Annotated in this window: 55 protein-coding genes and 2 pseudogenes (2 of these 57 only partly in view); 25 read left to right on the top strand and 32 right to left on the bottom strand. The window is 72.9% G+C overall.

Annotated elements, in window-relative coordinates; translation table 11 throughout:
• The 5 genes from J2X68_RS28185 to J2X68_RS28205 form a co-directional block, all read left to right on the top strand.
• Nucleotides 1-1,057: the end of an AAA family ATPase gene (locus J2X68_RS28185; RefSeq protein WP_310435386.1), read on the top strand. Its footprint begins 1,931 nt before the window's first position; 1,057 of the gene's 2,988 nt are visible here — the last part of the coding sequence; its start codon lies off the left edge, out of view; the stop codon is at nt 1,055-1,057.
• Between the two features lie 130 nt (nt 1,058-1,187).
• Nucleotides 1,188-2,636 (top strand): CAP domain-containing protein, encoded by a 1,449-nt coding sequence (locus tag J2X68_RS28190; RefSeq protein WP_310435387.1) that lies wholly within the window; start codon nt 1,188-1,190, stop codon nt 2,634-2,636.
• Between the two features lie 154 nt (nt 2,637-2,790).
• The gene (locus J2X68_RS28195; protein ID WP_310435388.1) at nt 2,791-4,026 is read left to right on the top strand and encodes a tetratricopeptide repeat protein; all 1,236 of its coding nucleotides are present in this window, start codon (nt 2,791-2,793) and stop codon (nt 4,024-4,026) included.
• Entirely contained in the window at nt 4,023-5,078 is a 1,056-nt protein-coding gene (locus J2X68_RS28200) for a polyprenyl synthetase family protein (RefSeq protein ID WP_310435389.1), read from the top strand. The genes J2X68_RS28195 and J2X68_RS28200 overlap by 4 nt, the downstream gene beginning before the upstream one ends.
• A gap of 364 nt (nt 5,079-5,442) precedes the next feature.
• Entirely contained in the window at nt 5,443-7,086 is a 1,644-nt protein-coding gene (locus J2X68_RS28205; RefSeq protein ID WP_310435390.1) for a serine/threonine-protein kinase, read from the top strand.
• 63 nt (nt 7,087-7,149) lie between these two features.
• On the opposite strand, the gene J2X68_RS28210 is transcribed toward J2X68_RS28205, so the two are convergent.
• The 4 genes and pseudogenes from J2X68_RS28210 to J2X68_RS28225 all read right to left on the bottom strand — a co-directional run bounded on the left by J2X68_RS28210 (nt 7,150) and on the right by J2X68_RS28225 (nt 10,102).
• A complete protein-coding gene (locus J2X68_RS28210) occupies nt 7,150-7,302 on the bottom strand; it encodes a LuxR C-terminal-related transcriptional regulator (RefSeq protein WP_310435498.1) in 153 nt (50 codons plus the stop codon).
• A gap of 394 nt (nt 7,303-7,696) precedes the next feature.
• On the bottom strand, nt 7,697-8,635 hold the full coding sequence (locus J2X68_RS28215) for a glycoside hydrolase family 3 C-terminal domain-containing protein (protein ID WP_310435391.1): 939 nt from the start codon (nt 8,633-8,635) through the stop codon (nt 7,697-7,699).
• A gap of 136 nt (nt 8,636-8,771) precedes the next feature.
• A pseudogene (locus J2X68_RS28220) lies at nt 8,772-9,335 on the bottom strand (alpha-L-rhamnosidase C-terminal domain-containing protein); the annotation flags it as partial.
• A complete protein-coding gene (locus tag J2X68_RS28225; protein ID WP_310435392.1) occupies nt 9,263-10,102 on the bottom strand; it encodes a carbohydrate ABC transporter permease in 840 nt (279 codons plus the stop codon). The pseudogene J2X68_RS28220 and the gene J2X68_RS28225, both read right to left, overlap by 73 nt.
• A gap of 120 nt (nt 10,103-10,222) precedes the next feature.
• Here J2X68_RS28225 and J2X68_RS28230 point away from each other — a divergent pair, with 120 nt between their 5' ends.
• The 3 genes from J2X68_RS28230 to J2X68_RS28240 all read left to right on the top strand — a co-directional run bounded on the left by J2X68_RS28230 (nt 10,223) and on the right by J2X68_RS28240 (nt 13,001).
• On the top strand, nt 10,223-10,645 hold the full coding sequence (locus J2X68_RS28230; RefSeq protein WP_310435499.1) for a substrate-binding domain-containing protein: 423 nt from the start codon (nt 10,223-10,225) through the stop codon (nt 10,643-10,645).
• Between the two features lie 184 nt (nt 10,646-10,829).
• Complete coding sequence (locus J2X68_RS28235) at nt 10,830-11,801, top strand: LLM class F420-dependent oxidoreductase (protein WP_310435393.1); 972 nt, start codon at nt 10,830-10,832, stop codon at nt 11,799-11,801.
• 120 nt (nt 11,802-11,921) lie between these two features.
• Complete coding sequence (locus J2X68_RS28240) at nt 11,922-13,001, top strand: hypothetical protein (protein WP_310435394.1); 1,080 nt, start codon at nt 11,922-11,924, stop codon at nt 12,999-13,001.
• On the opposite strand, the gene J2X68_RS28245 is transcribed toward J2X68_RS28240, so the two are convergent.
• From J2X68_RS28245 to J2X68_RS28255, 3 genes are all read right to left on the bottom strand, one after another.
• Nucleotides 12,986-13,411 carry a DUF6328 family protein gene (locus J2X68_RS28245; protein ID WP_399041066.1) on the bottom strand — a complete coding sequence of 142 codons (426 nt, stop codon included), beginning with the start codon at nt 13,409-13,411 and terminating at the stop codon, nt 12,986-12,988. The genes J2X68_RS28240 and J2X68_RS28245 overlap by 16 nt on opposite strands.
• 167 nt (nt 13,412-13,578) lie before the next feature.
• Entirely contained in the window at nt 13,579-14,562 is a 984-nt protein-coding gene (locus J2X68_RS28250) for an aldo/keto reductase (RefSeq protein ID WP_310435396.1), read from the bottom strand.
• A gap of 171 nt (nt 14,563-14,733) precedes the next feature.
• Nucleotides 14,734-15,972, bottom strand: coding sequence for a PP2C family protein-serine/threonine phosphatase (locus J2X68_RS28255; protein WP_310435397.1), 1,239 nt, complete (start codon nt 15,970-15,972; stop codon nt 14,734-14,736).
• Between the two features lie 1,045 nt (nt 15,973-17,017).
• Here J2X68_RS28255 and J2X68_RS28260 point away from each other — a divergent pair.
• A complete protein-coding gene (locus J2X68_RS28260) occupies nt 17,018-17,386 on the top strand; it encodes an STAS domain-containing protein (protein WP_310435398.1) in 369 nt (122 codons plus the stop codon).
• 21 nt (nt 17,387-17,407) lie between these two features.
• Here J2X68_RS28260 and J2X68_RS28265 read toward each other — a convergent pair whose 3' ends face one another.
• From J2X68_RS28265 to J2X68_RS28275, 3 genes are all read right to left on the bottom strand, one after another.
• On the bottom strand, nt 17,408-18,013 hold the full coding sequence (locus J2X68_RS28265; RefSeq protein WP_310435399.1) for a TetR family transcriptional regulator: 606 nt from the start codon (nt 18,011-18,013) through the stop codon (nt 17,408-17,410).
• The gene (locus tag J2X68_RS28270; protein ID WP_310435400.1) at nt 18,010-19,494 is read right to left on the bottom strand and encodes an MFS transporter; all 1,485 of its coding nucleotides are present in this window, start codon (nt 19,492-19,494) and stop codon (nt 18,010-18,012) included. Before J2X68_RS28270 ends, J2X68_RS28265 begins: the two co-directional genes overlap by 4 nt.
• 109 nt (nt 19,495-19,603) lie before the next feature.
• On the bottom strand, nt 19,604-20,821 hold the full coding sequence (locus J2X68_RS28275) for an FAD-dependent monooxygenase (protein WP_310435401.1): 1,218 nt from the start codon (nt 20,819-20,821) through the stop codon (nt 19,604-19,606).
• Nucleotides 20,822-21,171: 350 nt separating this feature from the next.
• Here J2X68_RS28275 and J2X68_RS28280 point away from each other — a divergent pair, with 350 nt between their 5' ends.
• From J2X68_RS28280 to J2X68_RS28290, 3 genes are all read left to right on the top strand, one after another.
• Nucleotides 21,172-21,543, top strand: coding sequence for an apotyrosinase chaperone MelC1 (locus J2X68_RS28280; protein ID WP_310435402.1), 372 nt, complete (start codon nt 21,172-21,174; stop codon nt 21,541-21,543).
• A gap of 44 nt (nt 21,544-21,587) precedes the next feature.
• Complete coding sequence (locus J2X68_RS28285) at nt 21,588-22,412, top strand: tyrosinase MelC2 (protein WP_310435403.1); 825 nt, start codon at nt 21,588-21,590, stop codon at nt 22,410-22,412.
• A gap of 92 nt (nt 22,413-22,504) precedes the next feature.
• On the top strand, nt 22,505-22,957 hold the full coding sequence (locus tag J2X68_RS28290; RefSeq protein ID WP_310435404.1) for an SRPBCC family protein: 453 nt from the start codon (nt 22,505-22,507) through the stop codon (nt 22,955-22,957).
• Nucleotides 22,958-22,969: 12 nt separating this feature from the next.
• On the opposite strand, the gene J2X68_RS28295 is transcribed toward J2X68_RS28290, so the two are convergent.
• A complete protein-coding gene (locus tag J2X68_RS28295; RefSeq protein WP_310435405.1) occupies nt 22,970-23,686 on the bottom strand; it encodes a ribonuclease H in 717 nt (238 codons plus the stop codon).
• Nucleotides 23,687-23,717: 31 nt separating this feature from the next.
• On the bottom strand, nt 23,718-24,518 hold the full coding sequence (locus tag J2X68_RS28300) for a VOC family protein (protein WP_310435406.1): 801 nt from the start codon (nt 24,516-24,518) through the stop codon (nt 23,718-23,720).
• Between the two features lie 313 nt (nt 24,519-24,831).
• Between J2X68_RS28300 and J2X68_RS28305 the strand changes: the two genes are divergently transcribed.
• The 4 genes from J2X68_RS28305 (at nt 24,832) to J2X68_RS28320 (ending at nt 29,360) form a co-directional block, all read left to right on the top strand.
• Nucleotides 24,832-26,274: a family 2B encapsulin nanocompartment shell protein gene (locus J2X68_RS28305; RefSeq protein ID WP_310435407.1), complete on the top strand. Its 1,443-nt coding sequence runs from the start codon at nt 24,832-24,834 to the stop codon at nt 26,272-26,274.
• Between the two features lie 16 nt (nt 26,275-26,290).
• The gene (locus tag J2X68_RS28310; RefSeq protein WP_310435408.1) at nt 26,291-27,343 is read left to right on the top strand and encodes a family 2 encapsulin nanocompartment cargo protein terpene cyclase; all 1,053 of its coding nucleotides are present in this window, start codon (nt 26,291-26,293) and stop codon (nt 27,341-27,343) included.
• 50 nt (nt 27,344-27,393) lie between these two features.
• The gene (locus J2X68_RS28315; RefSeq protein WP_310435409.1) at nt 27,394-28,272 is read left to right on the top strand and encodes a geranyl diphosphate 2-C-methyltransferase; all 879 of its coding nucleotides are present in this window, start codon (nt 27,394-27,396) and stop codon (nt 28,270-28,272) included.
• A gap of 86 nt (nt 28,273-28,358) precedes the next feature.
• Nucleotides 28,359-29,360 carry an aminoglycoside phosphotransferase family protein gene (locus tag J2X68_RS28320; RefSeq protein WP_310435410.1) on the top strand — a complete coding sequence of 334 codons (1,002 nt, stop codon included), beginning with the start codon at nt 28,359-28,361 and terminating at the stop codon, nt 29,358-29,360.
• Here J2X68_RS28320 and J2X68_RS28325 read toward each other — a convergent pair.
• Nucleotides 29,345-29,827, bottom strand: a complete 483-nt coding sequence (locus J2X68_RS28325) for a VOC family protein (protein WP_310435411.1) — start codon at nt 29,825-29,827, stop codon at nt 29,345-29,347. The two genes, J2X68_RS28320 and J2X68_RS28325, sit on opposite strands and share 16 nt — an antisense overlap.
• A gap of 230 nt (nt 29,828-30,057) precedes the next feature.
• On the opposite strand from J2X68_RS28325, the gene J2X68_RS28330 reads away from it, so the two are divergent.
• Both J2X68_RS28330 and J2X68_RS28335 read left to right on the top strand, forming a co-directional pair.
• Complete coding sequence (locus J2X68_RS28330; RefSeq protein ID WP_310435412.1) at nt 30,058-30,696, top strand: ATP-dependent Clp protease proteolytic subunit; 639 nt, start codon at nt 30,058-30,060, stop codon at nt 30,694-30,696.
• Nucleotide 30,697: 1 nt separating this feature from the next.
• The gene (locus tag J2X68_RS28335) at nt 30,698-31,300 is read left to right on the top strand and encodes an ATP-dependent Clp protease proteolytic subunit (RefSeq protein ID WP_310435413.1); all 603 of its coding nucleotides are present in this window, start codon (nt 30,698-30,700) and stop codon (nt 31,298-31,300) included.
• A gap of 21 nt (nt 31,301-31,321) precedes the next feature.
• Here the strand turns inward: J2X68_RS28335 and J2X68_RS28340 are convergent, their stop codons facing one another.
• On the bottom strand, nt 31,322-31,753 hold the full coding sequence (locus J2X68_RS28340; protein ID WP_310435414.1) for a helix-turn-helix transcriptional regulator: 432 nt from the start codon (nt 31,751-31,753) through the stop codon (nt 31,322-31,324).
• 215 nt (nt 31,754-31,968) lie between these two features.
• On the opposite strand from J2X68_RS28340, the gene J2X68_RS28345 reads away from it, so the two are divergent.
• Nucleotides 31,969-32,859, top strand: coding sequence for an RNA polymerase sigma factor SigF (locus J2X68_RS28345; RefSeq protein WP_310435500.1), 891 nt, complete (start codon nt 31,969-31,971; stop codon nt 32,857-32,859).
• A gap of 34 nt (nt 32,860-32,893) precedes the next feature.
• On the opposite strand, the gene J2X68_RS28350 is transcribed toward J2X68_RS28345, so the two are convergent.
• Both J2X68_RS28350 and J2X68_RS28355 read right to left on the bottom strand, forming a co-directional pair.
• Nucleotides 32,894-33,346, bottom strand: coding sequence for an ATP-binding protein (locus tag J2X68_RS28350; protein ID WP_310435415.1), 453 nt, complete (start codon nt 33,344-33,346; stop codon nt 32,894-32,896).
• A 308-nt stretch (nt 33,347-33,654) separates the two neighbouring features.
• Nucleotides 33,655-34,938, bottom strand: a pseudogene (locus J2X68_RS28355) (DUF6777 domain-containing protein); the annotation flags it as partial.
• Nucleotides 34,939-35,189: 251 nt separating this feature from the next.
• Between J2X68_RS28355 and J2X68_RS28360 the strand changes: the two are divergent.
• Entirely contained in the window at nt 35,190-36,467 is a 1,278-nt protein-coding gene (locus tag J2X68_RS28360) for a streptophobe family protein (RefSeq protein ID WP_310435417.1), read from the top strand.
• 13 nt (nt 36,468-36,480) lie between these two features.
• On the opposite strand, the gene J2X68_RS28365 is transcribed toward J2X68_RS28360, so the two are convergent.
• From J2X68_RS28365 to J2X68_RS28380, 4 genes are read right to left on the bottom strand one after another with little or no spacing between them, the layout of a single operon-like run.
• Nucleotides 36,481-37,482, bottom strand: a complete 1,002-nt coding sequence (locus J2X68_RS28365) for a serine/threonine-protein kinase (RefSeq protein WP_310435418.1) — start codon at nt 37,480-37,482, stop codon at nt 36,481-36,483.
• The gene (locus tag J2X68_RS28370; RefSeq protein WP_310435419.1) at nt 37,482-38,039 is read right to left on the bottom strand and encodes a hypothetical protein; all 558 of its coding nucleotides are present in this window, start codon (nt 38,037-38,039) and stop codon (nt 37,482-37,484) included. The genes J2X68_RS28365 and J2X68_RS28370 overlap by 1 nt, the downstream gene beginning before the upstream one ends.
• A 9-nt stretch (nt 38,040-38,048) precedes the next feature.
• On the bottom strand, nt 38,049-40,388 hold the full coding sequence (locus J2X68_RS28375) for an FHA domain-containing protein (protein WP_310435420.1): 2,340 nt from the start codon (nt 40,386-40,388) through the stop codon (nt 38,049-38,051).
• 51 nt (nt 40,389-40,439) lie between these two features.
• Complete coding sequence (locus tag J2X68_RS28380; protein ID WP_310435421.1) at nt 40,440-40,850, bottom strand: hypothetical protein; 411 nt, start codon at nt 40,848-40,850, stop codon at nt 40,440-40,442.
• A gap of 307 nt (nt 40,851-41,157) precedes the next feature.
• Between J2X68_RS28380 and J2X68_RS28385 the strand changes: the two genes are divergently transcribed.
• Together J2X68_RS28385 and J2X68_RS28390 are read left to right on the top strand one after the other, a co-directional pair.
• Nucleotides 41,158-41,559: a nuclear transport factor 2 family protein gene (locus tag J2X68_RS28385; protein ID WP_310435422.1), complete on the top strand. Its 402-nt coding sequence runs from the start codon at nt 41,158-41,160 to the stop codon at nt 41,557-41,559.
• Between the two features lie 90 nt (nt 41,560-41,649).
• On the top strand, nt 41,650-41,919 hold the full coding sequence (locus J2X68_RS28390; RefSeq protein WP_399041069.1) for a DUF1905 domain-containing protein: 270 nt from the start codon (nt 41,650-41,652) through the stop codon (nt 41,917-41,919).
• Here the strand turns inward: J2X68_RS28390 and mgrA are convergent.
• Complete coding sequence (gene mgrA / locus J2X68_RS28395) at nt 41,909-42,901, bottom strand: L-glyceraldehyde 3-phosphate reductase (protein ID WP_310435424.1); 993 nt, start codon at nt 42,899-42,901, stop codon at nt 41,909-41,911. The genes J2X68_RS28390 and mgrA overlap by 11 nt on opposite strands.
• Nucleotides 42,902-43,015: 114 nt before the next feature.
• Here mgrA and J2X68_RS28400 point away from each other — a divergent pair, with 114 nt between their 5' ends.
• Nucleotides 43,016-43,900: a LysR substrate-binding domain-containing protein gene (locus J2X68_RS28400; RefSeq protein ID WP_310435425.1), complete on the top strand. Its 885-nt coding sequence runs from the start codon at nt 43,016-43,018 to the stop codon at nt 43,898-43,900.
• A gap of 25 nt (nt 43,901-43,925) precedes the next feature.
• Entirely contained in the window at nt 43,926-44,441 is a 516-nt protein-coding gene (locus J2X68_RS28405; protein WP_310435426.1) for a mycothiol transferase, read from the top strand.
• On the opposite strand, the gene J2X68_RS28410 is transcribed toward J2X68_RS28405, so the two are convergent.
• The 9 genes from J2X68_RS28410 to J2X68_RS28450 all read right to left on the bottom strand — a co-directional run bounded on the left by J2X68_RS28410 (nt 44,423) and on the right by J2X68_RS28450 (nt 52,138).
• Nucleotides 44,423-45,493 carry an adenosine deaminase gene (locus J2X68_RS28410; protein WP_310435427.1) on the bottom strand — a complete coding sequence of 357 codons (1,071 nt, stop codon included), beginning with the start codon at nt 45,491-45,493 and terminating at the stop codon, nt 44,423-44,425. The two genes, J2X68_RS28405 and J2X68_RS28410, sit on opposite strands and share 19 nt — an antisense overlap.
• 24 nt (nt 45,494-45,517) lie before the next feature.
• Nucleotides 45,518-45,913: a VOC family protein gene (locus tag J2X68_RS28415; protein WP_310435428.1), complete on the bottom strand. Its 396-nt coding sequence runs from the start codon at nt 45,911-45,913 to the stop codon at nt 45,518-45,520.
• 380 nt (nt 45,914-46,293) lie between these two features.
• Nucleotides 46,294-47,226, bottom strand: coding sequence for an aldo/keto reductase (locus J2X68_RS28420; RefSeq protein WP_310435429.1), 933 nt, complete (start codon nt 47,224-47,226; stop codon nt 46,294-46,296).
• A 52-nt stretch (nt 47,227-47,278) separates the two neighbouring features.
• Complete coding sequence (locus J2X68_RS28425) at nt 47,279-48,145, bottom strand: hypothetical protein (protein ID WP_310435430.1); 867 nt, start codon at nt 48,143-48,145, stop codon at nt 47,279-47,281.
• On the bottom strand, nt 48,142-48,708 hold the full coding sequence (locus J2X68_RS28430; protein WP_310435431.1) for a sigma-70 family RNA polymerase sigma factor: 567 nt from the start codon (nt 48,706-48,708) through the stop codon (nt 48,142-48,144). The genes J2X68_RS28425 and J2X68_RS28430 overlap by 4 nt, the downstream gene beginning before the upstream one ends.
• Complete coding sequence (locus J2X68_RS28435) at nt 48,705-48,869, bottom strand: hypothetical protein (protein ID WP_310435432.1); 165 nt, start codon at nt 48,867-48,869, stop codon at nt 48,705-48,707. Before J2X68_RS28435 ends, J2X68_RS28430 begins: the two co-directional genes overlap by 4 nt.
• 257 nt (nt 48,870-49,126) lie before the next feature.
• Entirely contained in the window at nt 49,127-50,452 is a 1,326-nt protein-coding gene (locus J2X68_RS28440) for an aldehyde dehydrogenase family protein (protein WP_310435433.1), read from the bottom strand.
• 136 nt (nt 50,453-50,588) lie between these two features.
• Nucleotides 50,589-51,788, bottom strand: a complete 1,200-nt coding sequence (locus J2X68_RS28445) for an RNA polymerase sigma factor (protein WP_310435434.1) — start codon at nt 51,786-51,788, stop codon at nt 50,589-50,591.
• Entirely contained in the window at nt 51,788-52,138 is a 351-nt protein-coding gene (locus tag J2X68_RS28450) for a YciI family protein (RefSeq protein ID WP_310435435.1), read from the bottom strand. Before J2X68_RS28450 ends, J2X68_RS28445 begins: the two co-directional genes overlap by 1 nt.
• Nucleotides 52,139-52,235: 97 nt before the next feature.
• Here J2X68_RS28450 and J2X68_RS28455 point away from each other — a divergent pair, with 97 nt between their 5' ends.
• Nucleotides 52,236-53,264: an acyl-CoA dehydrogenase family protein gene (locus tag J2X68_RS28455; RefSeq protein ID WP_310435436.1), complete on the top strand. Its 1,029-nt coding sequence runs from the start codon at nt 52,236-52,238 to the stop codon at nt 53,262-53,264.
• 52 nt (nt 53,265-53,316) lie between these two features.
• Here the strand turns inward: J2X68_RS28455 and J2X68_RS28460 are convergent, their stop codons facing one another.
• Both J2X68_RS28460 and J2X68_RS28465 read right to left on the bottom strand, forming a co-directional pair.
• On the bottom strand, nt 53,317-54,447 hold the full coding sequence (locus J2X68_RS28460; RefSeq protein WP_310435437.1) for a hypothetical protein: 1,131 nt from the start codon (nt 54,445-54,447) through the stop codon (nt 53,317-53,319).
• A 369-nt stretch (nt 54,448-54,816) separates the two neighbouring features.
• Nucleotides 54,817-55,690 carry the 3' portion of an LLM class flavin-dependent oxidoreductase gene (locus J2X68_RS28465; protein ID WP_310435438.1) on the bottom strand. The gene runs 272 nt beyond the window's last position, so 874 of the gene's 1,146 nt are visible here — the last part of the coding sequence; its start codon lies beyond the right edge, outside the window — the gene reads right to left on this strand; it ends in the stop codon at nt 54,817-54,819.

Raw genomic sequence — 55,690 nt, forward strand, 5'->3', positions numbered from 1 at the left:
GGGGCTGCTGTCCTCGCCGTATCCGCTGGAGATGCGCTACCTCCAGCTCCTGGTGCTCTACACCCTGGGCCGCTGGGACGCGTGTCTGCGGACGGCGGCGACCGACCTGGCGGTGCTTCCGGCCTCGGGCGGCTTCGCTGCGGGTCCCGCCCTGTACGTGGGCCTCGCGCGCGGTGACGAGGGCGTCGCCGACCGGGCCCGGGCCCTGCTCGAAGGACGCTTCGACTGGATGGCGGCGCTCGTGGCGGGCATCGTGCTGACCGACGCGGCGGCGCTGAGCGGTGACGCCGAGGCGGCGGTGGCCCGGCTGCGGTCCTCGGTCGAGGCGCTCACGGACGACGCGGGCACGCTCCCGGACGTCACGGTCCGGCTCACCGCGCTCGCCCTCACGGCGGTCGCCGATGCGGCGGCCGAGGCCCGGCGCGGCGGTGACGAGGCGGCGGCGGCCCGCTGGGCGGCGGTCGCGACGGAACTCCTGGAGCCGGCGCGGTCGGTGGCCCTGCGGGGCGCGACCGGGGTGCCGCAGGGCCCGGAGGGACGCGCCTGGCTGGCCCGCGCGGAGGCCGAGTGGGCGGGGGCCGCCACCGGGCCGGACCCGGCGGCCTGGGAGCGGACGGTGGCGGCGTTCGGGTACGGCGACGCCTACGAGCTCGCCCGCTGCCGGCTGCGGTACGCGCAGGCCCTGCTGGCCGCAGGCCGGCGCGAGGACGCGGCCGCCGAGGCCCGCGCCGCCCGGGAGACGGCCGTACGGCTGGGCGCCGCTCCCCTGCGGGAGCGCGCGGACGACCTGGTCCGGCGCGGGCGTCTCGGCGACACCGGGGCCACCGCCCCGGGCGGCCCGGTCGCCCTGACGGCCCGGGAACAGGACGTCCTGCGGCTGCTGGCGCTCGGGCGGAGCAACCGGCAGATCGGGGAAGAGCTGTTCATCAGCGGCAAGACGGCGAGCGTCCATGTCTCCCACATCCTCGCCAAGCTGAGCGCGGCGAGCCGTACGGAGGCCGTGGCGATCGCCTACCGCGAGCGGCTGCTCGCACCGGAGCTCGACGCATCGGGCTGATCCATCGGCCTCGCGCCGGGCCACGGCGGCCGGGCGCGCCGCGGACACGGACGCGGAACCCCGGGGGCGCGCCGCCCGTTGTCCGGACAGGGCCGCGGCGGGGCCCGAGCGACGACATCGGGGCGGCAGGATGAACGAGTTGGTACCCGGGGGCAACGTGCCCCTGCCGGGCGGCGCCCTGGCCGTCCGGGTGCCCGGCCCCTTCGACGTCTGCGCCCTCGTCACGGACGACAGCGGCAAGGTCCTGGGCGACGGGGACTTCGTGTTCTACAACCAGCCGACGGCACCGGGAGCTCAGCTCCGGGGCGACACCCTGCTGCTGGAACCGGGCAGACTGCGGACCGGCGCCACCCGCGTCACGGTGGTCGTCGGCGCGGCCGAGCCGGGCACGCCCCTGACCCGGCTGCCGCCGCCCACGCTGCAGGTCTCCGACGCGCCGGGGCGGGTCCTGGTCCGGTTCACACCACCACCCGCGCGAGGCGAGACGGTGCTGCTGCTGGCGGAGTTCTACCGGCGCGGCGGCGGCTGGAAGCTGCGGGCGATCGGCCAGGGGTACGCAGACGGACTGGCGGGGCTGGCCCGGGACTTCGGGGTGGAGGTCGAGGCGGAGGACACCACGCCCCCGGGCGCGGCCGCCGCCGCGGGGCAACCGCCCGGGCTCGCGGGGCGCAGCGGCACGAGGAACGCGAGCGGACAGCCGCCGAGCGCAGCGCGCGTCACGAGGCCGGACCCCGCCGTCGTCCCGCACGGCCCGTCGACCCCGCAGGGCTCCACGCCGCACGGCTCCGCGCGGGCCGCCTCCGATCCCGACGGCTTCCTCGCCCTCGTCAACCCCGCCCGCGCCACGGCGGGTTCACCTCCCGTGGCCTTCGACACCCGCCTCGCCTCCGCCGCCCGGGCGCACGCGGCCGCCCTGGCAGCGGCCGGGCGGCTCGGCACGGAGGGCGCCGACGGCGTCTCGGTGCACCAGCGGGTCACGGCCGCCGGCTACCGCTATCTCCGCGTCGGCGAGCATCTGGTCTCCGGGCCCGGCACCACCGCCGAGTTCGTCGCCTACTGTCTGCGCACCGACCGGGCCCGGCGGACACTGCACGAGCGGGCGTTCACGCACGCCGCGTCGGCCAGGGCCACCGATCCTCGCACCGGCGACACCTACTGGACCGCCCTGTGGGCGAGCCCCCTCACCCCGGACGGCCTGGCCCGGACCGCGGCCGAGGTCGTCGATCTCGCCAACGGTGAACGGGCGAGGGCGGGGCTGCCCGCCCTCGCCGTCGACCCCCTGCTCACGACGGCGGCGCAGGCGCACAGCGCGGACATGGTGGCGCGCGCCTTCTACTCCCACGTCTCTCCCGAGGGGAGCCACCCCTGGGACCGGGCCGCCGCCGCGGGCTCGACCCGGCGGACCATCGGCGAGAACATCGCCTGCGGCCAGCGCTCCCCCGCCGAGGTGATGGACGGCTGGATGAACAGCCCCGGGCATCGGGCCAACATCCTGAAGCCCGCCTTCACCCACATCGGCGTCGGCTTCGCGGGCGGCGGCCCCGCGGGCACGTACTGGACCCAGCTCTTCGGCGCCTGACGCCCCGTCATTCCCGCTGCTCCTCCGGTGATCTGCGCCTCACAGGCAACCCCCCTCACCGTGCCCGCGTCTTGACCGGCAGAACACGCACTATACCCACCGTGTATACACAGAGTGCATACGTGAACACCCGGTGGTCTGCCGAAGGGAACCGATGTACGGCAAGGCATTCGCCCCGGAATACCAGGGCGCTCTCACCACCCTGTCCGTGAACTCCTCGCTGGACGACGTACTGGCCGCCGGGACCGAGCGGTTGCGGGCGGCGGAGCGGGCCGGAGAACACGGCGAGGCGGCCCGCTCGGGGCTCGCGGTCGCCGAGGCGCACCGGCGCCTGGGGCAGGTGCGGGAGGCCGACCGGGCCTGGAAGGCGAGCTACCGGGCGGCCCGGGAGGCCGGTGACGTCGCCGCGATGGCGTGGGCGCTGTGGAGCGGCGGCACCCTGGCCCGGCAGCGGGGCGCGTTCCCGCTGGCCCGGCGGCTGCTGGGGCTGGCGGCCGACCTGGGCGAGCAGGGCGGCGACATCGTGGTCCGCGGCTACTCGCTGGCCGGGCTGGCGGAGACCGGGCGCATCCAGGGCGACTACGAGGCCGTGGGCAGGCTGCACGAGCAGTTGCTGGCGGAGGCGCGCAGGCGCGGCGAGGCACGGCACACCGTGTGGGCCCTGGAGGGCATCGCGCAGATGCACCGCAACTCCGGCGACCACGACACGGCGTACGCCCTCTTCGAGGAGGCGGCCCTGATCGCGGAGCGCGCCGAGGACCGCCGCGGTCACGCCTGGGCGCTGCGCGGGCTGGCCGACATCGTCTCCGCCCGGGACGGGGACGCCGAACGCGCGCTCGCCCTGCTGACGGAGGCCGAGGGGTCCTGCCGCGCCATGAACCTGACCGGCGCGCTGGCCTACAACCACAAGATGCGCGGCAACGTCTTCTACCGCGCGGGGCGGTACCGCGAGGCCCGGGAGATGTACACGCAGGCCCTCGACGAGTTCCGCGCCATGGGCGAGCCTCGCGGCGAGGCACTGTCCCGGCTCGGCCTGACGAAGTCCCTGGCCCGGCTGGGCCGCGACCGCGGGCGGACGGCGGCCGAACTGGCCGAACTGGCCCGGGAGCTGGAGCGCATCGGCCTGCGCCACGCACGGGAGATGGTCGCCCGCGCCCAGCACGAGCTGGGTGTCGCGTCGTCGGCCCCGACACCGACGACGCCCCTACCGAAACCGACACCGACACCGGCGCACACACGGACGCGGACACAGTCGCAGACGCAGACGACAGCACAGGCAGACGCGCAGACGCGGACGCCGAGCCCGACACCGACCGCGGCGCCCGAACCCGCACCGGCACCCGCACCCATGACCACGGTCTCCGACGAGCATGCGGCGGCCGGCCGGTGACCGCGGTCGGCACGACGGTGCGGGAAGCCGCCGCGACCCGGTCCCACGCGCCCCAGGCCCTCGCCCGCTGCCGGGAGTTGGTGCGCCCCGCGCTCGTGGAGGCCGTGGGACGTGCGCACCCCTGGGTGGGCGAGATGGCCGGCTACTCCTTCGGCTGGTGCGGGGTGGGCGGGGCGCCCACGCCCGGCTCCGGGGGCAAGGGCCTGCGGCAGGCCCTCGCGATCCTCGGGGCCGAGGCGGCCGGCGCTCCCGCGCGGGCCGGGGTGCCCGCGGCGGTGGCGGTGGAGCTGGTGCACGCCTTCTCGCTGCTCCACGACGACATCATGGACGGTGACGCGACCCGGCGCGGGCGTGCCAGCGTGTGGAAGGCCTACGGCACGGGACCGGCGGTCCTGGCGGGCGACGCGCTGTTCGCCCTGGCGGTGGAGACCCTCGCGCTCCAGCCGCCCCCGGCCGGCGCCGCCGCCGTACGGCTGCTGTCCGGCGCCCTCGGGGAGCTCGTCCGCGGGCAGGCGGACGACCTGCTGTTCGCCGCGCGGCCGTGGTCGGGGCCGGAGCGGGTGCGTCCCGACGCCTACCGGGCGATGGCCGAGGGCAAGACCGGTGCGCTGCTCGGCTGCGCGGCCGCGCTGGGGGCGGTGCTGGGCGGCGCCCCGCCGGCCGTGGCGGCCGCGCTGGACCGGGCGGGCAGGCATCTGGGGGTCGCGTTCCAGGTGGTCGACGATCTGCTCGGCGTCTGGGGCGACCCGGCGATCACCGGGAAGCCCGTCCATGGCGATCTGCGCGAGCGGAAGAAGACGTTCCCCGTGCTGGCGGCGCTGGAATCACCCGCTCCCGCCGCGCGTCGGCTGGCCGTCCTCCTGGAGCGGGGCGGCGACCCGGGCGAGGCGGCGGAGCTGGCCGAGGCGGCGGGTGGCCGGGCGGCGGCGCTCACCGAGGCGGGCCGGCAGGTCGCCTCCGCCGAGTCGGCGCTGACGGCCGTACCGCTCGCCGCCGACGCGGTCCGCGACCTGCGCTCCCTGGTCCGCTTCGTGGTCCGCCGGGACCTCTGACGCCGTCCGGCCGTGCCCGCGGTACACGGTTCTGCCGGTGTCCGGCCGAACCGGCGTACGAGGCGGCCCCGCCGTATTCGGGAAATCGCCGGGAGTGCCTCCGAGCAGGAATGCGGCACGGTCGAGAAGGTCGTTCCCGGGAAGCCCGTCCAGCCCCGCCCGGCTTGTTTACCGCTGGTTACACCGCAGGAGGGACACAGGACGGTCCCCGGCAATTCCCTTTTCTCGTACATGCAGTCGACCCGAAGCGGCGCCTTTTTTGAATAAAAGACAGGAATCACAACGGAGTTGCGGTCCATTTGAACGGACCCCCTCGCGCCGGTCGTACCACTGGGAAAGGTGAGTACCGCCGGTTCAGCGAGGGATGGCCATGGTCAAGACGCACGTCTCCACGCACGAGTTGGTCGCCGGGAGGTACCGGCTGCTCGACGTCGTCCACCGGGAGACGAACCGCGTCGGCTGGTACGGCGAGTACGTCGAGGACACCGGGGCGGCCCGGCCCTGCCTGATCACCAGGATCGGGCTGCCGGGCGGTCAGGGCGAGGAGAAGGCCCGCCAGGCGGCCGACCGGGTCCTGCGGATGTCGGAGACGATGGCCCGACTGTGTCCCGGCCGGATCGCCGCGGTCGTCGACGCCGTGGAGGAGGCGGGTTCCCTGTGGACCGTCACCGAGTGGATCGACGGGCTGCCCCTGGGGCAACTCCTCGACCAGAAGGGCACGTTCAGTCCCACCAAGGCCGCGACGATCGGCCTCCAGCTGCTCGACGTGCTGGAGGCCGCGCACGGCGAGGGCATCACCCACGGCGAGTTGAGCCCCGGTCAGATCTTCGTGCGGGCCCGGGGTCCCCTCGTGCTCACCGGGTTCGGGCTGGCGGGCGCGACCCTCGCCCCCCGGGTGGCGGCCCCGGCGTACGCCTCCCCCGAGCAGGCCCGGGACGACCGGATCGGCCCGGCGGCGGACCTGTGGGCGCTGGGCGCGATCCTGTACGCGATGGTCGAGGGGCGGCCGCCGTACCGGGACCGGGACCGGCCCGAGAGCACGCTGAAGGGGGTGGACCGGCTGCCGCTGCGCACCCCGCTGCGAGCCGGTCCGCTCACCCGGACCGTGCAGGGGCTGCTGCGCAAGGACTCCCGGGAGCGGCTGACCAGAACGGTCGTCCGGCAGTCCCTCACCCGCGTGCTGGACGAGGACGCGCACGCCGTCCTGCAGGCCCCGCGGCTGAAGCGGGCCTGCGCCGCCGCCCGGTACGCCGGTCCGCGGTGGAGCGGCCGGGCGATGGCCGCCGGCACGGCGCTGGCCGTCGTCACCGTGGCGGCCGCCGCCCTCGCGGTGACCCACCAGCCGCCCGACAGCGACGACACGGCGGGGGGCGGCGCACCAGCCCGGCCGTCCGCGTCGGCGGCGACGGGAGCCACGGGCGGCGAGGACACCGGCGAAAGAGGGTCGGCGACGCCGGCCCCGACCTCTCCGGGCACCCCGTCGCCGAGCACGTCCCCGGAGGCCTCCGCCTCGACGCCGTCCGCCGGCGCCGACGCCCTCCCCCAGGGCTATCGCGTGTACCGCGCGCCGGAGGGCTTCTCGGTCGCGCTGCCCGAGGGCTGGAAGCCGCTGGAGACCGCGCGCGGCGCCGACCGGGCGTACCGCGTCACCTTCGGGGCGAGCGGCGATCCGCGCACGCTCGCGGTGACCTACAGCGAGAACGCCGGACCGGACCCGGTGGCCGTCTGGCGCGAGGACGTCGAGCCGGGCCTGAAGGACGACGACGGATTCCGTCGGATCGGCGCCATCGAGGCGACGACGTACCAGGGCTACAAGGCCGCCGACATGGAGTGGCTCGTGGACGTCGACGGCGCGCGGGTGCGCACGTTCGGCCGCGGTTTCCTGCTCGGCGGGCACCGCAGTTTCTCCCTGCGCTGGACGACGCCCGCGACGGACTGGGGCAGGAGCGCCGACCGCGAGGCGCTGAACACGTTCCTGCGGACGTTCCGGCCGGGTTCGACGACCTGACCGAGGGGGCGGCGCAGTGGGCGTGCCGAACCCGTCGGCCGCCGGGCCGGGACGGCCGTCCGGTCAGCGCAGGTGGTCGACCAGGCCCGAGCGGCAGGCGAGGACCACGAGGCCGGCGCGATCGTGGATGTGCAGCTCGGCCATGGCCCGGTCGACATGGGTCTTGACCGTGGCGGTGGCGAGGCCGAGCCGCCACCCGATCTGCTCGTCGGACAGGCCTTCGGCGGCTCAACACCATCAGCGGCGTGCACGGTGTCAACCCGGCCCTGCACGGGACGGCGCGCAGGTACCGCATCACGGAGTGCGCGCCGCACCCACCGGCACCGCATCGTCAGGACCCCGGGGCGTGCAGGACGTCGGCGCTCGGGCTCCTGACCGACAGGACGTCGGCGCTCGGGCTCCTGACCGACAGGACGTCGGCGCTCGGGCTCCTGACCGACGGTTGGCATCGAGTGCCCGGCTGACGAACGGCCCCGGCCGGAGAGCCGGGGCCCCCGTCCCTTCCCGCTCGCACCCGCCCCGAGGCCTACGGACCAGTGCGGCAGAGCTGCGCCACCCGGCGTTCCTCTGCCGCACTGCCGGTCCGGCCTGCCCCTCGGGGCGTGACGCGCTAGCGGACGGTGATGGTCCCGGCGTACTCGGCGTCGGTGGCCGAGCGGCCCACGTAGACGGGAACCCGGCCGGCCGGGGTCACCCACCGGCTCCCGGACTCGTCCCAGTAGGACACCATGCGCCGGGTGACCGTGACGGCAACCTTGCGGCGCTGCCCCGGCTCGAGGGTCACCTCGGCGAAGCCGGCGAGCGTCCTGGCCGGAGTGTCGACCTCGGTGGGCAGGTGCCCGAGGTAGACCTGCACCACGTCGGATCCGGCGCGTCGGCCCGTGTTGCGCACCTCGACGCCGACTTCGGCCGCCTCGTCCCCGCGGCCGCGGCTGGTGACCCGGACCTTCTCGTGCTGGAAGGAGGTGTAGGACAGGCCGTGGCCGAAGGGGAAGAGCGGCTCGGCGTGGTGCTTGTCGTACCACTTGTAGCCGACGTAGATGCCCTCGTCGTAGACGAGGGTGCCGTCGGCGGCGTCGTTCTTCCCGCCCGTGTACCGGGTGGGGCCCTGCTCCTCGGTCGCCGGGAAGGTCATCGGCAGGCGGCCGCCGGGTTCGGCGTCGCCGTAGAGGATGTTGGCGATGCTGGTACCGGTGGCGGCGCCCTGGTACCAGGCCTGGAGCACCGACTTCACCCGGCCGAGCCACGGCACCAGCATCGGGCCGGAGGTGTTGAGGACGACCACGGTGTGGGGATTGACCGCGGCGACGGCCTCGATCAGCTGGTTCTGGTCGCCGGGCAGCGCCAGGTCCTCGCGGTCGAGGCCCTCACCGCTGTAGTTGTTGACGAAGACGATCGCCACATCGGCCTTCCGGGCCGTGGCGACGGCGGCGGCGATCAGGGACTCGGGCTGCCACCCGAGGACCAGACCGGCACCGCTCCAGCCGACGTCCTTGGTGCTGTACTCCACGGTGATGTCGACGGCCTTGCCGCCGGTCAGCTCGGTCACCCCGCCGATCGGCCACTGCCCCGGGCCGCCGTCTCTTCCCTCCTCCGCCGACGGGTGCCTTCGGGCCTGCGTGCCGGAGGAAAGCTCGAGGGGTGTGAAGACCGGCCGGGCTCGCCTGCCCGGCTCCGGAACGCGGCTAGGCGGCGGTGCGGTCGACTTCACCCGTGTCGAGGTGATGCGCGCCGGGGCCGACGGTGAGGGGGGCGCGGCCCGGCAGTTCGAGGACGCCCTGGCAGCCGCTGGGGACGGTGACCTGCACGGTGAGGCCGGTCGCCGTCTGTTCCCAGGCCACGGCGGCGGTGCCGTAGGGGGTCTCGTGGGTGGCCTTGGCCCAGGTGATGCCGCCGCCGGGGCGCGGGCGGAAGCGGATGGTGCGGTATCCGGGCTCGGTCGGTTCCAGGCCGGCGACGACCCGGTGCATCCAGTCGGCGACGGCGCCCAGGGCGTAGTGGTTGAAGGAGGTCATGCCGCCGGGATTGAGGGTTCCGTCGGGACGCAGGCTGTCCCAGCGTTCCCAGATGGTGGTCGCGCCCATGGTGACCGGGTAGAGCCAGGACGGGCATTCCGTCTGGGTCAGCAGCCGGTAGGCGACGTCGACGTGGCCGGTGGCGGTGAGCGCGTCGCAGATCAGCGGGGTGCCGACGAAGCCCGTGGCGATCCGGGCGTCGTCCGCGAGGACCAGCTCGGCGAGCCGGTCGCCGGGCCGACCTGGATGGTGCGCAGGTCCTGGTTGTTGGTGAAGGTCAGCGCGATGAGCAGGTCGTTCCAGATGAAGAAGAACTGCACCAGGCCGACGGTGAGCAGGGCGTTGCGGACCATGGGGACGCTGATGGTCCAGAAGGCGCGCAGGATGCCCGCGCCGTCGATGGTGGCCGCCTCGAACAGCTCGCGGGGCAGGGTCTTGTAGTAGGTGGCCATCATGAACACCGTCAGCGGCAGGCCGGTGCCGGTGTAGGTGAGGATGAGCGGCCACAGGGTGCCGGACAGGCCGGTCTGGAAGTACACCGTGAACAGTGGCAGGAGAATCATCTGCGGCGGGACCATCATGCCCGCGAGGAAGATCAACAGGGTGAGGCTGCGTCCCTTCCACACCATGACCTGGAGGGCGAAGCCGGCGGCGGTGCCCAGCAGCAGGATCAGCGCGAGCGCGGGCAGCACGGCGAGGACGCTGTTCTGGATGTACAGACCGATGTTGCCGGTGGTCCAGGCCTCGGTGTAGTTGCCCCATTCCCACGTGGTGGGCAGGCTCCAGGTCGAGTTGTTCAGGTAGTCGCTGTTGGACTTCAGCGAGGTCAGGAACATCCACACCAGCGGATAGACCTCGATGACGAGCAGCAGGGCGACGACGATCTTCACCCAGACGCGGCCGGGACGGCGGCGCCGTGGCGGCCGGCCGGTGTCCGCGGAGGACGCCGGTCCGCCGCCGCTGGGTGAACCGGAGGTCTTCATGGTGGTGTCGACGGCCATGGGTTCAGCCCTCCGTGAGGTCGCGCCGCGAGACGCGGAAGACGACCAGGGTCACCATCAGGCACACCACGGTCAGAAGCAGCGCGATCCAGCAAGTGGACGCGCACCTCGGAGATCGTCCTGACCGACGGCTACACGGAGGCCATGGAACGCCACGGACTCGGCGGCAGGACCCAGGTCTGCCGTGCCGCCTACTCCGACGAGGGCGGCTACAAGGCGGGCATGAGCCTGCTGACCGGCGAGGACCGGCCCACCGCCGTCATGGCGGGTGCGGACGTCGCCGCACTCGGCGTCTGGCGGGCGGCCCACGAACTGGGTCTGCGCGTTCCCGAGGACGTCTCCATCGTCGGCTACAACAACACCGCCCTGGCCGACCTCGCCACCGTCCAGCTCACCAGCGTCGACCAGGCCGGACACGACATGGGCAACACGGCCGCCCGGCTGCTGATCGAGCGCGTCGAGGGCCGCCGGGAGCACGCCGTGCAGACCACGATGACCCCGCGACTGGTCGTCCGCCGCAGCACGTCGGCACCCAGCACCTAGACGAGGAGGGGCGCACGTAGGACCCGGGAAACCCAGAGGTGCATGACGGACGTGGCGCGGGACGCGGGCGTCCGGCGGGCCGTTGCGCGAAGGTGCGGGCGCGAAGGCCGGGGATGGACGACCGGCGGTGCGTTTCCCGTGGGCGGGCCCGTTTCCTCCCCGGAGGGCCGGGGACTCGGGCCCCATGGTGCAAATCGGATACACGATGATGACCGAACAGGCCGGCCCCCGAGACCTGGTCGACCACGTGGTGCGTGCGGAGGAGGCGGGCTTCGACTTCTCGGTGACCTCGGACCACTACTTTCCGTGGCTGCGCTCGCAGGGCCACTCGCCGTACGCCTGGAGCGTGCTCGGCGCCGCCGCCCAGGCCACGTCACGCATCCCGCTGATGACGTACGTGACGTGTCCGACCTTCCGCTACCACCCGGCGGTGGTGGCGCAGAAGGCCGCCACGATGCAGCTGCTGTCCGAGGGGCGCTTCCGGCTGGGCCTGGGCTCCGGGGAGAACCTCAACGAGCACGTGGTGGGCGGGGGCTGGCCCTCCGTGGACGTGCGGCACGAGATGTTCGAGGAGGCCGTGGAGATCATCCGCGCGCTGTTCGAGGGGGACCATGTGACCCGGCACGGCACCCATTACGACGTGGACTCGGCCAAGCTGTGGGACCTGCCCGACGAGCCGCCGCCGATCGGCGTCGCCGTCTCCGGCGAGCGGTCGTGCGCGCTCGCGGGCCGGCTGGCCGACCTCGTGATCGCCACCGAGCCGAAGGCGGACCTGCTGGCCTCGTTCGACCGCCACGGCGGCACGGGCAAGCCGCGGGTGGGCCAGCTTCCGGTCTGCCACGACGCCGACCGCGACGCGGCCGTGAAGCGGGCGCACGACCAGTTCCGCTGGTTCGCCAGCGGCTGGAAGGTGAACTCCGAACTGCCCCACCCGGACTCCTTCGACGCGGCGACACAGTTCGTGACGCCCGACGACGTGGCCGCCTCGATCCCCTGCGGCGACGACCCGGACGACTTCGTCGAGGCCGTACGTCCCTACGCCGAGGCCGGTTTCACGGAGATCGCCCTGGTGCAGATCGGCGGGGAGTCCCAGCCCGCCTACCTGGACTGGTCGGAGAAGACGCTGCTGCCCGCGCTGCGGAACGCCTTCGGCTGACGGGCCGCCCGGCCGCACACGGGTCCGGCAAAGCATCGCCAAGCGGTGCATATAGGCTGCCGGTCTGCACTTTTCGCAGTGCCGATCCTACGTCCAGCAGCCCGCAGAGGAGAGTCATCCGTGACCCTGGCGATCGACCTGCCCGAGACGTCCGCCGGGACGTCCCCCACGCCCCTGTCCGACCTCGTGGCGCGGGACGCCCGTGAGTTCGGCGTCTACGCGCGGACCGGCGGGTGGGCCTTCGGCCTGATGGTGGCGCGCAGTGTCCGACCCGGCGGGCAGAGTGCGGACGAGACGCCGAAGGTGTCGGCGAAGGAGTTCGCCGAGCTGGCCGGCTGCTCCCCCGAGCGCGTCATGCGGTACTACAAGGCCTGGGACCGGGCGGCCGACGACGGCCTCGTCCCGCACTTCGAGGAGCTCGCGCCGGGCCAGGAGGTCGAGTTGCCGGACGCGGAGGTGTGGCTGACCTACTACGTCTCCCGGTCCAGCGCCGCCTCCGAGCGCGGCACCGCCATCGCGGAGGCCGCCGAGGCCGAGGGCATCCGCCCGACGAAGGCCCTGGAGGTCGCGGAGAACCCCACCGCCCTGCGCGCCGCGATCCTCGCCGACCCCTCGACGGCCCGGGCGGCCCGCGCCGCCCTGCTGGACCGGATCAAGGAGGACCCGGACCTCCAGATCGAGCTGGCCCGGGACGTCGTCCGCACCGACGACCTCAAGAAGGCCGTCGCCACCGAGAGCCGTTCGGCCGACCGCATCGGGTACGTGCGGCAGATCGCCGAGTCCGGTCAGATCAAGACGCCCGCCGGGCAGACCCTCGACGCCCCGGCCGAGCTGCGCCAGGAGGCCGAACGGCACCTCTCGCTGCTCGACGAGCTGAACGACGACGAGGACGCCGGCGAGTGGGCGAGCGACGCCTACGACACGATGAAGAGCCTGGTCGTGGAGACCGTCGAGGCCGACCCCGAACTGCGCGTCCAGGAGCGGCGCACGAAGTTCTACAGCAGCCTCCAGCGGGCGACGAAGGTGTTCGAGGAGCTCACCTTCGACGACGTCGACGCGCAGGACTTCTACGAGGACGACATGGTCCAGCAACTGGAGGAGCTGCAGCAGGCGATCGGCAGCTGCATCACCGCGCTGCGCGGCGCCCGGGGCGCCGCGCCGGAGGCCGGTGGCGCGGGCGCGGCTCAGTCCGTCGTGTAGCGGCGGCGGGTCCACAGCGGCAGCACGAACCAGCACAGCGCGTACCACGTGAACACACCCGCGACGAGATAGGGCACGAACTCGTCGTGGGTGGCCACGCGCAGGATCAGCAGCAGCGACGAGGTCATCGTGGCGAGCAGCAGAAGCAGGCCCACGAAGGTCAGCCGGGAGGCCCACTGGACCGCCTGCGGCTTCACCCGCCGCCCGGAGACGAGGCGGTGCAGGGAGACGGGGCCGATGAGGGCGCCCGTCGCGCAGGCGCCCAGGACCACGGTCACGATGTAGATGACCTGGTCGACGTGCGGGAGATCCGCGTACCGCGGGGTGAAGACGACCGTCAGCAGGAAACCGAAGAGGATCTGCACGCCCGTCTGGGCGACGCGTATCTCCTGGATGAGCTCCCCCCACATGCGGTCGGCTCTCTCCTCCTCGGTCTCGTCCCGCCCCTTGCGCTCCTCGGCCTTGGCCGCCGTGTCGGTCACGTGTGCTGTCCTCCCGGTTCGAGTGGTCGGTCCCCCTCTCTCCCGGCGAGTACCCCGTGATCGGCGGTTCTCTCGGTGCGCCGTCCCGTTTCCGGCTACCAGCGGCCCTCGACCTGCTCCTTGATCCGCCGGTCGTAGAGGTCGCGGACCGCCGCGAGGGTCTCCTCGGTCAGCTCGGGGAGCCTGGCGGCGGCGGCGTTGGCGCGGGCCTGCTCGGGCGAGCGGGCGCCCGGGATCACGGTGGTCACGCCGGGCTGCTGGATGATCCAGCGCAGCGCCAGCTGGGCCGGCGTGTACCCCTCGGGCGCGAGGGACGCGAACTCGACGGCGGCCTCGACGCCGGTGGTGAAGTCGACGCCGGAGAACGTCTCGCCCTGGTCGAAGGCCTCGCCGTGCCGGTTGTAGGCGCGGTGGTCGTTCTCCGGGAAGACCGTGTCCTTGGTGTACTTGCCGGAGAGCAGGCCGGAGGCGAGCGGGACGCGGGCGATGATGCCGACGCCGGCCGCACGGGCCGCCGGGAGCACCTCGTCCAGGGGCTTCATCCGGAACGGGTTGAGGATGATCTGGACGCTCGCCACTCCCGGGCGGGCGATGGCGGTGAGGGCCTCGGCGCAGGTCTCCACGCTGACGCCGTAGTGCGCGATGCGCTCCTCCTCGACGAGGGTGTCGAGCGCGTCGAAGACCTCGTCGCTGGAGTAGACGGGGGTGGGCGGGCAGTGCAGTTGCACCAGGTCGATGCGGTCGACGCCGAGGTTGCGGCGTGAGCGGTCGTTCCAGGCGCGGAAGTTGTCCAGGACGTAGTTCTCGGGGATCTGCTCGACGCGGCGGCCCATCTTGGTGGCGACCAGCACGTGCAGATCGGGCCGGCCGCTCAGGAACGCGGCGATGGTCTGCTCGCTGCGTCCGTCGCCGTAGACGTCGGCGGTGTCGAAGAAGGTCACCCCCGCCTCGGCCGCCGCCTCCAGAACGGTCAGCGCCTCCTTGTCGTCGACGTCTCCCCAGTCGGCGCCCAGTTGCCAGGTGCCGAGACCGACGACGGATGCGTGCTGACCAGACCTACCGAATTCGCGCTCGTCCATGACGTCAGTCTGTCATCCGCCGTGACCCGGTGCGGAACGGGCCGCTCCGGCCGCCGTCCGTGTCGACGGGTCCCTGACACGAGCGTGGACCGCTCGTTCGGTGAGCGGCCGTCAGCCGGGCCGACCCGTCCCGGTCCCGCGATCGCGCCGGACGGCGTGGCGCGCCCGCGGTCACCCTCCGTCGGCGGTCCGTCCCGTCGTCGACGGGCATGAGGCGTCGGTGAGGTCGGCGCCGGTGTCGGCGTCGCGCCGGGAGTGGCCGGTGCCGTGCCAGTCCAGGCACATGACGGTCGCGTCGTCCTGCAGGTGGCCCTGGTTGGCGTCGACGATCGCCGCGATGAGGGTGCGGGCGGCCTCGCGGGGATGCAGCTCCCGGGTGCGCACGATGAGGTCGGACAGATCGAGGCGGTTGGCGTTGCGCTCCAGCATGCCGTCGGTCAGCATCACCAGCCTGTCGCCCGGCCGCAGGTCCAGCGACTGGACCCGGTAGGTGTGCGGGGCGTGGAAACCGAACGGCATGTCGATCTTCGGGGTGATCTCCCGCACCTGTCCGTCCCGCATCCGCAGCGGCCAGGGGTGCCCGGCGTTGATGAACTCGGTCCTGCCGTCGATCAGGCTGATGCGCAGGAGCTGGCCGGTGACATAGCCCTGCCGGCCGTGCTCGCGCATGGCCTGGTCCGCCTGGCGGGCCTGTTCCGCGAGGTCGCCGCCGGCCCGCCGGGCGCGGCGCAGGGCGCCCACCAGAAGGGTCGCCAGCAGCGCGGCGTCGACATCGTGTCCCATGGCGTCGGTGACGGACAGCTGGACCGTGTCCCGGTCGATCACATAGTCGAAGGTGTCGCCCCCGACGTGGTCGGCCGGCTCCAGCGCCCCGGCGACCGCGAACTGCGCCGCCTCGCAGGCCAGCGAGGCCGGGAGCAACCGGTGCTGGATCTCCGCGGCCAGGCTCAGCGGGACGGTACGGCGGCCCCACTGGTACACGTCGGTGTAGGACCGGTTCGCGATGACGATGTACGCCAGGGCGTGCGCGGTCTCCCCGATCTCCCGCATGACCTCCGCGTCCGGCGCCTCGGGCAGGAAGAGTTCGAGGAGTCCGATGGCGTCCCCTCGGTTGGTCACCGGGGCGACGATCCGCACCAGCGCGCCCTCTCCGTTGTCCTCCACCCTCGGCCGCTGGGTGCGGATCACGTCGTCGTACAGGGTGCCCCGCAGCGGGATGCGCCGCGCCGGTTCGTCGGTGTCGACGCTGCCCGCCGCCCCCAGCCGGACGACCGATCCGCCGGTGAAGTCCGTGATCAGGAACGACACCGCCGCAGCCCCGAGGTGTTCCCCGAGCATGCGCGCGACCACGTCGAGCGATTCCACGGGCGACGCGGTCTCCGCCGCGGCCAGGGTCCCCGCCAGGGTCATCGCCCGGTCCCGGCGACCCGTGCTCCCGGGAGGACGCGAGGCCTGCCCGGCGTCCGGCTCTCCTGCGGTCACAGCGGCTCCCTCACGGCTCGACGACGCGCTGTCCTCAGCGATCATGCGCTCTCGTCCCGGGATCGGCGGACGGGTGCGGCCCGGCGCGTCGCCGCGGGCCGCGGGCCGGCGGCCGGTCGTCCGTCCGGGGTCGGCGCGGCGGTTTCCGCCCGGGAAGGGCGGCGGGGTGATGGGGCGGGGTGGTCGTCGTCGAGCCGGACGAAGGAGTCGTGCGCTGTCACGTGCACCTCTGTGTGGAACGCGTAGAGGGCCCTGGCGCCGTACGGCGCCAGGGCCCGAGGGAACTGCCACACCATCTGCCGGCCCTGCTGCCGCGCCGGCCCTCTGTGTCCGCATCCCCGGCCGGAACGCCGCCGGGGATGCCGGGATCGCGGTTGCCCGCTGGTACTGCGTCCTGCGTGACGCTCTCGGCGGCCCCTGACCCGCGGGCCACCCGGTCCGGCCGTCAGTCCCGTCGCCGTCCTGCGACCACCTGGCTTCGGAACTCCACCGCCGCACCGTCCTGCGACTTCTAACTGCAACTACCTTGCTGCTCCAGGCAGTTCATGTCTGCCCGACCCTGCGGTCTCTCTGGGTTACGAGAGAAACCATAACCACGTCATGAACCAATGTCTACTCTCGCCGACATAGATTTTCGTTCTCCATGTAGTGAGGTATGGTCTCGGGCGACAGTGAGGGCAGCACCGCACAGCGCCCTCGGGAGAACGAGAGGAACCGAGGGGCTGATGGAGACCGGTCGGCGCACCCGTGACGCGGATGCCGGTGCCTTGTCGAACCCGAGCCGGCCCCGAGGGGCCACGGCTGCGCGCGCCCGGGGGTGCGTGGCGTCCCGGGCCGGCCGGCGGGGAGAGGCGGCGGTACGCGAGGCATCCTGTTCCGCCCGGCCGCCCGCGCACCCGCGGTGCGAGCGGCGGAGCACCCTCACCTGCCCGAGCCCCGTCCCCGGGCGGACCCCGGCGCGGTGGGGCACACGATGAGCGGCATCGCGCAAGCGGCCCAGGCCGACCGGTTCTCCGTCGCCCACCGCATGGTCGGCGATGTGCGCGTGGTCGTCGTACGGGGCGAGATCGACCACGACGTCACGAACGATCTCCGTCACGCCCTGCTCCCGGAGGACGACGCGGCACCGCCGGCACGGATCGTGGTGGATCTCGGCGGCGTGAGCTTCATGGACTCCAGCGGCATCAACGTGTTCGTCGCCGCCCACCAGGCCATGAGCGGCACGGACGGGTGGCTGCGCATCGCCGCCGCCCGGAAGCCCGTGCTGCACGTGCTGCGCCTGGTCGGCGTCGACTCCCTCATCACCTGCCACCCCACCCTGGAGCAGGCCCTCGCAGCCTGACCGCGACGGCCCCGGCGACGGTCAGGGGCCGTCCAGGTGGGCCTGCACCGTGGGGCCGTACCGCTCGACGATGTGCTCGGTCGGCGCCGCCCCCAGCTCGCTCCCGCGGGCGATGCCGAACATCACGCCCAGGCCGAGCACCGTGGCGACGGCGAGTTCGGCGCGGATGCCCCGGTCGGGACCGGCGAGCCGGGCGGCCAGGCGTTCGGTGACCTGGGTGCGGAAGTTCGCGCGCAGAACGTCGCCGTGGTCACCGTGCAGGGGCGCGAACGCGATGCGCAGCACGGGGTCGGCGCCGCGCTCGCGCTGACTCGCCACCACGTGCCGCACCATGTGCGCGCCGAGCCGCGCCAGCGGGGCGTCGAGCAGGGCGTCGGCGTCCTCCTCGAACGACATCACCCGGGCGAACAGGGCGTCCTTGTTGCCGAAGTACTTCAGGACGAGCGGCGCGCTCACCCCGGCGCGTTCCGCGACGGCCTTGAGGGTGATGTCGGCGTGCGCCTGACGGGCGAGGAGGTGCCGGGCGGCGCGCAGGATCGCCGCCTTGGTCGTCTCGGCGTCGCGCCGGGCCGGGGACGGCGGGCCGGCCGCGGCCGAGGTGTCGGATGGAGTGCTCACGGCACTCATGCTCCCTCCAACGCGCCCTCGCCGACGGAGCGGGTACGGCCGCGGACGGATCGCGTGCCGTCCGGTCCGGCGTCGCCGGGGATCGTCAGCGCCACCGCGCACGCCGCCAGGGCCACCGCGCCCGCGATGCCGAACGCCAGCAGATATCCGTGCAGGGTCGGCACCGGCACTCCGTCGGCGAGGCCGGTGTGGTGCACGAGGACGGCGGCGACGGCGGCGCTCGAGGTGGCCTGGCCGATCGTGCGCATCAGCACGTTGAACCCGTTCGCCGCGGCGGTCTGTCCGGGCGGGACGGCGCGCAGGATCAGCGAGGGCAGCGCGGAGTACGCGAGGGTGGTGCCGGTCGCCACGACCGTCGCCCCCACCATGATCATCCACAGGTCGCGGCTGTCGACGACGCGCAGGGCGTACCCGGCGGCGATGACGGCGGCGCCGAGGGCGAGGGTGATCCGCGGTCCCCGCGCCTCGGAGATGCGGGCGGAGAGCGGCGAGAACAGCAGCATGGTGATGCCGCCGGGCAGCAGGCACAGGCCCGTCTGCACGATGGACAGCCCGAGCCCGTAGCCGCTCGCCTCGGGCGCCTGCACCAACTGGGCGGTCACCAGGGAGTTGGCGTAGAAGGCGAAGCCGGTCAGGAGCGCCGCGACATGGGACAGGCCCACCCTCGGCCGGGACACCAACCGCAGGTCCACCAAGGGCTGTTCGGCCCGCAGCTGATGCCACCACCACAGGCCGAGGACGAGCACGGCGGTGAGGAACAAGCCCACGATCCGGGGGCTCCCCCAGCCCCACTGGCCGCCCTGGGACACGGCGAGGAGCAGGCTGATCAGCCCGGCGGCCAACCCGAGCGCCCCCGTCACGTCGAAGCGGCCGGGCGCGCGCACGGGTGATTCCGGCACCGCCCGGCGGATCAGGGCGACTCCGGTCGCGCCGAGCGCGGCGGTCACCCAGAACATCACGTGCCAGTTGGCGTACTGGACGACCACGGCCGCCGCCGGAAGTCCGAGCGCGGCGCCGATGCCCACGGTGGAACTCATCAGCGCCACGGCGGATCCCCGGCGTTCCGGCGGCAGTTCGTCGCGCAGGATGCTGATGGACAGCGGGACGACGGAGGACGCGGCGCCCTGGAGGGTCCGGGCCGCGATCAGCACGCCGATGTCGGAGGTCAGGGCGCAGATCACGGAGCCGACCGCCATCAGGGAGAACGAGACGAGCAGCACCCGCCGCTTGCCGTACATGTCCCCCGCGCGGCCGAGGACGGGGGTGAGGACCGCGCCGGACAGCAGCGCGGCGGTCACCATCCAGGAGACCGCGCCCGCCGAGGCGCCGGTCAGCCGGGGCAGATCGGGCAGCAGCGGGACGACGACGGTCTGCATGACCGCCATGAGGATGCCGCAGTAGGCCAGGACCGGGACGGTGAGCCGGGCCCGCAGGCCGGCGGTTCTCCCGGTCCGGGCGGGTATCGGAGCGGGCGACGCCACGGGCACTCCAGCGGTCTCAGGCCAAGAATTCAGGGTGAATGGCGATTCACCGTAGCAGTGAATAGCCATTCACCCCATGCTCTCCGGCGCCTCCGCGGCCGTCTTCCGGCTACTTCCGCGAGGTCAGCGCCCTGGCGTGCGCGCCGCGTGCCAGCTTCGGTCCCAGCCACCGCTTGAACCGGCGCAGTGCCCCCAGCTGCCCGGCGGCCCGGTCGAGCCGGTAGTACAGCTGGGGCGGGACGTAGGGCAGCAGGGGCGAGTGGCGCTGGCCGAGCAGGGCGAACATCTGCTCCGGCGGCAGGTGGATGTAGCGGGTGAGGTTCTCGTACCACTGAGCGCTGTGACGGGCGGCGCTCTGCTGCGACAGCAGCGCGGCCTTGCGTTCCTGCTCGTAGCGGGCGAGCGCCCCCGGCAGGTCGGCGCTCTCGCGCAGGGCGTCGGCGAGGGCGATGGCGTCCTCCAGGGCGAGGGTGGTGCCGGCGCCGATCGAGTAGTGGGTGGTATGGGCGGCGTCGCCGAGGAGGACGAGGTTGCCGCGGTACCAGGTGCGGTTGGTGAGGGTGCGGAAGGTCAGCCACCGGGTGCCGCCGTCGGCGGCGGCGCGGCCGATCAGGGGCCTGCCGTCGAGGATGTGCGCGAACAGCTTCTCGAGTCGGGCCAGCCCTTCACCCTCGCCCGCCCGGTCGAGGCCGAGTCCGGCCAGGGTCTCGGGGGCGCACTCGATGACGCAGGTGCTCTGCTCGGAGCTGAAGGGATAGCCGTAGCACCAGATCCAGCCGTGCTCGGTCTCCACGAACGCGAAGGTGAAGGAGTCGAACACCTTCGTGGTGCCGAGCCAGATGTAGGAGTTGCGCCCCGCGGTGAGTTCGGCGCCGAAGTCGTCGGCGTGGTGGGTGCGCAGAGCGCTGTGGACACCGTCCCCGGCCACGACGAGATCGGCCTCCGGCAGGTTGTCGGCGGTGATCCCGCTCTCGTACTCCAGCCGCACGCCGAGTGCGCGGGCGCGGGCGGCGAGGATCTCCAGCAGCTTGTGCCGGCCGATGCCGTGCCCCTCGTCGCCCGGCTGACGGGTCGCCAGGTCGCGTACGTGGGCCACGCCCTGGTTCCAGCGAACTGACTCCGCCTCGATCACGCGTGCCGACTCGGGGTCGCAGACACGGAGCCTGTCGAGGAGCCCCTGCCAGTACGTGACGCCCCAGCCGTAGGTCGAGCCCTTCGGGTTGCGCTCGTGGACGGTGACGTCGTGGGACGGATCCTGGCGCTTGAGCAGGATCGAGAGATACAGGCCGGCGGGCCCGCCGCCGACACAGGCGACCTTCACGCACACTCCCGGGAGTTACCAGACGTGGTGGGTTGACGACGCAGGGTAGCAGTGCCTGGCGTCCGCGCCGGGACGCCCCACCTGCCCGATCGCGCCACTTTCCGCACGTGGGCCACACCACCGCGGCCGGGCCGGTACGCGAAAGATCACCGGAACCGGTGCGTTCACGGAAAGGAATTGCCCCTTCCGCCCGGCCCGGTCCGCCACCGGCAACAAGATCATCTTCGTTCAATTCTGCACGACATGTAATTGATTGTCCTGATCACAGCCAACCCCTCCCGGGTGATTTCTCCCTTTCTCCCCCAGGTCGATAGGCATACGGGGTCGTCAACCGAACGCACCCCAGGAGGTCCCGTATGCCGGAACTCAGCCGTCGTCGCGCACTCACCGCGGCGGCCGTCATCGCCGGTGCCCCGCTGGTCGCCACCCCCGTCGCCCGGGCGGACGACCACCACCACGACTCCCACGGCAGCACCCCCGGTTCCTTCGACGAGGTCTACAAGGGCCGCCGCATACAGGGCCGGCCCACCGGCGGGAGCGGCCATCACCACGGCGGCGGCTACGGCGTGTACGTCGACGGGGTCGAACTGCACGTGATGCGCAACGCCGACGGGACCTGGATCAGCGTGGTCAGCCACTACGACCCGGTGCCCACCCCGAAGGCCGCCGCCAGGGCCGCGGTCGACGAACTGCAGGGCGCGCGACTCGTGCCGTTCCCCGCCGGCTGACCGGCCGACCGCCCCACCTTCCGCGCACCTTTGGAGCACCGCACATGACCGTCCGCAAGAACCAGGCGTCCCTGACCTCCGACGAGAAGCGGCGCTTCGTCGCCGCCGTCCTCCAGCTCAAGCGCAGCGGCCGCTACGACGCCTTCGTCACCACGCACAACGGGTTCATCCTCGGGGACACCGACAACGGCGAACGCACCGGCCACCGTTCGCCCTCCTTCCTCCCGTGGCACCGCAGATTCCTGCTGGAGTTCGAGCGGGCGCTCCAGTCGGTGGACGCCTCGGTGGCCCTGCCGTACTGGGACTGGTCCACCGACCGCTCACCGCGTTCCTCTCTGTGGGCGCCGGACTTCCTCGGCGGCAGCGGGCGCAGCCGGGACGGCCAGGTGATGGACGGTCCGTTCGCCGCCTCGGCGGGCAACTGGGCCGTCAACGTCCGGGTGGACGGCCGCGGCTACCTCCGGCGCTCCCTGGGAACGGGCGTGCGGGAGCTGCCGACCCGGGCCGAGGTCGAGTCGGTGCTGTCGATGCCGACCTACGACATGGCCCCCTGGAACAGCGGTTCCGACGGCTTCCGCAACCATCTGGAGGGCTGGCGCGGAGTCAATCTGCACAACCGGGTGCATGTGTGGGTCGGCGGGCAGATGGCGACCGGGGTCTCCCCGAACGACCCGGTGTTCTGGCTGCACCACGCCTACATCGACAAGCTGTGGGCCCAGTGGCAGCGCCGGCACCCCGGGTCCACCTACCTCCCGGGCGGCGGCACGCCGGACGTCGTCGACCTGCACGAGACGATGAAGCCCTGGAACGACACCACCCCGGCGGACCTCCTCGACCACACCGCCCACTACACCTTCGACACCGACTGATCGTCACCCGCCGGTTTGCCCCGCGGCCCCCGGGTACCCGCGACGGACACGCAGCGACGAGACGAACCACCAGCACGAAGGAGGAGACGATCGTGTCGCAGGTCGAGGAATCCATCGAGGTCGGCGTGCCCGTGCACACCGCCTACGACCAGTGGACGCAGTTCGAGACGTTCCCCGCGTTCATGAGCGGCGTGGAGCGCATCGAGCAGCGCACGGACACGCTCACCCACTGGGTGACCAGCGTGAACGGCGTGCGCCGCGAGTTCGACGCGGAGATCACCGAGCAGATCCCGGACGAACGGGTCGCCTGGACCACGGTCTCCGGCGAGGCCCGCCAGGCCGGCGTGGTGACCTTCCACCGGCTCGACGACAGCCGTACCAAGGTGATGCTCCAGATGGAGTTCCAGCCGGAGGGCGTCGCCGAGACCGTCGGCGACAAGCTGGGACTCGTGAAGCGGCAGACCAAGGGCGACCTGGCGCGCTTCAAGGAGTTCATCGAGGAGCGCGGTCTGGAGACCGGAGGCTGGCGCGGCGTGGTCCTGTGACCCGCGCGCCGCTCAGCCCGCGTCGGCGTCCGCCGTACGGCACTCCGGGTGCCCCCAGCCCTGCGCGTTCTTGGCGATCTGCTCGCCCGCCGCGTACGGGCGGCCGCACACACAGCGGCCGGGGAACTTGGCCTTGAGCGTGCGCGACGCCGAACCACCGCTCCGCCGGGGGGACTTGCCCCCGGCGGAGCGGCCTGTTCCGGCGGACTTCTTCTTCGGGGTGTCCGGCGAGGCCGGCGGCTCCGGGGAACCCTGCTCGCTGCCGGCCGGCTGCTGGACGACGGCGGCCTGGCTGGCGGCGCGGTCCGCGAAGTCGTTGAGCGGGTCGCCGTCGACCTGGTGGGCGGGCACGTAGCGGAAGTCGACCGAGCGGCCGGCGAGCAGTTCGTCGATGCGGACGACGAGTTCCTGATTCGCCACGGGCTTCCCCGCGGACGTCTTCCAGCCGTTGCGCTTCCAGCCCGGCAGCCAGGTGGTCACGGCCTTCATCGCGTACTGCGAGTCCATCCGGACCTCGAGCGGCACCGCCGGGTCGGTCGAGGCCAGCAGGCGTTCCAGCGCGGTGAGTTCGGCGATGTTGTTGGTCGCCTTGCCGAGCGGTCCCGCCTCCCAGCGGGCCGGTGTCTCCGCGTCGTCCGCGACCACCCAGGCCCAGCCGGCCGGTCCCGGGTTTCCCTTCGAGGCCCCGTCGCACGCGGCCACCACTCGTTCACGCATGCGCCCGATCATGCCACGGCCGCGCCGGCGCTCCGCCGGGTGGCTACGACACGTCCGCGGCCTGCGGCATGTCCCCCGCGGTCGTGGTGACGTCGATCACGGAGAAGCTCGCGCCCTGCGGGTCGCTGATCGCCGCGAACCGTCCGAACGGGGTGTCCATGGGGCCGAAGCGCAGGACGCCACCGAGCTTGGTGGCCCGCGCCACGGCGTCGTCGCAGTTGTCGACGGTGAAGTACACGTTGACGTACGACGGCACCTCCGGCGGGAACTCCTCCGTCATCTTCATCCGGCCGAGCACCGTCTCGCCGTCGACCTCGAACATCCGGAAGTCGACCGCGTCGTCCTGGAGCTGCTTCGCCGTGTAGGGGAAGACGGCCGGGAGGAACGCGTCCGTCTTCTCCGGTTCGCGGGTGAAGACCTCGGCCCAGCAGTACGCGCCGGGCTGCTCGGGCGGCGCCTCGAAGCCCTCGTGGACGCCCGCCTGCCAGACGCCGAACACGGCGCCGCCGGGCTCGCGGCCCAGGCACATGGTGCCGAAGTCACCGACGCGCATCGGCTCCATCAGCACCTCGCCGCCGTGCTCCCGGATCTTGCCGGCGGTCGCCGCGGCGTCCGGGGAGGCGAAGTACAGGCACCACTGCGACTGCCCCTCCTGGCCGGGCATCGGCGGGACCACGGCGGCGACCGCCTTGCCGCCCGCGTACGCCTGTGTGTAGTTGCCGTACTCCGACGACGCGTCGCCGAAGGTCCAGCCGAGGACCTCGCCGTAGAAGGCCTTGGCGCCCTCCACGTCGCTGAACATCGCGTCGGCCCAACAAGGGGTTCCCTCGGGTCGTACGACCATGACCGCAGCCTTCCGGTGAGACGGGTTGTCCGATTCCTCACGCTAGCCACCGGGCCGTCCGCTCGCGCGTCGAACACACGGGTAACCCGGAGTGACCCACGTGCGCTCCGGCGCGCGGAAGCACCCGCAGGAAGCGGTGGCACACGCGAGGCGTCTCCCGCCCCATCAGGCAGGTTTGCACCCTCCGGACCACGAAGCCGCCCCGTTCACGCCGTACCCGTCCGTCACTCAGGGTGATTGACTGGTGCATGCGGATCACCGGGGGCCGATCCCCTGACGCTCCGCTCGTCTCCGTGCACCTCCTGGAGGGAATGTGTCCACACCGGACAGCGCCACCGGTCCCGCCCTGGTCGAACCCGCCCCCGAGCCCGCTGCCGACGCGCAGCTCACCAGTCTGAGCACGCGGGCGGCCCGCCGGCTCGCCACGACCCACAAGTCCGCACCGCAGATGCAGGCCATCAGCTCGCGCTGGCTGCTGCGGATGCTGCCCTGGGTGGACGTGCAGGGCGGCACCTACCGGGTCAACCGGCGCCTGCAACTGCGCGTCGGCCGGGGCCGGGTGCAGTTCGAGCAGAACGGCGGGATCGACGTACGGGTCATCCCGGAGACCCTCACCGAGCTGCCCGTGCTGCGCGGCTACTCCGACAACGGAACCCTCGCGGAGCTCTCCTCCCGGTTCGAGGCGCGTGAGGTGCGGGCCGGGCAGGTCGTCATCGAGGCCGGCCGGCCGGTCACCGAGGCCTACCTCGTGGTGCACGGCCGGTTCACCCGCTTCACCGCGGGCAAGTACGGGGGCGAGGAGATCGTCGGGGTGGTCTCCGGCGGCGACCAGCTCGGCGACGAGGCCGTCGGGCAGGACGACCCGCGGTGGCTGACCTCGGTGCGCGCCGAGACCTCGGGCGTGCTGCTGGCGCTGCCCTGGGACACCCTGCGCGAGTTCGTGGGGCGGGTGCCGTCCCTCGCCGCCCATCTGGAGGCCTACGCCGCCCGGCAGCGGCTGCCGATGAACCGCAGGGGCGAGGCCGACCTGCCGGTCCAGGCCGGGCACACCGGGGAACCGACACTGTCGGCGGGCTTCGTCGACTACGAACTCTCGCCGCGCGAGTACGAGTTGTCGCTGACCCAGACCGTGCTGAAGGTCCACACCCGGGTCGCCGACCTCTACAACGACCCGATGAACCAGACCGAGCAGCAACTGCGCCTGACCGTGGAGGAGATCCGCGAACGGCAGGAGTGGGAGCTGGTCAACAACCGGGAGTTCGGGCTGCTGCACAACGCCGACTACGCGCAGCGCGTCAGCACGTTCACCGGGCCGCCGACCCCGGACGACATGGACGAGCTGCTGTCGATGCGGCGCAAGACCAAGCTGTTCCTCGCCCATCCCAAGGCGATCGCGGCCTTCTTCCGGCAGTGCAACCGGCGCGGTCTGATGCCCGGCACGGCCACGGTCGAGGGGCACGAGATCCCGGCCTGGCGCGGGGTGCCGATCTTCCCCTGCAACAAGATCCCGATCAGCCCGCAGCACACCAGCAGCATCATCGCGCTGCGCACCGGCGAGGCCGACCAGGGAGTCGTCGGCCTGTACCGGACGGGCATCCCCGAGGAGTTCCAGCCCGGACTGAACGTCCGGTTCATGGGCATCGACGCCAATTCGATCATCCGCTACCTGGTGACCGCCTACTACTCGATGGCCGTCCTCGTGCCGGACGCCGCCGGAGTCCTGGAGAACGTCCAGGTCGGCCGGTCGGCCGAGTGACCGCGGGGAGCAGGCGATGAGCACACCCACGAACACCGGGAGTGCGCTGCCCGGGCCGCCGAACCTCGCCCGCAGCCTGCGGGCCCGGCGCCGCGGGGCGGTCCCCGGTCTGCGATACCGGCCGGCGGAGCCCGCCGACCCGGAGAAGGCCGCGGAGGTCGACCGCAGGCTGGAGGCGTGGGCCCGCGGCCTGGACCTGTTCCCGGCCGCCTGGAACGGGGACTTCGCGGGCTTCCAGTTCGGCCGCGCCGTGGTGCTCCAGCATCCGCGCGCACTCGACCTGGAGCGCCTCACGGTGGCCGGCAAGCTGCTGCTGGCCGAGAACATCGTCGACAACTGCTACTGCGAGGAGGACGAGGACAAGGGCGGCTCGCGCAGCGGACTGGGCGGGCGGCTGATCATCGCCCAGTCGGCGCTCGACCCCTACCACGGCCCGCCCGACCTCCAGCAGGAGTGGGCGCGCGGGGTGCAGGCCGACGGCCCGCTGCGCTCGTACCACTGGGCACTGAAGGACTACGCGGCCCTCGCCACCCCCAGCCAGGCGGACCGGTTCGTGCACGACATCGCGCGGCTGCACCTGGGCTACCTCGGCGAAGCGGCCTGGGGGGAGACGCGGTACGTGCCGCGGGTCTGGGAGTACCTGGCGATGCGTCAGTTCAACAACTTCCGGCCGTGTCTGTCGATCGTCGACGCGGTGGACGGCTACGAACTGCCCGAGCAGCTCTACGCCCGCCCGGAGATCCAGCGGGTCACCGCGCTGGCCTGCAACGCCACCACGATCGTCAATGACCTGTACTCCTTCACCAAGGAGCTGGCGGCCGACCCCACCCATCTCAATCTGCCGCAGGTCGTGGCCGCCAACGACCGGCACGGGCTCCAGGGCGCCTATCTGAGGTCGGTCGAGATCCACAACCAGATCATGGAGGCGTTCGAGGAGGAGTCGGCCGTGCTCGCCGCCACCTCACCGCTCCTCGAACGCTACCTCCAGGGGCTGTCGGACTGGGTGGCCGGCAACCACGAGTGGCACGCCACCAACACCCACCGCTATCACCTGCCCGACTACTGGTGACCCCCGACTTCCTGACCCACCGTCACGCACAGCACCATGAGGAGCCACCGTTGACCACAGCCCACGACGCCGGCACCAAGACCGTCCCGGTGCCCACCCAGTCCACGTACCAGAACCGCGTCGCGGACTACTGGAACGCCGAGGAGAACCCGGTCAACCTCGAACTCGGCAGGATCGACGACCTCTACCACCATCACTACGGCGTCGGCGAGGCGGACTGGGCCGTGCTCGACGAACCCGACGCGGAACTGCGCCGGAAACGGGTCACCGCCGAGCTGCACCGGCTGGAGCACGCCCAGGCCGAGCTGCTGGCCGCACACCTCGGCCGGCTCACCCCCGACGACCGCGTCTTCGACGCCGGCTGCGGGCGCGGCGGCGGCAGCGTCGTGACGCACCTGCGGTACGGCTGCCACGCGGACGGCGTCACCATCTCCGCCAAGCAGGCCGGGTTCGCCAACGAGCAGGCCCGCAAGCGGGGCATCGACGACCAGGTGCGGTACCACCACCGCAACATGCTGGACACCCGGCTGGAGACGGGCGCCTACGCGGCGTCGTGGAACAACGAGTCGACGATGTACGTCGAGCTGGACCTGCTCTTCGCCGAGCACGCCCGGCTGTTGCGCCGCGGCGGACGCTACGTCGTCATCACGGGTTGCTACAACGACGCCTACGGCCGGGCCTCACGCGAGGTGTCGCTCATCAACGCCCACTACATCTGCGACATCCACCCGCGCTCGGCGTACTTCCGCGCACTGGCCCGCAACCGGCTGGTGCCGGTCCATGTGGAGGACCTCACCGAGGCGGCCATCCCCTACTGGGAACTGCGCAGCCAGGCCGACCACCTGGTCACCGGCATCGAGGAGACGTTCCTGACCGCCTACCGCAACGGCAGCTTCCAGTACCTGCTGATCGCGGCCGACCGGGTCTGACGTCCCTGGTCCGGGCTCCCGGGTCCGGGCTCCCGGGTCCGAATTCCGTTGGACAGGGGCGAGGCCGGTCCTCTGCAATGGGGCGCATGTGCGCGGTCAAGATGCATACGGACGAGGTCGACCTCGACGCCCCGCTGGTGAGCCGGCTCGTCGCCCGCCAGTTCCCGCGGTGGGCGGGGCTGCCGGTGCGACGGCTGGACTCCACCGGGACGGAGAACGCGATGTTCCGGCTCGGCTCCGACAAGGTGGTGCGGCTGCCCCGGCATCCCGGCGCCGTGGAGAGCGTGGCCCATGAGCAGCACTGGCTCGGCCGGCTGGGGCCGAGGCTGCCGGTGGCCGCGCCGGTGCCGCTGGAGCTGGGCGGGCCGGGCGAGGGGTTCCCCTGGCCCTGGTCGGTCTACCGCTGGCTGGACGGCGGCAATCCGGTCGCCGGGGCGGTCGAGGAGCCCCGGGCGCTGGCGGTGGACCTGGCGGCGTTCGTCACCGCCCTGCGCGGGATCGGGACGCGGGGCGGACCGCCGAACGACCGGGGGGTCCCGCTGGCCGAACGGGACGCCCCCACCCGCGACGCCCTCGCCCGCCTGGAGGGGCGGATCGACACCGCCGCGGTCACCGCCCTCTGGGAGGAGGCGCTGCGGGTGCCGGAGCGCACGCAGCCCCCGGTCTGGGCCCACGGAGACCTGTCGCCCGGGAACGTCCTGGTCCGGAACGGGCGGCTGACCGCGGTCATCGACTTCGGCGGCGTCGGCGTGGGTGACCCGGCCGTGGACCTGATCGTCGCCTGGAACCTGCTGCCCGCGTCGGCCCGCGGGACCTTCCGGGAGGCCGTGGGCGCGGACGACGCCGAGTGGGCGCGCGGCCGCGGCTGGGCGCTGTCGATCTCGCTGATCCAGCTGCCGTACTACTGGGACACCAATCCGCGGCTGGCGGAGAACTCCCGGCATGTGATCAAGGAGATCCTGGCCGAGGCCCGGACGGTCCGGGCCCCGGTCCCCCGGACCCTCGACGCCCGGACCCTCGACGCCCCGACCGCCGACGCCCCGACCGCCGACGGCCCCTCCGCGTCAGGTTCCTACTCGCCGTCGTAGGCCTTGTTGAGGGCGGCGATGTCGAGCTTGCTCATGGCGTACATGGCCTTGGTGGTGCGGGCGGCCTTCTCCGGGTCGGGGTCGCCGATCATCTGGATCAGTCCGTCGGGGATGACCTGCCAGGACACGCCGTACTTGTCCTTGAGCCAGCCGCAGGGGCCGGGCTCGCCGCCGTTCTCGGTGAGCTTGGTCCAGTAGTAGTCGACCTCCGCCTGGTCCGCGCAGTAGATCTGGAACGAGATCGCCTCGCTGAACGTGAACTGCGGGCCGCCGTTGATGCCGACGAACTTCTGCCCGTTGGCCGTGAACTCGACGGCCAGCACGGAGCCGGCCGGACCCGGCCCGGCCTCGTTGTAGCGGCCGATGTCGCCGATGCTGGAGTTCTTGAAGATCGAGACGTAGTAGTGGGCGGCTTCCTCGGCCTGGCCGTCGAACCAGAGACACGTGGTGAATCCGTCGGTGGTCATGAGTACCTCCTGGGCGTGCGACGCGGTCATCGGTGTCGACCGCCGTCCGCCCCGGAACTCATCGCTGGGGCCGAGACGTCATCCGGACGGCCGACGCGCCGCCCACCGGCATCCGGCTCGGGCGGGGCTCTGCCCGTGGCGAATCTGCCACGGGCAGAGAAACGGCGTACGGGCATCCCCCGAGGTCAAGAGTGGAGTCGACGGCAGCCACGCCACGACGAGGAGAACCGATGACTCCACTCACCACGTTCGCCCCCCGCGCCGAGGAGGGCGACACCGCGCCCTCCCGCTTCGACGACCAACTCGCCGCCCAGCTGCTCGGCCAGCGGATCGTGTTGCTCGGCACCCAGGTCGACGAGGTCTCCGCGAACCGGGTCTGCGCCCAGCTGCTGATCCTGTCGGCGGAGGACCCGCGCACCGACATCGGCCTCTACATCAACAGCCCGGGCGGGTCGGTGCACGCGGGGCTCGCCGTCTACGACACGATGCGGCTGATCCCCAACGACGTCTCCACCCTCGCCATGGGCTTCGCGGCGAGCATGGGCCAGTTCCTGCTCAGCGTCGGCGCGCCCGGCAAGCGGTTCGCGCTGCCGAACGCGCGGGTGATGATGCACCAGCCGTCGGCCGGGATCGGGGGCACCACGGCGGACATCGAGATCCAGGCCGAGAACCTGGAGCACACCAAGCGGACCATCGAGCGGATCACCGCCGAGCACACGGGACAGTCCCCGGAGACCATCTCGCGCGACGGCGACCGCGACCGCTGGTTCACGGCCGAGGAGGCCAGGGAGTACGGCATCGTGGACCGGGTGGTGGAGTCCTTCGCGGACGTCCTCCCGGCCGCGCAGAAGCGACGGGTGGGGATGTGACATGGGGACCTACACGATTCCGAACGTGGTCGAGCGGACCCCGCAGGGCGAGCGGTCCTACGACGTGTTCAGCCGGCTGCTGTCCGAGCGGATCATCTTCATCGGGACCGAGATCGACGACGGCGTCGCCAACGTCGTCATCGCGCAACTCCTCCATCTGGAGTCGGCGTCCCCGGAGAGCGAGATCTCGATCTACCTCAACTCCCCCGGCGGCTCGTTCACCTCGCTGATGGCGATCTACGACACGATGACGTTCGTCCAGGCGCCGATCGCGACGCTGTGCGTCGGGCAGGCCGCGTCGACGGCGGCCGTGCTGCTGGCGGGCGGGGATCCCGGCCGGCGGCTCGTCCTGGAGCACGCGCGCGTGCTCCTCGGACAGCCGGCCAGCGGCGGCCGCCAGGGCACGGTCTCGGACCTGACGCTCCAGGCCAAGGAGATGGTCCGCATCCGCGCCCAGGTGGAGGAGGTGCTGGCCCGCCACACCGGCCACGACATCGCGACCCTGCGCGCGGACATGGACCGCGACAAGGTGTTCACCGCGCGGGAGGCGGTGGCCTACGGCCTGGCCGACGAGGTGCTGAGCCGGCGTCCCGTGACGGTGTGAGACGCCGGCCCGCGCGGCTCGTCAGGCGGCCAGGCAGAGGCCGTCGTAGGACGACGCGGTGGTGCGGCCCCGGGCGGAGTGCCGGACGGAGGACCGGCTGCTGAGCCGGATCAGCTCGCCCTGGGCACGCGCCAGGAGGTCGCCCAGGCTCAGCCCGAGGGCCTGGGCGGCGGCCGCGAGGACCTCCGAGGAGGCTTCCTTGCGGCCGCGCTCCACCTCCGAGAGATAGGGCATCGAGATACGGGCCGAGTCGGCGACGTCCTTGAGGGTGCGCTCCTGGGCCTGGCGTTCACGGCGCAGGACGTCCCCGACCAGGTCGCGCCACAAGGGCTCGCGCGGCGCGGGCCGGGGAGGCGCGGAAGCGGTGGGAGACACAGTGACGGCGGTGCCCGGGCGCTCCGCAGGCGGGCGCAGCGGGATCACGCGGGCTCGGTTCGGCGCTTGGTTGCTCACCTCCCCAGCCTAGGAAAGCGGGCCGTCCGCGGAAGGCCCGGGCGTTGCGCCCTCGGTGGAATCGGACGAAACGCCTCCGCCTGGAGTCAGGTTGCGGCCCGCGTGCATGGGAGCTCCAGGACGGGGTACTGGCCCTCGGAGTGGCTCTGCTCGTAGGTGCTCGCTCACGGACCGAGTACGTCAGACGTCGAACCGTGACCTTCCTGGGAGAGGCGATGGAGACCGCCGTGATCCGGTCAGATGCCGAGGCCGTCGAGGAAAGCGCCGCAGCCGTCAGCAGGGCAGGCGCGCCGCTCCCGGGGATCGAGGCGCCGCGGAGCGTGGCCCCGCGGGACGCGCGGGAGCTGTCCCGGCAGTTCTTCCAGCGGCTGGCGGTGCTCGAGGAGGGGACCCGCGAGTACCAGTACGCGCGCAACACCCTCATCGAGATGAACATGTCCCTCGTGCGGTTCGCGGCAGGCCGGTTCCGCGGCCGCGGGGACGACATGGAGGACATCGTCCAGACCGGGATGATCGGCCTGATCAAGGCCATCGACCGGTTCGAGGTCTCGCGTGAGGTGGAGTTCACCTCGTTCGCGCTGCCGTACATCGCCGGTGAGATCAAGCGCTTCTTCCGGGACACGACGTGGGCGGTGCACGTCCCGCGGCGGCTCCAGGAACTGCGCGTCGAGCTGGCCAAGGCACGCGACGAGCTCTCCAGCCGTCTGGACCGGGACCCGACCGTGTCCGAGCTGGCCACGCTGATGAACCTCTCGGAGGGCCAGGTCGTCGAGGCGCAGATCGCCGCCAACGGCTACAACTCCTCTTCCCTCGACGCGGCGCTCACCGGGGACGGTCCGGATCACGGCGAGGCGGTCCTCGCCGACTTCATCGGCGTGGAGGAGGAGGGACTGCGCCTCGTCGAGGACTTCCACTCGCTCGCCCCGCTCATGGCCGAACTCAGCGAGCGCGACCGGCAGATCATCCACCTGCGGTTCGTGGAGGAGGCCACCCAGGCGGAGATCGGCGAGCGGCTCGGCTGCTCGCAGATGCACGTGTCCCGTCTGATCAAGCGGATCATCGTGCGACTGCGCCAGGGGATGCTGGGCGAGCTGGGCTGCGCCTGAGCGCCCCGGTCCGCGGGGCGCGTGCCCCGCGGGCCTACGCTCCGAAGGTGAGCACCGCCCGGACCCGCTTGCCGACCGGCACCCGCTCGGCGGTGACCTCGGCCGCCACCGCGTGCACGATCTCCAGACCGTGCCGGCCGATGCGCTCGGGGTCCTTCGGGAACCGCAGGGGCAGGGCGTCACTGCTGTCGTAGACGGAGACCGTGACCGAGGTCTCGGTACCCTCCAGATCCAGGATGTACGGCCCGTTGCTGTGCCGGTCCGCGTTGGTGACCAGCTCGCTGACCACCAGCAGCACCTCGCCGATCGCCCGGTCACCGATCGTGGCGCACCACTCTGTCCTGAGCTGGTCGACGAAGTGTGCGGCGAAGGCGCGGGCCTCGGCTATGCAGCCGGGTTCGCCGGTGTAGTGCGCCGCCCGCCGCAGCGGTTCCACGGGTACGTCGAAGCCAGTAGGTATCACTGCCCCGTCCAGGTGCTCGATCATGCGTTTCTCTCTCGAAGGCCGGAACGGCCGGACGCCGCTGGGTCTGCATCTGTGCCCCTACCCCGTCCCGCGCAGTGCAGTCCAGGTCAGTTTTCCTCTCGTACGCGGGACGGTGGCGGGATGTCTCAGACGATCGGTGAACCGTCCGGCGGACCGGGAGCCGGGGCGCCCGTGCCGGAGGAGAGTACCGAGGTCGAAGGCGACCGGCCGGTGCCGTCGCCCGTCAGCGGACGTCGCGCGGGCGAGGTGGAGCCGGCGGCGGAGCTGCCCGGCTCGCTCGTGGGTTCGGACGGTGAGCCCGGCGCGTCGGGCACCGGCTGCCGGGCGGAGCGGGACTCGGGGGACGGGGAATCGGAGGACGGGGAATCGGAGGACGGGGGTGCGAGCCTGCGCGACTCGGCGCTCGAGGGCGGCGAGGACGGCGGTGGGGGCGAGGGCGGTTCGCCCGACGGGCTTTCCGGCGACGGCGGCGAGGACGGCGCCGGCCTGGAGGACCCCGCGGACGGCGGCAGCGGCGGACAGCCCGGCGGCCGGTCGGCGGGCGGCGAGACGCACGGCGGCGACGTCCGCGGGCCGTCGCCCGCCGGGGTGCTGACCGTGATGGACGGTGTGCGGTGCGCCGGAGCCTCGGTGGGCCGGTCCTTCCGCGGCTTGTCGCCCGGGCGGCGGGCGAACCAGTGGTGGCCGTGTGCGGGGTCGTAGAGCACGAACACGTCGATCACGGTGTCAGCGGGTTTGACCACGACGGTGGTCGCGGGACTGTACGAGGGCCACGAGTGGCCGGTGCGCCTGTACCCGGCCCGCTGCGGGAGCGGCGGGGTCAGCGGGTTGCCGCAGGCGCAGCGCACCCGCGGCACGCCGTGCCGGTCGACCAGGACGGCCGTTCCGGCCTGGAGCACGGCCTGGTAGGTGGTGGCGGCGCCGTCGCGGTAGCCGTGGTTGGTGACACGGGTGTCCAGGCGCAGCTGCACGGGGGTGAGGGAACGCAGGTGGGCCGGGACCCGGGAAGGAGCGACGCCGGCCACGGAGGCGAACGCCCGGTTCTTGGCGGGATCCGCGCGGAGCGCCTCGATCTGGTGCTCCACGTCGCAGCTGGAGACGTTGCGGGTGCCGCCGTACAGTCCTTCGTCGCCGCCGTCGACCCCGGCGACGGTGTCCGTCGGCGAGGACGAGCCCGACGGGGCGACGGAGGCAGGCGGGAAGGCGCTCTCGGTGGTGGGGGACTCCGTGTAGGGCTCCGGGCCCGTGTCACCGGCCGGCTGCATGAAGACCTCGCCGACCTGGCCCGAGCCGCCTCCGCCCGATCCGGAGCCGCCTGCGTTCATCAGGGCGAGCACCAGGGCCAGTGCCGTCACGGCCACCACCGCCGAGGTGATCAGGGCGATCCGGGGCGCCGACCTCCACCGGCCCGGGCGCGGTTCCCCGCCGCCGCTTCCCGGGGGGCCGCCGTCGGACGGCCGGGAGGGCGGGCCCGAAGGGGGCTGCGAGGGCGGACCGGAAGGCGGGCCCGGAGGCGGCTGGGAGGGCGGGCCCGACAGCGGGCCGGAGGGCGGTCCGGTGGGGCGGCCGGAAGACGGCGGTTCTGCGCTCACGAGCACTCCCCACGGAGGTCTCCCGCAGCGTCTCGACAGCCGGCCCGGGAGATCCGACGGGCCCCGACCGGATCGACGCGCCCCGGGGGACCCGACGGGACCGACGGGAGTCGATTCGGGCTGTTCGTCGTCTTCACGCTGCTTTCTTCCACGACGCACCATTGTGTGCGCCGATCCGGCGCGGCTCGCAAGCGGGGCACGGACGGCCCTCCCGGCAGGCGCGCTCTCCCTCGGCTGCCTAGCGTGGCAGGGTGAGCTCGCACACCCCGCACGACCAGGCAGTCTCCCGCCACGGCTGGGTACGGGCGGTCGTCGTCGCCCTGTCTGGGCTGTTCGCCATGGGGGTGGTGGCCGCGCTGGGACTCTGGGCGGCCGGGGCCGCGGACCTGCCGCAGGGCGCCTTCCCGCGGGTGGTCGCGGCGACCGTGGTGACCGGTGTCGGCGGTACGGTCGAGCTGTCCGGGAACGCCGGCGGTCTCGCCGACACCCAGGCCGGTCTGACGGTGATCCCGCTGTCCGTCACCCTCGTCGGCGCGCTCGTGACGGGGGCCGGCTTCCTTCGGCCGTTGCGCCACCGGGCGGTGGCGGGCGGCGCGGAGCTGGCCGGATGGGCGGCGCGGATCGCCGTGGTGTGGCTGCTCGGCCTCCTCGGTCTGGCGCTGGCCGCACGCCGGACCTTCTCGATCGGCCTCGGGGACGACACGCTGAACGACCTCGGCGAACTGTTCGGCGTCAGCCCCGAGGCCGGCTTCACGACGGACGTGCCGCTCACCCTGACGGTCGGACTGGTGTGGCTGGCGGGCGTGCTGGTGCTGGCGCTGCTGGTCCCGCCCGGCGCTCCCCTGCCGCCGAGGCTGCTGCGGCTGCACCGGTCGGTGCGCCCGGCCGCGTACGCGATGGTCCTGCTGCTGCTCTGCTGCGTCGCCCTGGGCCTCGTCGTCGGACTCGTCGTCGCGGCGACCCGCGGACACGCCGCCGAGACCCTCGCCGTGGTCCTGCTCGGCCTGCCCAATCTGGTGTGGCTCACGTTCACGATCGGGCTGGGCGCCACCTGGAACGGCCGGGTCGAGGGGCCCTTCGCGCTCCCGATGCCGCGGGTGCTGGACGAGGTGCTGCGCGGCCCGGACGACACCCGGCTGAACCTGGGCACCCTCGCCGAGCACGACAGCCGCGTGTGGTGGCTCCTCGCCGTGGACGCGGCCCTGCTGCTGACGGCCGCCTTCGTGATGGCGGCGCACTCCCCGGCCGGTACGCGCGCCTGGCGGCACGCCGTGCGCATGGCGGTGGCGCTGGTGCTCACGGTGCTGATGATCTGCCTGGTCGGCCGGATCTCGGCGCACTACGGCCTGTCCGTCCTCGGCATCGGCGACCTGGGCGGAGGTCTTTCCGGGGAGCTGTACCTGCGTCCCGAGGTGTGGCCGGCGCTGGGTCTCGCGGCGCTGTGGGGACTGGCCGCGGGATTCCTGGGCGGCCTGCTGGCGGGGGCCGCGCGCCGCCGGGGCGCGGCGCGGCCCCCTCGGCGGCGATGAGCGGCCCGTGGGCTCACCGGGCGCCCCGCGGCCGGTCCGGGCCGGGCGGGTCGCACACCGGCCGCGCCCAGCTCGGTGGCCGCCGCGCCGCGGCCGGGATCACGGCCGTCTCCGTCGGCGGGTGAGTGGGCCCGGGCCCGGCGCCCGGCGACGCCCTCAGCCCGGCGACGAAGGCGCCGCAGGTGGGATGGCGCGCCTCGGGGTTCTTGGCGAGGGCCCGGGCGAACACCGCGTCCAGGAACGGGGGAAGGCCGGGGCGCACCTCCGTCAGCGGGGGCGGATCGGCGTTCTGGTGGGCCCAGAGCAGGGCCATGTCGTCGTCCCGGAGGAAGGGCGGGCGGCCGGTGAGGCACTCGTAGACCACGCAGGCCAGTCCGTAGACGTCACAGCGGCCGTCGACCGGCTGCCCGGAGATCTGCTCGGGGGCGACGTAGTCCAGCGTGCCGACGAACTGGCCGACCGAGGTGAAGCCGGTCAGGGAGAGCGACTTCTTCGTCAGGCCGAAGTCGGTGAGGTAGACGTGCTCGGGGTGGTCGCTGTCGGTGCCGCGGGCGACGAGGACGTTGCCCGGTTTGACGTCCCGGTGGACCAGCCCGTGCTCATGGGCGGCGTCGAGCGCGGAGGCGACCTGCGCGGCGATGCGGACGGTGGTCGCCGGCGGCAACGGGCCCTCGCGGTCGAGGAGGTGGCGCAGATCGCTCCCGTCGACGTACCGCATGGCGATGTAGAGGACGCCGTCGGTCTCGTCCGCCTCGAAGACGGGCACGATGTGCGGATGGTCGATGGCGGCCGCCACCCGCGACTCGTGGGTGAAGCGTTTGCGGAACACGTCGTTGCGGGCCAGCTCCGGGGCGAGGAGTTTGAGCGCGACGGTCCGGTCCAGCCGCAGGTCGTGGGCGCGGTACACGACGGCCATGCCGCCGCGTCCGATCTCGCCCTCGATGCGGTAGCCGGCGATCCTCCGGCCCACCAGCTCGGACGGCCGGCCGGAGAAGGGGGCCGTTCCGCGGGCCATCAGGATCCCCCGTCGGGGTGCACGATCCGGGTGGCGGCGTGGTCCTGGTCCTGCTGCGCGTCAGCGTCCGCGTCGGGCGCGTGGTCGGTCGCGTAGGTGCCGAGGCGGGCGCCGTCGCCGTACAGCCAGCGCTCTCCCGCCGGGTCGTACAGCCACACGTCCTCGCCGTCGACGACCACGCCGATCCGCAGCCCGTGGGTGCGGCGCCGGAAGGACTCGCCGTCGAGGCCGGCCTCGGCCAGTTCCTCCACGGCCGCCCGGTAGCGGGCGAGGGCCTCTTCGGTGCGGCCGAGGAGCGGGCGCGGGTCGGCGGCGGTCGCGAGGGGGGCGTCGGGGCGGGGCGGGTCCTGGGGGACGGCGACCAGATGGCGGCCGTCGACCCAGGCCGACCAGCCGTTGGAGCACAGCACGCGCCCCCAGTCGCCGCGCCGTTCCATGAGCCGGACCGGCAGCAGCGGGTCGAGGGGCACGGTCGGGCGACCCGGGTCGGGAGCCTCCCAGGCGGGCATGCCGTGCCGGGGGACCACGTGGGTGGGGCGGAATCCGGGAGTCGTCACGGGCCGCCCCTACTTCCGCATCACGGCGGGCTCGTGCCGGCGCAGCAGCCGGGAGACGAGGAATCCGCACACGGCCGAGAGCACGACGAGCATGCCCACGTCGAGCAGCCACACCGCCGCCGAGTGCTCGAACAGCGGATCGGCGGTGATCTCGCCGGGCACGATCCGGGCCAGCCCGATGGTGGCGGCCATCGCGCCGAGCGCCCATCGTGCGGGCACCAGCCACGACAGCTGTTCCAGGCCGGGCACGCCGTCCAGCGTCAGCAGCGCCCCGCAGAAGACCACCTGGACGATGGCGAGCAGCACCAGGAGGGGCATCGTCACCTCCTCCTTGTGGACCAGCGCGGAGATCAGCAGGCCGAGCATCATCGCCGTGAAGGCCAGCAGGGCCACGGCGACGGTGATCTCGACCAGGGGCGGCATCAGCACGCCCTCGCCGTCGGGAGCGCGCAGATCGACGCCGAGCAGGGCGACGAGGGTCAGCACCACCGCCTGGAGGACGGTCACCGTGCCGAGGACGACGACCTTGGACATCAGGTACGCCGATCTGGACAGGCCGACGGCGCGTTCCCGCTGGTAGATCACGCGTTCCTTGACGAGTTCGCGCACGGCGTTGGCCGCGCCGGTGAGGACGCCGCCGACGCACAGGATGAGCAGCACGTTCATCGCGTGCTCGCGGTCGAGCGCGCCGCCGGACAGGGCGCGGGCCATGGCGCCCATGACGAACGGCAGGGCGATCATGATCACGAGGAAGGTGCGGTCGGCGGCGAGCGCGGCCGTGTAGCGGCGCACCAGGGTGCCGAGCTGGGCGCCCCTGCTGCGGGGCCGGGGCGGCGGCAGCATGACCACCGGGCCGGCGCTGGGCAGCCGGGGCTGGTCGCTGTCGTTGACGACGTACTGCCGCCGGAACGGCGAGTCGCGGTACTCCCCCGCCCAGTCCCGGTCCTGGTCGCGCTCGAAGGCCTCGAAGGCCTCCGGCCAGTGCTCGAAGCCGAAGAAGGCGAGGGCGTCCTCGGGCGGTCCGTAGTAGGCGACCCTGCCGCCCGGCGCGAGCACCAGCAGCCGGTCGCAGACGTCGAGGCTGAGGACGCTGTGCGTGACGACGATGACGGTGCGGCCGTCGTCGGCGAGGCCGCGCAGCATGTGCATCACCGAGCGGTCCATGCCGGGGTCGAGGCCCGAGGTCGGCTCGTCCAGGAAGAGCAGCGAGGGCTTGGTCAGCAGTTCCAGGGCCACGCTGACGCGCTTGCGCTGGCCGCCGGAGAGGGTGTGCACGGGCTGGCCCGCGCGCTGTTCGAGCCCCAGCTCACGGATGACCTCCTCGACCCGCTCGCGGCGCTCGGCCTTGGCGGTGTCCTGGGGAAAGCGCAGCTCGGCGGCGTAGACGAGGGCGCTGCGCACGGTCAGCTGGGCGTGCAGGATGTCGTCCTGGGGGACCAGTCCGATGCGCTGGCGCAGCTCGGCGTAGTCGCGGTAGAGGTCGCGGCCGTCGTAGACGACCGTGCCGTGATCGGCGGGGCGCTGGCCGGTGAGGGCGCCGAGCAGCGTGGACTTGCCGGCGCCGCTGGGGCCGACGACCGCGAGCAGGCACTTCTCCCCCACCGGGAAGGACACGCCGTCGAGGAGGACCTTGCGCCCGCGGTCGACGGCGACCGTCAGATCCTGTACGTCGAGGGAGATCTCGCCGGTGTCGACGTACTCCTGGAGCTGGTCGCCGACGAGACAGAAGTCGGAGTGTCCGATGCCGACGATGTCACCGGGGTCGAGCGGGGCCCGGGTGACGGGCAGCCCGTTGCGGTAGGTCCCGTTGTGGCTGCCGAGGTCGACGATCTCGTGGCCGCCTTCGGGCAGCGCGCGCAGTTCCGCGTGCCACCGCGAGACGACCAGGTCGTCGACGACGAGGTCGTTGTCGGTGGCGCGGCCGATGCGGACGGTGCGCGTCGGCATCGGCCGGACGCTGGTGGGTTCCCGGAAGGTGCCCGTGACGCCGGGCATGGAGACCGCCGACGGTCGTTCCGCAGCGGGCGGCGGACGGCCCGACAGGGCGAACCAGGGGCCGTCGTCCGGGCTGCCGACGCGGATCACGCTGCCGGGGCCGACACCCCACTCGTGGACCCTGCGGCCGTCGGCGTAGGTGCCGTTGGTGCTGTGTTCGTCGGCGAGGGTCCAGTGGTCGCCGTCGGGCCGCAGCACCGCGTGGTGCCAGGAGACTCGGGTGTCGTCGATGACGATGTCGCTGAGCGGGTCCCGTCCGATGCGGTAGTCGTGGCCCGGCACCAGCACGCTGGAGCCCGTCTCGGTCTCCAGCACGAGTTCGGGCGCGGTCGAGGAGACCGGTCGCTCCACCATGGGGGAATTCTATCGATTCGCACCCTTGTGTGCCCGACGGGCGGCGGGGTCTCAGCCGACGGGGAGGACGAGCGCCGGGAGGGTCCGCTGCATCCGCAGGGCGTCGACGGACTCGGCGAGCAGTTCGTACTCGGTGGTCTCGTCGCTGACCGCGATCCGCACCAGCCGCCCGCCCGCCAACTCGTCGGCCACCAGTTCCTGCCGGTCCATGTCGGCACACCAGGCCCGGAGCAGCTCGGGCACGTCCGGGACGTTGTCGGCGACGGGGACCAGGGCGCCCGGCGGGATGTGCTCGCTCTCGGGCCGCGGATCCAGCCGTTCCGCCATCCAGGAGGCCCGGTCCCGCAGCCACCACAGGGCGAGCGCCAGCGTCGGCGCACGATAGGTGCCGAGCGGTACGCCGATCCGCCTGCCGTCGCAGACGCCGTATGCGGTGACATGGCACAGGAATTCGTCGTGCACGTCTCTCTCCCCCGGTGCTCGCCGGCCGGTCGTGCCTCGCTTTCCGTGCGGCTCCTGTGGGGTGAACTGCCCCTGACCTTCGAGTATGTTCACTCTTGAAACACTGTCACCATGACTTTTTGGCCAGTCTCTTGGCATATTCCGTGCCGTTCATGGCCGAAATGCTGCGAGCACCGGATCACGCCGTCATTACCCGACAGGTAATCGACCCGGGCGGCGGCCGCGGGCAAGGTGGTCACGACGGATCGGCGATAACCGAGATCCGGGACCTGACCAGTATCGATGACCTCAATGGAGGAGATTCACGATGTCCGCGAACACCGACCGCCACGCCGATGCCGTAGCCCGTTACTTCGAGGCCTGGAACGCACGGGACCCCGAGGCTTTGGCCAAGGCTGTTACCGCCGCGTGGGCCGTGGACGGAGGCTACACCGACCCCCTGGCCGACGTCCGGGGCCACGAGCAGATCGCGGCGGTGATCGCGGCGGCACACGCGCAGTTCCCGGGTTTCGCCTTCCGGCTGACCGGCACGGTGGACGGGCACCACGACACGGCCCGCTTCTCCTGGGAGCTGGTGAGCGAGGCCGGGGACGGCTCCTCCGGGGAGGAGGCTGCGCCGGTGGCCGGTTCCGACGTCATCACTCTGGACGCCGAGAACCGGATCACCGCCGTGCTGGGATTCCTCGACCGGGTCCCCGCGGGAGCCTGAAGCCGGACGCCGATGAATTCCTCCGCTCGCGGCGGTCCACCCATGGGGAGATCACGGCGAGCGGAGGATGTCATGACGAAAAGCGGAACCATGAACGCCGAATTCACGGCCGTTCTGCGCAAGAGCCCGGCAAAGGGCGGCGGGACCTATGTCGTCCGGCCGCGATCCGTCGAATTCTTCGGTACCCGCGGACTGGTCAAGATCCGCGGAACGGTCGACGGACATCCGTTCCGGAGTTCGTTCATGGCTCTCGGGGACGGAACCCACGAACTCCCCGTCGACGCCGAGGTGCGCAAGGCGATCGGAAAGCACGAGGGCGACTCGGTGACCGTGCGCCTGACGGAACGGCTCAGCCGTTGATCACCGCGTCGATCCGGGCCAGCTCCTCGGCGTCGAAGTCCAGGTTCGCGAGGGCGCCGACGCTGTCCTCGATCTGCCGGGCGCTGCTCGCGCCCACCAGCGCGGAGGTCACCCGGCCGCCGCGCAGCACCCAGGCCAGCGCGAGCTGGGCGAGGGACTGACCGCGGGACTTGGCGATGTCGTCGAGAGCCCGCAGCTTGCCCGTGAGCTCCTCGGTGAGCGCGTCGGAGTTCAGGAACGGGCTGTCGCTCGCCGCCCGCGAGTCCTCCGGGATGCCGTCCAGGTAGCGGCCGGTCAGCAGGCCCTGCTCCAGCGGCGAGAAGACGATCGACCCGACCTGGAGCTCGTCCAGGGCGTCGAGCAGGCCCTCGCTCTCCGGGCGCCGGTCGAGCATGGAGTAGCGCGGCTGGTGGATGAGCAGCGGGGTGCCCAGCTCGCCGAGGATGCGGGCGGCCTCGCGGGTCTGCTCCGCCGAGTAGTTGGAGACACCGGCGTAGAGCGCCTTGCCCTGCTGGACCGCGGTGTGCAGCGCGCCCATCGTCTCCTCGAGGGGAGTCTCCGGGTCGGGGCGGTGCGAGTAGAAGATGTCGACGTGGTCCAGGCCCATCCGGGTCAGGCTCTGGTCGAGCGAGGACAGCAGGTACTTGCGCGAACCCCACTCGCCGTACGGGCCCGGCCACATCAGGTAGCCCGCCTTGGTGGAGATGACCAGCTCGTCACGGTAGGGCGCGAAGTCCGCCTTCAGCGCCTCGCCCAGCGCGGACTCGGCGGCGCCGGGCGGCGGGCCGTAGTTGTTGGCCAGGTCGAAGTGGGTGATGCCGAGGTCGAAGGCGCGGCGCAGGATGGCCCGCTGCGTCTCGACCGGGCGGTCCGGGCCGAAGTTGTGCCACAGTCCGAGGGACAGCGCGGGGAGCTTCAGGCCGCTGCGTCCGGTGCGCCGGTAGGGCATGTCGGCGTAGCGGTCGGGGTGTGCGGTGTACAACGCGACTCCAAGAAGATCGGTCGGTTTCAGGAACCGCTATCCACTCTGGCCCGACCTGCGGGTAGTGGTCCAACAGAAGAATCCGATGGAATTGTGCGGCTACGCTTCTCAATCATGGAACTGCGCCACCTCCAGCACTTCGTCGCGGTCGCCGAGGACCAGCACTTCACCCGGGCCGCCGAACGCCTCATGGTCTCCCAGTCGGGCCTGTCGGCGTCGATCCGCGCCCTGGAGCGGGAACTGCGCGCGCCGCTGTTCGTCCGGACCACCCGGCGGGTGACGCTGACGGAGGCGGGACGGGCGCTGCTGGCCGAGGCCGAGCGGATCCTGGCGCAGGTGCGGGCGGCCCACGAGGCGGTGGCGGCCGTGCAGGGCGTGGTGCGCGGCACCCTCTCCGTGGGCACCGAGCAGTGCATCGCCGGGGTGCATGTGGCGGGGCTGCTGGCCGCGTTCCGGCGGCGCCATCCCGATGTCGAGATCCGGCTGCGGCAGACCGGTTCGGGCGCGCTCGGCGAGGAGGTCGCGGCCGGCCGGCTCGACCTGGCCTTCGCCTACCGGACCCAGACGGACACCGACCAGCTGCGCTGCGCGCGGCTGGCCACCGAGCCGATGTACGTGCTGTGCCATCCCGACCACCGGCTCGCCGGCGCGTCGGCGGCGCTGACGCCCGAGGACGTCGCGGGCGAGGTGTTCGTCGACTTCCACCCGGACTGGGGCCCGCGCCGCGCCACCGACGTCGCGTTCGCCGAGGCGGGGGTGCGGCGCACGGTCGCCCTGGAGGTCAACGACGTGCACAGCCTCCTGGACCTGGTGGACGAGAACCTCGGCGTCGCCGTCGTGCCGCGCCACTTCCGGCACAAGCGGGAGGCGCTCACCGCGCTGCCCCTCAAGGGCACGGGCGAGGCGGTGTACGAGACGGTCGCGCTGCTGCCGCCCGCGCGGTCCACCAGCCCGGCGGCCCGGGCGCTGATGGCGCTGCTGGAAACGGGGAGCGGGTGAGCGCGGTGTGCGCGATGGTGGACGTATGCATGCCAAGGACATTCTCATCGACGGGTACCAGCGCATCCGGGAAGAGGTCCACGCCGCCGTCGAGGGCCTGGACCCCGACGACCTGAACGCCCTGCCCGCCACCGGGGCCAATTCGATCGCCTGGCTCGTCTGGCATCTCACCCGCGTCCAGGACGACCATCTCGCGGACGCCTTCGGACGCGACCAGGTGTGGCTGGCGCAGGACTGGGAGAAACGGTTCGGCCTGGACCTGCCGCGCAAGGACACCGGGTACGGGCACAGTGCCGCGCAGGTCGCGAAGGTGCGGGTCGCGGACGGCGCGCTGCTGACCGGGTACCACGACGCGGTGCACGCGCGGAGCCTGGAGGCGCTGCGCGCGCTGACGGCGGCGGAGCTGGAGCGCGTCGTGGACGAGCGCTGGGACCCGCCCGTCACCCTGGGCGTACGCCTGGTCAGCGTCCTGTCCGACGATCTCCAGCACGTCGGACAGGCCGCCTACGTCCGCGGGCTGCTTCAGAGCGCGGCGGCGTAACCCGGAAGGACGACGTCCTCGATGAGGGCCTTGCGCTCGTCGAACGGCACGAACGCGCTCTTGAGGGCGTTCACCGTGACGGTGCGCAGGTCCTCGAGGGTCCACCCCGCCTCCTGCACGAGCAGCGACATCTCGCGGGTCATCGTCGTGCCGGATACCAGCCGGTTGTCGGTGTTGAGGGTGACGCGGAAGCCGAGGTCCTTCAGCGCGGTGATCGGGTGCTCGGCGATCGAGACGGCGGCGCCGGTCTGGAGGTTGGAGGTCGGGCACATCTCCAGGGCCACCCGGCGGTCGCGCACCCAGCCCGCGAGGCGGCCGAGCTTGCCGTCCACGATGTCGTCGGTGATGCGCACGCCGTGGCCGATGCGCTGGGCGCCGCAGACCTGGAGGGCCTGGTGGATGCTGGGCAGGCCGTGGGCCTCCCCGGCGTGGATCGTGAACGGGACGTTCTCGCGGCGCAGGTGCTCGAAGGCGTCGAGGTGGTCGGCGGGCGGGAAGCCGTCCTCGGCGCCCGCGATGTCGAAGCCGAGGACACCGGCGTCCCGGAAGGCGACAGCGAGGTCGGCGGTCTCGCGGGTCCGGTCGAACATGCGCATGCCGCAGAGCAGGGTGCCGACGCGGACCGGGGTGCCCGCGGCCGCCGCCTTCGCCATGCCGGCCGCGAGGCCCTCCTGGACCGTCTCGACGACCTCGGGGAGCGTCAGCCCGCCCTTCAGCATCAGCTCGGGGGCGTAGCGGACCTCGCCGTAGACGACTCCGTCGGCCGCCAGGTCGAGGACGTACTCCTCCGCGGTGCGCAGCAGGCCTTCACGGGTCTGCATCACGGCGAGGGTGTGCTCGAAGGTGGCTATGTAGCGCACGAGGTCGCCCGAGTTGGCGGCCTCGAAGTACCAGGCGGCCAGCTCGTCGGGGTCCGTGGTGGGCAGGGTGTGGCCGACCGCGTCCGCGAGCTCGACGACGGTGGCGGGGCGCAGACCGCCGTCGAGGTGGTCGTGCAGGACGGCCTTCGGCAGGCGGCGGAGGGTGTCGGTGTCGATGGGGGACGCGGTCATGAGTGTGTTCCTCGGCAGTGGTTCTCAGGTGGTGGCGGGCTGGAGCAGGTCCCAGCGGTTTCCGTACAGGTCCTGGAAGACGGCGACGGAGCCGTAGGCCTCGTGGCGGGGCTCCTCCAGGAAGGTCACGCCGGCGGCGAGCATGCGGGCGTGGTCGCCCGCGAAGTCCTCGGTGCGCAGGAAGAACCCGACGCGGCCGCCCGTCTGGTCGCCGATCCGGGCGCGCTGGGCGTCGCCCTTGGCCCGGGCGAGCAGCAGTCCGACGCCGTCCTGACGGTCCCCCGGCCGTACGACGACCCAGCGGGCCCCGTCGGGGCGGGGCTCGTCCTCGACGAGCCGGAACCCGAGCGCCTCGGTGTAGAAGCGGATCGCCTCGTCGTAGTCGTCGACGACAAGCGTGACCAGGGCGATGCGACTCATCGTGGCCTTTCGGGGAGCGTGCGGGAGGCTGTCGGGAGGTGCGATTGACGGGAGAGGTTATACGTAAAACCTCTCGTGCGCCAGTCGCCTCCGCGGCGGCCGTGCCCGGGGTGTGCCCGGGGTGTGCCCGGGCCGTGCCCGGGGTGTGCCCGGGCCGTGCCCGGGGTGTGCCCGGGCCGTGTCCGGGGTGTGCCCGGGCCGTGTCCGGGCCGTCTCGGGCGTATCCGGCCGCGAGGCGAAGGCGCCGCGGCGCCCGGCGGAACCCGCCCGCGCCGGCCCGGCGGCCGGCCTCCACCGCCCGCTGGCCGGGACATCGGCCCCGCTTCCCGGGGGTGATGCCGCCGGGCGGCGGCACGGCGTCCGGTGTTCCGCGGATCCGGTCAGGCGGCCGGATCCGTCTCCGGGGGCGTGCCCGTGCTGCGGTGGGCCGCGTTCAGACGGGTGAGTTCCCCGGGAGTGAGGCGCAGTGCGGCCGCCGCGACGTTCTCCGTGAGGTGGCCGGGGTCGCCGGTGCCCGGGATGGCCAGCACGTGCGGGCCCTGGGCGAGGGTCCAGGCGAGGCGGACGGCGGCAGGGGACGTGCCGTGGGCGCGGGCGGCGGCGAGGACCGCCTCGTCATGCGCGGTGGTGGCGCCCTGCGCTCCGCCGTCGCCCGCGATGGCGAAGAACGGCACGAAGGCGATGCCCTGTTCGCCGCAGACGCGCAGGAGCTCCTCGGTCCCGGGGGCGTGGTGGCCGAGGCCGTAGCGGTTCTGCACGCTGACGACGGGGGCGATGGCCCGCGCCTCGGCGAGGTGGCGGGGTTCGACGTCGGAGACGCCGAGGTGGCGGATCAGCCCGGCGGCGCGCAGTTCGGCGAGGGCGCCGAAGTGCTCGGCGATCGACTCCTGCCGCATCCGGCGCAGGTACACCAGGTCGAGGTGGTCGCGGCCCAGCTGCCGCAGGTTCTCCTCCACATGGCCCCGCAGGTCCTCGGGGCGGGCCGAGGTGCCCCACTCCCCCGACCAGTCGCGGTAGGGACCGACCTTGGTGGCGATGAGGAGGTCGTCCGGATACGGGGAGAGCGCGCTGTTGATGAGCTCGTTGGCGGAGCGCAGGGCGGAGAAGTAGAAGGCGGCCGTGTCGATGTGGTTGACGCCGAGGTCGATCGCCTTGCGCAGGACGGCGATCGCGCGGCCGCGGTCGCTCGGCGTGCCGAGGTGGAAGGCCGCGCTGCCGGTCAGCCGCATCGCGCCGAAGCCGACGCGGCCGACCGTCAGGCCGCCGATGTCCCAGGTGCCCGCGGCGTCCGCGGTGATCGTTGCGGAGGTCATCCGGGCAGTCTCGCACGCGGCGCCGGCCAGCACGCGCCGGCGCCGCGGGCCCTCAACAGGCCACGGTCTCCTCGCATTTGCGCAGCGCCTCCTGGACGTCGCGGCTCCAGTGCCGGGCCGTGCGGGGGGTGGCCGAGGACACCGTGTGCACGGCCGGCTCCCGGCGTTCGGGCAGCGCGCCGGACCTGGCGCGCCGGCGCTCCTTGACGGGCTGCGCGCCGTGCGCGACGACCTCCTCCACGATCTCGGCCAGATCCCCGTCGGGGAGCGGGAGTTCGAGGTCGTCGTCGACGAATCCGACCACGGCGGGCACGTACTCCACCAGCGCCCGCAGCGCCCTGGGCAGTCCCCTCCCGCCGCGGCGCAGACCGCCGAGGACGTGCAGGGCCGTGGCGATCTCCAGTTCGGTGGCCTCCCGGCTGAGCGTGGCGGGGGTGATCTCCGTGTGGCGCAGCCACCAGTCGGCCTCGTCGTCCTCCCCCAGCGAGCGGTGGTGGAGGTAGAGGCAGTACGAGGAGACGGTGTCCGAGGCGCCGGCGCCGTACTGCCACCAGAAGCGGGCGCTGTCCTCGCAGTCGGCGAGGTACAGGAGGCTGCCGAGGATCCGTGCCCCGGAGGGCTCGGGCAGGGAGCTTCCGAGGAAGTTGCCGAGGCCCTTCAGGGCTCCGGGGCGGGTCAGCAGCGCCTCGCAGAGCGCGCGCAGGTCCCGCGCCGCGGGGTGCACGCGCGGGGGCCTGCGGGCCGCCGCGGCGCGCTGCGGGCACACCCGGGCCACGGGCTCGTCGCGGCCGCCCGCCGCGACCCGGGCGGCGATACGGGCCTCCGCGGCCTCGATGTCCGAGCGGCTGTAGGGGTCCGTGGGCATCAGCCGCGCCCCTGCCAGCAGGGTGTCGATGTCGCTCGCGGTGTCGAAGGTCATGACCGCTCCGCCTCCTCCTCGGCGCACGATGTGTAGATCTCCCGCAGCCGGCGTTTGGCATAGCGCTCGGTGGAGCGCACCCCGGCCTCCGTGATCCCCAGCTGGAACGCCACGTCGGCGGTGCTGTACCCCTCGCAGTAGCGCAGCCGGATGACGTCCCGCTGGCGCTCGGGGAGGGCGGAGATCGCCCGGAACAGCCGCAGGTTCTGCTCGATCACCTCGAACGCGTCCTCGGCGCCCTGGAGGGTGACCGTCTCGAAGACGGCCGTGTCCATCAGGGTGGCGCGCCGGCCGCGGGCCCGGGCGTGGTCGACGACACGGTTCTTCACCACCCGCCAGGCGTAGGCGGCGGGGTTCTCGGCGCTCAGTATCTGCGGCCACTGCCGGGCGAGTTGGACGAAGGCCTCGTCCACGGCCTCCTCGGCGTCCGCGCGGCAGCGCAGACAGCGCTCGGCCTCACGCACGTAGCGCGGGCGGTGCATCTGGTGGAAGGCGCTGAAGTCCAGGGGCAGCTTCTCCGGCGCGCGCGGGTTTCCCGCGGGTCGCAACTCCTCCTGGGTCACCGATCGCCTCCCGGGAGCCGGTGGTCCATCTCCCGGACGCCCACCCGCACGAGTGCGGCGACGAACCGGCGCGCGAGGGCGAGGGCTCCGGGTCCGAAGACGCGGAGGGCTAGCACGGACAACGCCACGTCGCGGGCGAGCTGTTCGAACTGGTCGTTCACGGACCCTTCGGTCCTTCCGCTGGGGATGCGGGGCGCAGGGACCCCGGAAGGCATCGGTCACACCTTCTGCCCCCACGGCGTCCGGCGGTGCCGTTTCGTGCACTCCGGATTCGAAAGTCCGATGGATTTGGCCGTTTCGGACTACGGACCGTGCCGTTCCGGGCTAATACCCGTTCCCTGACCGCCGCTCGGCGGGCTACTTCCGCCCACTCCCGTCCGTTTTCGCCCGTTCGCGCGCTGCCCGCGCCCCGCGCCGCTCAGTGGAGCGGCTTGTGCAGCACCGCCTTGCGGTGGCTGAACGTCTCGATGGACCAGCGGCCGTGGTAGCTGCCCATGCCGCTCTCGCCCACTCCGCCGAACGGCAGGTCGGAGACGGTGAGATGGGCGAGCGGCAGGCCGTGTCCCAGTCCGCCGGAGGAGGTCTCGGCGGCGATGCGGCCCCGGGTGTCGCCGGACTCGCTGAAGACGTACAGGGCGAGGGGCTTGTCGCGGTCGTTGATGAACGCGATCGCCTCGTCCAGGCCCCCTACGGTGACGATCGGCAGGATCGGGCCGAAGATCTCCTCCCGCATCACGGGCGAGCCGGGGTCGACATCCGCGAGGACGGTGGGCGCGAGGTACTTGTCCGTGCGGTCGCTGCCGCCGCCGACCACGATCCGGCCGGAGCCCAGGAGCGCGGCCAGCCGGTCGAAGTGGCGTTCGTTGACGATGCGGCCGTACGCGTCGGAGGCCTGCGGGTCGCTCCCGTAGAGCGTCTCGACCGCGCGGGCCAGCAGGGGTTCGAGGGCCGCCGCCGTCTCCGGGTCGGTGAGGACGTAGTCGGGGGCGACGCAGGTCTGTCCGGCGTTGAGGAACTTGCCGCGGGCCAACCGGTCGGCGACGACGGAGAGATCGACGTCACGGTCGACGAACGCCGGTGACTTGCCGCCGAGTTCGAGGGTGACGGGGGTGAGGTGCTCGGCGGCGGCGCGCAGGACGACGCGGCCGACGGCGCCGTTGCCGGTGTAGAAGATGTGGTCGAAGCGCTCGGCCAGCAGGGCGGTGGTCTCCGGGATCCCGCCCTCGACGACGGCCACCGCGTCGGTGTCGAGATACGCCGGCAGCAGGCGGGCCAGCGCGGCGGAGGTGGCGGGCGCGAGCTCGCTGGGCTTGGCGACCACAGCGTTCCCGGCGGCGAGAGCACCGACCAGCGGGGCGAGCAGGAGCTGCGCGGGGTAGTTCCAGGGCGCGATGACGAGCACCACGCCGAGCGGGTCGACCTGCGTCCACGCGGTGGCGTCGGCGCCGAGGTGGGCCGGGACCGGGGCGGACTCGGGGCGCAGCCACGCGTCGAGGTGATCGAGGGTGTGGTCGATCTCCCGGACCGTGAAGTCGATCTCGGTGCGGTACGCCTCGACGGAGCTCTTGCCCAGGTCGGCGTGGAGGGCGTCGGCCAGGTCGGCGCCGCGCTCCGTGAGCAGCTCGCGCAGGCGGCGCAGCTGCTCCGTGCGCCAGGCGACGGGCTTGGTGCGTCCGGTGCGGAAGGTGGCGCGCAGGCGGGCCACGACGTCGGCGGGCTGCTCGGGAGTGGCGGCGGTGGTCACGGTGCCTCACTGGGGTGCACGGGCCTCACGGCCCTGGGGTGTCGGCGCGAGCGGTCGGTCCGCTCTCGGCGCGAGCGTGCAGCTCGATGTATATGCCAACCTTTCATGCACCAAAATACATTCCCGGGACCGGCGACTACGCACCGACGTCTCCGGTGAGCGCGCGTCTGCGCCGGTCGAGGAAGGCCCGTTCCGCAGGGCTCTCGCTCAGCGCGAGGGCCGCCCCGTAGGCCTCCGCCGCCGCGGTGACCCGGTCCAGGCGGCGCAGCAGGTCGGCCCGGACCGCGTGCCAGACGTGGTATCCGGCGAGGTCCAGGGCGTCGACGAGGGCGAGGGCCCGGCCCGGGCCTTCCGTCTCCGCCACGGCCACCGCCCGGTTCAGCGCCACGACCGGGCTCGGGGCGCGCTCCATGAGCTGGTCGTACAGGCGCAGGATCTGCCGCCAGTCGGTGCCGGCGGCGGTCGTCGCGTCGCTGTGGACGGCCTGGATCGCCGCCTGGATCTGGTACGGCCCCGGCCGGTCGCGGCGCAGACAGCGCCGGACGAGCGCCTGCCCCTCGGTGACCAGGTCACGGTCCCATCGGCCGCGGTCCTGCTCGGGCAGCGGTACGAGGGCGCCGTCGGCGTCCTCCCGCGCGCCCCGACGGGAGTGGACGAGCAGCATCAGCGCCAGCAGCCCGGTGACCTCGGGCTCGTCCGGCATCATCTCGGCGAGGAGCCGGCCGAGACGCAGGGCCTCGGCGCACAGGTCCGGATCGCCGCCGTACCCCTCGTTGAAGATCAGGTAGACGACGGCGAGCACGCCGTTCAGCCGGTCGGGCAGGTCGGCGTCGCGCGGCACGCGGTACGGGATGCGCGCGTCCCGGATCTTCGCCTTGGCGCGGACCAGCCGCTGGGCCATGGTCGGCTCGGGGACCAGGAAGGCCCGGGCGAGGCGGGCGGTGGTGAGGCCGCCGAGGAGCCGCAGGGTCAGGGCCACCCGCGCCTGTGGCGCCAGCGCGGGATGGCAGCAGGTGAAGATCAGTCGGAGCCGGTCGTCGCGCACGGGGCCCTCCTCCGCGGGCGGCTCGGTGGCGTGCAGCAGGGAGGCCTCGGCGTGCCGGGCGTCCCGCGTGGACTCCCGGCGCAGCCGGTCGACGGCACGGTTGCGGGCGGTGGTGATGATCCAGCCGGCCGGGCTCGGCGGCACACCGGTCCGGGGCCAGTGCGCGACGGCCGTGGTGAAGGCGTCCTGCACCGCCTCCTCGGCGAGGTCGATGTCACCGAGGAAACGGACCAGGACGGCGACGGCACGGCCGTACTCCGCGCGGAACACGGCCTCGACGTCGAGGGGCATCAGGCCTCGCCCAGGAAGGGGCGCACCTCGATGGGCAGCGTGGTGGCCCAGGTGGCCCGCCGGCCCCAGTGCAGGGCGGCGTCCAGGTCCGGCGCCTTGATCAGGCAGATCCCGCCGAGGTACTCCTTGCCCTCGGCGTACGGCCCGTCGGTGACGAGGACGTCGTCGCCGTCCGGTCGCAGCACGGTGGCCGTCTCCGGTCCGTGCAGTCCTCCGGCGAACACCCAGGCGCCGGCCTCGCGCAGCTCCCGGTGGAACGTCTCGAGATTGCGGCCGATCTCCGCCATCCCCTCGGCCGACGGGGGCTCGCCCTCGCTGGGCGTGATCACGCTGAGCAGGTAGTGCTTCATGACGTCCTCCATGTCTCGTGCCGTGCTGTCACCTCCTACACGAACGGCGGCCCCCCGGATCGACACCCCGCGCCGCACAAGCGGAAGAATCCCGCCCATGACCGCACCACACCCCCTCGTCGCCCGCGCCCGCAGCCTCGCGGACGAGCTCCTCGCCCCGCACGCCGAAGAGGTGGACCAGAACGAGGTCCCCGCGAGCCATCTCGCGGAGATCAGGCGCTCGGGCCTCCTCGGACTGAACGCGCCCAAGGAGTACGGCGGGGCCGCGGCGCCCGCCGCGGTGGTGCGCGAGACGGCGGAGATCCTGGCCGGGGCGTGCTGCTCGACCTGGTTCGTGCAGGCGCAGCACCACACCCCGGTACTGACGCTGGCCCGGGACGGGGGACCGGCGCGCGAGCGCCTGCTGGGCCCGCTCGCGACCGGTGAGCTGCTGTCTGGGGTCGCGTACGCCCATCTGCGGGCCTACCCGCGCGTCCCCGTCCGGGTCACCCGGGGGCGCTCCGGCTGGCGCTTCGACGGGACGGTCCCCTGGTACACGGGATGGGGCCTGAACGACGTGCTGCTGCTCGCCGGCGTCACCGACTCCGGCGAGGTCCTGTTCGCCTTCACCGAGGCGCGGCGGCAGCCGGGTCTGCGGGCCTCGGCCCCGATGCGCCTCGCCGCCCTCACCGCGGCCCGCACGGTCTCCCTGGAACTGGACGGCCTGTGGCTCCCGGAGGAGGCGGTCGCGCTGCGCACGCCGCACGAGCGCTGGTCGGCGGCGGACCGCCTGAAGACGGTGAACGCCAACCCGGCGGTCTTCGGCCTCACGGAAGCGGCCCTGGGCCTGCTGGACGAGGACACGGCGGCCCCGCTCCGCGCCCGTCTCACGGAGGTCCGCGGCCGGGCCTACGCGCTGGCCGACGGGTCGGCCCCCCACGAGCGTCCGGCGGACCGCCTGGCCCTGCGGACCCAGGCCCACGAGGTGATGCGGGCGGCGACCACAGCGGCGGTGGTGAACGGGGGCGGCCGTTCCCTGCTGCTGACGGACAAGGCCCAACGTCTGGCGAGGGAGGCCCTGTTCCTCATGGTCCAGGCCCAGACGCGGGAGTCGCGGGCGGCTCACCTCGACGTCCTGACCGGCTGACGGGGACGCGCCCGCGTTCCGGTTCAGCGGTCGGCTTCCCGTCCGGGTCACGTCACCGGCTCTCGTCCTGCGGCCCGCCCTCCCGGCCCTCGCCCGGCACGCCGGGGCCTTCGGCCGCGGCGTGCTCGACGGCCGCCGGAGCCACGGCTCTTCCGGCCCTCCCGGACCCGTCGTCGTCGACGACGGTCTTGTCGCTGCCCACCGCGTCCATCGGCCCGCCCACCTCCGACAGCGTCATCTGCGCCCGGTCGTCGACCAGCCGGGTCACCAGGTGCTGGGCGGCGCCGAAGACTGCGGCCCAGGCGAGCACCTGCGCCCTGCTGTCCAGGTCGCTGAGGCCGGGGACGAAGGCGCCTCTGATCAGCAGCACGCCGAGGAACGCGGACAGGGCGCCGGTCGGGAACTTCAGTGCCGCCGACGCCAGGGGGAGCATGTAGGGGGCGCTGGTGCCCCGGATGCGGCGCAGCGAGGCGATGACGGTGAGTGCGGCGCCGACCAGGCCCGCGATCTCGACCGTGAGGATGTCCTGGGGCTGGGCGAGGTCGCTGGGAACGGTGTTCGCCGTCCTGTCGTGGTACTCCGTGCTGGGACAGACGACGTGCATCTGGTTCGGGTCGCCGGCACTGGCCTTGGGCGCGAAACACAGGCTGAGGGAGCGGGGGTCCAGCCAGCCGTAGAGGGCGAGGCCCGCCACGCCGAGGAAGACGAGGACGGTCGCGGTCCAGAGCATGTTGCGCAGGCTCCGCACCCGGGCCAGTTCGGCGTCGAGGTTGCCGTACGCGCTGTCGAGCGCCCGGGCCAGCAGTTCGCGGTCGCTCGGCGTCGGCCCGTCGGAGATGATGTGCCGGATCCGCTGGGCGAGCCTGACGCGCCGGGGGTCGTCCTTGCTCAGGTGCCGCTCGACCAGCGCCATGACCTCGCTCGCCCGGCCCGCTGCCTCCACGTCGGACGCCAGACGGAGCAGCAGCACGTCGGCGCCGCGCAGATTCGACCAGACGCCCTCGCGGGCGATCGAACCGGACCAGGGCCGCCGCCACCCGTACGTCTCGTCGGCCGCGGAGCGGGCCTTGTCGAGATGGCCTTCCACTCCCTTGAGGTAGGCCCTGCGGCAGTCGTCGCAGGGCTGCCGGGCCTCCTCCCGCCTCAACTGCACCTCAAGGCAGGCGAGTCGCGCCTTCGCCAAGGCCCGCCATCGCGACCGCGGTGGCCGGGCACGCGCTCCGAGAAGGAGCCGGCGGCGTGCGCTGTGCCGCGCGCTGCCCCCGGCGACCGCGACACTGCCCATGGCCGGCCTTCCTGTATCGGCGCCCCGGGGGACTATTCACTCATGTGGAGGGCGGGCACGATGCCGGAGAGCGAGTCGCCCTCTCCCACCACATAGAAGTCCGGTGTCGTATTCATACGATCCATGCTAATGACAAGTCGAGAAGAGTTCGAGCCGAAAAGACCCGGAAAACCCCTCGGGCAAGGCCAGTTGAACGCTCCCCAATTGAATATTCGATTGAATGGCCCACGGCATGCCACGCGGTCGCCGTCCGGGCGGAATGCGCGCTCAGCTCACGAAAGGAGCCTGCGCCGGGTGAGCGGGCTGCGCGCGGAACGGATGCTTCCACAGCCCCTCCCCGGCCAGCAGCGGCAGCACGCCCTCCCCGAACCAGTACGCCTCTTCCAGATGCGGGTAGCCGGACAGCACGAACTCCTCGATCCCCACGGCCGCGTACTCCTTGATCAGCCCGGCGACCTCCGCGTGGCCGCCCACCAGCGCGGTCCCCGCGCCGCCGCGGACCAGGCCGATCCCGGCCCACAGGTTGGGATGGATCTCCAGCCCGTCCCTGCTGCCGCCGCCGTGCAGCGCGAGCATCCGCCGCTGACCCTCGGACTCACTGCGCGCGAGCCCGGCCTGGACGGACCGCACGGTCTCCGCGTCGAACCCGGCGAGCAGCCGGTCCGCCTCCGCCCAGGCCTCGCGCGCGGTGTCCCGGGTGATGACGTGGAGCCGGATGCCGAACCGGAGAGTCCGCCCCTGCTGCGCCGCGAGCCCCCGGATCCAGGCGATCTTCTCCGCGACCTGGGCCGGCGGCTCGCCCCAGGTGAGGTAGACGTCGGCGTGCCGCGCGGCGATCTCCCCGGCGACCGGCGAGGACCCGCCGAAGTACACCTCCGGCACCGGATCCGGCACCCGGGCCAGCCTCGCGTCCTCGACCCGGAGGTGCTCGCCCGCCAGGTCGACGGTCTCGCCCTCCCACAACTTCCTGACGATCTGCAGGAACTCACCGGTCCTGCGGTAGCGGTCGTCCTTGTCCAGGAAGTCCCCGTAGGCCCGCTGCTCGTGACTCTCGCCGCCGGTGACGACGTTGAGCAGGAGCCGTCCGCCGGACTGCCGCTGGAAGGTGGACGCCATCTGCGCGGCCAGCGTCGGCGAGACG

It is taken from the genome of Streptomyces sp. 3330, assembly GCF_031456635.1.
GTDB lineage: Bacteria > Actinomycetota > Actinomycetes > Streptomycetales > Streptomycetaceae > Streptomyces.

Bases quoted from the DNA above. Each gene is read 5' to 3' on its own strand.
- J2X68_RS28295 (WP_310435405.1), bottom strand. From the start codon at position 23,686: ATGATCGGGCGCATGCGTGAACGAGTGGTGGCCGCGTGCGACGGGGCC.
- J2X68_RS28310 (WP_310435408.1), top strand. From the start codon at position 26,291: ATGAGCACACCCACGAACACCGGGAGTGCGCTGCCCGGGCCGCCGAAC.
- J2X68_RS28410 (WP_310435427.1), bottom strand. From the start codon at position 45,493: ATGACCGCGTCCCCCATCGACACCGACACCCTCCGCCGCCTGCCGAAG.
- J2X68_RS28300 (WP_310435406.1), bottom strand. From the start codon at position 24,518: ATGGTCGTACGACCCGAGGGAACCCCTTGTTGGGCCGACGCGATGTTC.
- J2X68_RS28250 (WP_310435396.1), bottom strand. From the start codon at position 14,562: ATGGACGAGCGCGAATTCGGTAGGTCTGGTCAGCACGCATCCGTCGTC.
- J2X68_RS28450 (WP_310435435.1), bottom strand. From the start codon at position 52,138: ATGAAGCACTACCTGCTCAGCGTGATCACGCCCAGCGAGGGCGAGCCC.
- J2X68_RS28190 (WP_310435387.1), top strand. From the start codon at position 1,188: ATGAACGAGTTGGTACCCGGGGGCAACGTGCCCCTGCCGGGCGGCGCC.
- J2X68_RS28320 (WP_310435410.1), top strand. From the start codon at position 28,359: ATGTGCGCGGTCAAGATGCATACGGACGAGGTCGACCTCGACGCCCCG.
- J2X68_RS28285 (WP_310435403.1), top strand. From the start codon at position 21,588: ATGACCGTCCGCAAGAACCAGGCGTCCCTGACCTCCGACGAGAAGCGG.
- J2X68_RS28455 (WP_310435436.1), top strand. From the start codon at position 52,236: ATGACCGCACCACACCCCCTCGTCGCCCGCGCCCGCAGCCTCGCGGAC.
- J2X68_RS28385 (WP_310435422.1), top strand. From the start codon at position 41,158: ATGTCCGCGAACACCGACCGCCACGCCGATGCCGTAGCCCGTTACTTC.
- J2X68_RS28205 (WP_310435390.1), top strand. From the start codon at position 5,443: ATGGCCATGGTCAAGACGCACGTCTCCACGCACGAGTTGGTCGCCGGG.
- J2X68_RS28345 (WP_310435500.1), top strand. From the start codon at position 31,969: ATGGAGACCGCCGTGATCCGGTCAGATGCCGAGGCCGTCGAGGAAAGC.
- J2X68_RS28265 (WP_310435399.1), bottom strand. From the start codon at position 18,013: ATGAGTGCCGTGAGCACTCCATCCGACACCTCGGCCGCGGCCGGCCCG.
- J2X68_RS28420 (WP_310435429.1), bottom strand. From the start codon at position 47,226: ATGACCTCCGCAACGATCACCGCGGACGCCGCGGGCACCTGGGACATC.
- J2X68_RS28255 (WP_310435397.1), bottom strand. From the start codon at position 15,972: ATGACCCTGGCGGGGACCCTGGCCGCGGCGGAGACCGCGTCGCCCGTG.
- J2X68_RS28375 (WP_310435420.1), bottom strand. From the start codon at position 40,388: ATGGTGGAGCGACCGGTCTCCTCGACCGCGCCCGAACTCGTGCTGGAG.
- J2X68_RS28335 (WP_310435413.1), top strand. From the start codon at position 30,698: ATGGGGACCTACACGATTCCGAACGTGGTCGAGCGGACCCCGCAGGGC.
- J2X68_RS28400 (WP_310435425.1), top strand. From the start codon at position 43,016: ATGGAACTGCGCCACCTCCAGCACTTCGTCGCGGTCGCCGAGGACCAG.
- J2X68_RS28225 (WP_310435392.1), bottom strand. From the start codon at position 10,102: ATGGCCGTCGACACCACCATGAAGACCTCCGGTTCACCCAGCGGCGGC.
- J2X68_RS28280 (WP_310435402.1), top strand. From the start codon at position 21,172: ATGCCGGAACTCAGCCGTCGTCGCGCACTCACCGCGGCGGCCGTCATC.
- J2X68_RS28390 (WP_399041069.1), top strand. From the start codon at position 41,650: ATGAACGCCGAATTCACGGCCGTTCTGCGCAAGAGCCCGGCAAAGGGC.
- J2X68_RS28415 (WP_310435428.1), bottom strand. From the start codon at position 45,913: ATGAGTCGCATCGCCCTGGTCACGCTTGTCGTCGACGACTACGACGAG.
- J2X68_RS28365 (WP_310435418.1), bottom strand. From the start codon at position 37,482: ATGGCCCGCGGAACGGCCCCCTTCTCCGGCCGGCCGTCCGAGCTGGTG.
- J2X68_RS28245 (WP_399041066.1), bottom strand. From the start codon at position 13,411: ATGTGGGGGGAGCTCATCCAGGAGATACGCGTCGCCCAGACGGGCGTG.
- J2X68_RS28325 (WP_310435411.1), bottom strand. From the start codon at position 29,827: ATGACCACCGACGGATTCACCACGTGTCTCTGGTTCGACGGCCAGGCC.
- J2X68_RS28405 (WP_310435426.1), top strand. From the start codon at position 43,926: ATGCATGCCAAGGACATTCTCATCGACGGGTACCAGCGCATCCGGGAA.
- J2X68_RS28425 (WP_310435430.1), bottom strand. From the start codon at position 48,145: ATGACCTTCGACACCGCGAGCGACATCGACACCCTGCTGGCAGGGGCG.
- J2X68_RS28195 (WP_310435388.1), top strand. From the start codon at position 2,791: ATGTACGGCAAGGCATTCGCCCCGGAATACCAGGGCGCTCTCACCACC.
- J2X68_RS28260 (WP_310435398.1), top strand. From the start codon at position 17,018: ATGAGCGGCATCGCGCAAGCGGCCCAGGCCGACCGGTTCTCCGTCGCC.
- J2X68_RS28350 (WP_310435415.1), bottom strand. From the start codon at position 33,346: ATGATCGAGCACCTGGACGGGGCAGTGATACCTACTGGCTTCGACGTA.
- J2X68_RS28445 (WP_310435434.1), bottom strand. From the start codon at position 51,788: ATGCCCCTCGACGTCGAGGCCGTGTTCCGCGCGGAGTACGGCCGTGCC.
- J2X68_RS28235 (WP_310435393.1), top strand. From the start codon at position 10,830: ATGGTGCAAATCGGATACACGATGATGACCGAACAGGCCGGCCCCCGA.
- J2X68_RS28330 (WP_310435412.1), top strand. From the start codon at position 30,058: ATGACTCCACTCACCACGTTCGCCCCCCGCGCCGAGGAGGGCGACACC.